General features: G+C 56.5%; 46 protein-coding genes, 4 tRNA genes and 2 pseudogenes (1 of these 52 cut by a window edge). 6 read left to right on the top strand and 46 right to left on the bottom strand.

Features of this window, described 5'->3' with window-relative positions; genetic code table 11:
• From ACESSC_RS02550 to ACESSC_RS02655, 22 genes are all read right to left on the bottom strand, one after another.
• Positions 1–453, bottom strand: the 5' end (the start) of a protein-coding gene (locus ACESSC_RS02550; protein WP_373161076.1) for a cysteine desulfurase family protein. 726 nt of this gene lie to the left of the window's left edge; the window shows 453 of its 1179 coding nt (coding positions 1–453); its start codon is at positions 451–453; its stop codon lies beyond the left edge, outside the window.
• A 6-nt stretch (positions 454–459) separates the two neighbouring features.
• Positions 460–1131 (bottom strand): ribulose-phosphate 3-epimerase, encoded by a 672-nt coding sequence (rpe, locus tag ACESSC_RS02555; RefSeq protein WP_373161077.1) that lies wholly within the window; start codon positions 1129–1131, stop codon positions 460–462.
• A gap of 18 nt (positions 1132–1149) precedes the next feature.
• Positions 1150–2157 (bottom strand): NAD(P)H-dependent glycerol-3-phosphate dehydrogenase, encoded by a 1008-nt coding sequence (locus ACESSC_RS02560; protein ID WP_373161078.1) that lies wholly within the window; start codon positions 2155–2157, stop codon positions 1150–1152.
• Between the two features lie 9 nt (positions 2158–2166).
• Entirely contained in the window at positions 2167–2850 is a 684-nt protein-coding gene (plsY, locus tag ACESSC_RS02565; RefSeq protein WP_373161079.1) for a glycerol-3-phosphate 1-O-acyltransferase PlsY, read from the bottom strand.
• Positions 2843–4177 carry a ribosome biogenesis GTPase Der gene (gene der, locus ACESSC_RS02570; RefSeq protein ID WP_373161080.1) on the bottom strand — a complete coding sequence of 445 codons (1335 nt, stop codon included), beginning with the start codon at positions 4175–4177 and terminating at the stop codon, positions 2843–2845. Before der ends, plsY begins: the two co-directional genes overlap by 8 nt.
• Positions 4178–4187: 10 nt before the next feature.
• Positions 4188–5630, bottom strand: coding sequence for a DUF512 domain-containing protein (locus ACESSC_RS02575; protein WP_373161081.1), 1443 nt, complete (start codon positions 5628–5630; stop codon positions 4188–4190).
• 2 nt (positions 5631–5632) lie between these two features.
• The gene (locus ACESSC_RS02580) at positions 5633–6532 is read right to left on the bottom strand and encodes a 4-hydroxy-3-methylbut-2-enyl diphosphate reductase (RefSeq protein ID WP_373161082.1); all 900 of its coding nucleotides are present in this window, start codon (positions 6530–6532) and stop codon (positions 5633–5635) included.
• Between the two features lie 2 nt (positions 6533–6534).
• The gene (locus ACESSC_RS02585) at positions 6535–7263 is read right to left on the bottom strand and encodes a lysophospholipid acyltransferase family protein (protein WP_373161083.1); all 729 of its coding nucleotides are present in this window, start codon (positions 7261–7263) and stop codon (positions 6535–6537) included.
• A gap of 3 nt (positions 7264–7266) precedes the next feature.
• Positions 7267–7953 (bottom strand): (d)CMP kinase, encoded by a 687-nt coding sequence (gene cmk, locus ACESSC_RS02590; RefSeq protein ID WP_373161084.1) that lies wholly within the window; start codon positions 7951–7953, stop codon positions 7267–7269.
• A gap of 65 nt (positions 7954–8018) precedes the next feature.
• Positions 8019–8948 (bottom strand): pseudouridine synthase, encoded by a 930-nt coding sequence (locus ACESSC_RS02595; RefSeq protein ID WP_373161085.1) that lies wholly within the window; start codon positions 8946–8948, stop codon positions 8019–8021.
• 22 nt (positions 8949–8970) lie between these two features.
• On the bottom strand, positions 8971–9699 hold the full coding sequence (gene scpB, locus ACESSC_RS02600) for an SMC-Scp complex subunit ScpB (protein ID WP_373161086.1): 729 nt from the start codon (positions 9697–9699) through the stop codon (positions 8971–8973).
• Between the two features lie 11 nt (positions 9700–9710).
• On the bottom strand, positions 9711–10523 hold the full coding sequence (locus tag ACESSC_RS02605) for a segregation and condensation protein A (protein WP_373161087.1): 813 nt from the start codon (positions 10521–10523) through the stop codon (positions 9711–9713).
• Positions 10524–10607: 84 nt separating this feature from the next.
• On the bottom strand, positions 10608–11291 hold the full coding sequence (locus ACESSC_RS02610; protein ID WP_373161088.1) for a site-2 protease family protein: 684 nt from the start codon (positions 11289–11291) through the stop codon (positions 10608–10610).
• A 9-nt stretch (positions 11292–11300) separates the two neighbouring features.
• Entirely contained in the window at positions 11301–11597 is a 297-nt protein-coding gene (locus tag ACESSC_RS02615) for a hypothetical protein (protein ID WP_373161089.1), read from the bottom strand.
• Entirely contained in the window at positions 11584–13617 is a 2034-nt protein-coding gene (locus tag ACESSC_RS02620; RefSeq protein ID WP_373161090.1) for an ABC-F family ATP-binding cassette domain-containing protein, read from the bottom strand. Before ACESSC_RS02620 ends, ACESSC_RS02615 begins: the two co-directional genes overlap by 14 nt.
• Positions 13618–13692: 75 nt before the next feature.
• Positions 13693–13765: transfer RNA gene (locus ACESSC_RS02625), tRNA-Ala, on the bottom strand.
• Between the two features lie 200 nt (positions 13766–13965).
• A tRNA-Ile gene (locus ACESSC_RS02630) sits at positions 13966–14041 on the bottom strand.
• Between the two features lie 200 nt (positions 14042–14241).
• A tRNA-Ala gene (locus ACESSC_RS02635) sits at positions 14242–14314 on the bottom strand.
• 338 nt (positions 14315–14652) lie between these two features.
• A tRNA-Val gene (locus tag ACESSC_RS02640) sits at positions 14653–14727 on the bottom strand.
• 138 nt (positions 14728–14865) lie between these two features.
• Positions 14866–15654, bottom strand: coding sequence for a DUF3825 domain-containing protein (locus tag ACESSC_RS02645; RefSeq protein ID WP_373161091.1), 789 nt, complete (start codon positions 15652–15654; stop codon positions 14866–14868).
• Between the two features lie 216 nt (positions 15655–15870).
• Positions 15871–16254 carry a HepT-like ribonuclease domain-containing protein gene (locus tag ACESSC_RS02650; RefSeq protein WP_215694955.1) on the bottom strand — a complete coding sequence of 128 codons (384 nt, stop codon included), beginning with the start codon at positions 16252–16254 and terminating at the stop codon, positions 15871–15873.
• Positions 16241–16540, bottom strand: coding sequence for a nucleotidyltransferase family protein (locus ACESSC_RS02655; RefSeq protein WP_215694956.1), 300 nt, complete (start codon positions 16538–16540; stop codon positions 16241–16243). Before ACESSC_RS02655 ends, ACESSC_RS02650 begins: the two co-directional genes overlap by 14 nt.
• 534 nt (positions 16541–17074) lie before the next feature.
• On the opposite strand from ACESSC_RS02655, the gene ACESSC_RS02660 reads away from it, so the two are divergent.
• Positions 17075–17425: an Abi family protein gene (locus ACESSC_RS02660; protein WP_338404348.1), complete on the top strand. Its 351-nt coding sequence runs from the start codon at positions 17075–17077 to the stop codon at positions 17423–17425.
• Positions 17426–17822: 397 nt separating this feature from the next.
• Here ACESSC_RS02660 and ACESSC_RS02665 read toward each other — a convergent pair whose 3' ends face one another.
• From ACESSC_RS02665 to ACESSC_RS02690, 6 genes are all read right to left on the bottom strand, one after another.
• A complete protein-coding gene (locus tag ACESSC_RS02665; protein WP_215694544.1) occupies positions 17823–18539 on the bottom strand; it encodes a YfbU family protein in 717 nt (238 codons plus the stop codon).
• A gap of 875 nt (positions 18540–19414) precedes the next feature.
• Positions 19415–19930 carry a GNAT family N-acetyltransferase gene (locus ACESSC_RS02670; protein ID WP_158564859.1) on the bottom strand — a complete coding sequence of 172 codons (516 nt, stop codon included), beginning with the start codon at positions 19928–19930 and terminating at the stop codon, positions 19415–19417.
• A gap of 41 nt (positions 19931–19971) precedes the next feature.
• The gene (locus ACESSC_RS02675; RefSeq protein WP_158564858.1) at positions 19972–21159 is read right to left on the bottom strand and encodes a hypothetical protein; all 1188 of its coding nucleotides are present in this window, start codon (positions 21157–21159) and stop codon (positions 19972–19974) included.
• Positions 21152–21532, bottom strand: a complete 381-nt coding sequence (locus ACESSC_RS02680) for an ASCH domain-containing protein (protein WP_117794300.1) — start codon at positions 21530–21532, stop codon at positions 21152–21154. Before ACESSC_RS02680 ends, ACESSC_RS02675 begins: the two co-directional genes overlap by 8 nt.
• A gap of 365 nt (positions 21533–21897) precedes the next feature.
• On the bottom strand, positions 21898–23253 hold the full coding sequence (locus ACESSC_RS02685) for an RES family NAD+ phosphorylase (RefSeq protein ID WP_346976608.1): 1356 nt from the start codon (positions 23251–23253) through the stop codon (positions 21898–21900).
• 653 nt (positions 23254–23906) lie between these two features.
• Positions 23907–25331 (bottom strand): reverse transcriptase domain-containing protein, encoded by a 1425-nt coding sequence (locus ACESSC_RS02690; protein WP_215674428.1) that lies wholly within the window; start codon positions 25329–25331, stop codon positions 23907–23909.
• Positions 25332–25898: 567 nt separating this feature from the next.
• Between ACESSC_RS02690 and ACESSC_RS02695 the strand changes: the two genes are divergently transcribed.
• Positions 25899–27188, top strand: a complete 1290-nt coding sequence (locus ACESSC_RS02695) for a hypothetical protein (protein ID WP_215674425.1) — start codon at positions 25899–25901, stop codon at positions 27186–27188.
• Between the two features lie 562 nt (positions 27189–27750).
• On the opposite strand, the gene ACESSC_RS02700 is transcribed toward ACESSC_RS02695, so the two are convergent.
• The 6 genes from ACESSC_RS02700 to ACESSC_RS02725 form a co-directional block, all read right to left on the bottom strand.
• Positions 27751–28878, bottom strand: coding sequence for a hypothetical protein (locus tag ACESSC_RS02700; RefSeq protein WP_215674423.1), 1128 nt, complete (start codon positions 28876–28878; stop codon positions 27751–27753).
• A 109-nt stretch (positions 28879–28987) separates the two neighbouring features.
• On the bottom strand, positions 28988–30067 hold the full coding sequence (locus ACESSC_RS02705; RefSeq protein WP_215674421.1) for a UvrD-helicase domain-containing protein: 1080 nt from the start codon (positions 30065–30067) through the stop codon (positions 28988–28990).
• Positions 30057–31730: an ATP-dependent nuclease gene (locus tag ACESSC_RS02710; RefSeq protein ID WP_215674419.1), complete on the bottom strand. Its 1674-nt coding sequence runs from the start codon at positions 31728–31730 to the stop codon at positions 30057–30059. Before ACESSC_RS02710 ends, ACESSC_RS02705 begins: the two co-directional genes overlap by 11 nt.
• A 455-nt stretch (positions 31731–32185) precedes the next feature.
• Positions 32186–34432 (bottom strand): KAP family P-loop NTPase fold protein, encoded by a 2247-nt coding sequence (locus tag ACESSC_RS02715; RefSeq protein WP_373161092.1) that lies wholly within the window; start codon positions 34430–34432, stop codon positions 32186–32188.
• 163 nt (positions 34433–34595) lie between these two features.
• Complete coding sequence (locus ACESSC_RS02720) at positions 34596–35357, bottom strand: TIR domain-containing protein (protein ID WP_373161093.1); 762 nt, start codon at positions 35355–35357, stop codon at positions 34596–34598.
• 42 nt (positions 35358–35399) lie between these two features.
• The gene (locus tag ACESSC_RS02725) at positions 35400–35840 is read right to left on the bottom strand and encodes a hypothetical protein (RefSeq protein WP_373161094.1); all 441 of its coding nucleotides are present in this window, start codon (positions 35838–35840) and stop codon (positions 35400–35402) included.
• Between the two features lie 588 nt (positions 35841–36428).
• Here ACESSC_RS02725 and ACESSC_RS02730 point away from each other — a divergent pair.
• From ACESSC_RS02730 to ACESSC_RS02740, 3 genes and pseudogenes are all read left to right on the top strand, one after another.
• Positions 36429–36722 (top strand): transposase, encoded by a 294-nt coding sequence (locus ACESSC_RS02730; RefSeq protein ID WP_373161107.1) that lies wholly within the window; start codon positions 36429–36431, stop codon positions 36720–36722.
• Positions 36707–36940: pseudogene (locus ACESSC_RS02735) on the top strand (IS3 family transposase); the annotation flags it as partial. The gene ACESSC_RS02730 and the pseudogene ACESSC_RS02735, both read left to right, overlap by 16 nt.
• Positions 36941–36944: 4 nt before the next feature.
• Positions 36945–37394: pseudogene (locus tag ACESSC_RS02740) on the top strand (DDE-type integrase/transposase/recombinase); the annotation flags it as partial.
• A 225-nt stretch (positions 37395–37619) separates the two neighbouring features.
• Here the strand turns inward: ACESSC_RS02740 and ACESSC_RS02745 are convergent.
• The 3 genes from ACESSC_RS02745 to ACESSC_RS02755 all read right to left on the bottom strand — a co-directional run bounded on the left by ACESSC_RS02745 (position 37620) and on the right by ACESSC_RS02755 (position 40398).
• A complete protein-coding gene (locus ACESSC_RS02745; RefSeq protein ID WP_373161108.1) occupies positions 37620–38297 on the bottom strand; it encodes an FRG domain-containing protein in 678 nt (225 codons plus the stop codon).
• Positions 38298–38702: 405 nt separating this feature from the next.
• Complete coding sequence (locus ACESSC_RS02750) at positions 38703–39515, bottom strand: Abi family protein (protein ID WP_373161095.1); 813 nt, start codon at positions 39513–39515, stop codon at positions 38703–38705.
• Positions 39448–40398 (bottom strand): hypothetical protein, encoded by a 951-nt coding sequence (locus tag ACESSC_RS02755; RefSeq protein ID WP_373161096.1) that lies wholly within the window; start codon positions 40396–40398, stop codon positions 39448–39450. The genes ACESSC_RS02750 and ACESSC_RS02755 overlap by 68 nt, the downstream gene beginning before the upstream one ends.
• Positions 40399–40548: 150 nt before the next feature.
• On the opposite strand from ACESSC_RS02755, the gene ACESSC_RS02760 reads away from it, so the two are divergent.
• Entirely contained in the window at positions 40549–41550 is a 1002-nt protein-coding gene (locus ACESSC_RS02760; RefSeq protein WP_373161097.1) for a DUF3644 domain-containing protein, read from the top strand.
• Positions 41551–41925: 375 nt separating this feature from the next.
• On the opposite strand, the gene ACESSC_RS02765 is transcribed toward ACESSC_RS02760, so the two are convergent.
• The 9 genes from ACESSC_RS02765 to ACESSC_RS02805 form a co-directional block, all read right to left on the bottom strand.
• Positions 41926–43551: a reverse transcriptase domain-containing protein gene (locus ACESSC_RS02765; protein ID WP_373161098.1), complete on the bottom strand. Its 1626-nt coding sequence runs from the start codon at positions 43549–43551 to the stop codon at positions 41926–41928.
• A gap of 595 nt (positions 43552–44146) precedes the next feature.
• Positions 44147–45214, bottom strand: a complete 1068-nt coding sequence (locus ACESSC_RS02770; RefSeq protein WP_373161099.1) for a hypothetical protein — start codon at positions 45212–45214, stop codon at positions 44147–44149.
• Positions 45215–45690: 476 nt separating this feature from the next.
• Positions 45691–45990, bottom strand: coding sequence for a type II toxin-antitoxin system RelE/ParE family toxin (locus ACESSC_RS02775; RefSeq protein WP_117641041.1), 300 nt, complete (start codon positions 45988–45990; stop codon positions 45691–45693).
• Complete coding sequence (locus tag ACESSC_RS02780) at positions 45987–46262, bottom strand: type II toxin-antitoxin system RelB/DinJ family antitoxin (RefSeq protein ID WP_055310766.1); 276 nt, start codon at positions 46260–46262, stop codon at positions 45987–45989. Before ACESSC_RS02780 ends, ACESSC_RS02775 begins: the two co-directional genes overlap by 4 nt.
• 188 nt (positions 46263–46450) lie before the next feature.
• On the bottom strand, positions 46451–47563 hold the full coding sequence (locus ACESSC_RS02785; protein WP_373161100.1) for a hypothetical protein: 1113 nt from the start codon (positions 47561–47563) through the stop codon (positions 46451–46453).
• Positions 47564–47733: 170 nt separating this feature from the next.
• Positions 47734–48495 carry a TIR domain-containing protein gene (locus ACESSC_RS02790; RefSeq protein ID WP_117636984.1) on the bottom strand — a complete coding sequence of 254 codons (762 nt, stop codon included), beginning with the start codon at positions 48493–48495 and terminating at the stop codon, positions 47734–47736.
• A 42-nt stretch (positions 48496–48537) separates the two neighbouring features.
• Positions 48538–48720, bottom strand: coding sequence for a hypothetical protein (locus ACESSC_RS02795; protein WP_117636983.1), 183 nt, complete (start codon positions 48718–48720; stop codon positions 48538–48540).
• A 1465-nt stretch (positions 48721–50185) separates the two neighbouring features.
• On the bottom strand, positions 50186–50821 hold the full coding sequence (locus ACESSC_RS02800; protein ID WP_373161101.1) for a HEPN domain-containing protein: 636 nt from the start codon (positions 50819–50821) through the stop codon (positions 50186–50188).
• Between the two features lie 274 nt (positions 50822–51095).
• Positions 51096–51668 (bottom strand): hypothetical protein, encoded by a 573-nt coding sequence (locus ACESSC_RS02805; protein ID WP_373161102.1) that lies wholly within the window; start codon positions 51666–51668, stop codon positions 51096–51098.
• Positions 51669–52329 lie beyond the last annotated feature (661 nt).

Here is a 52329-nt window from a genome sequence, read left to right on the forward strand (position 1 = left end):
GCCTAGTAGCTCGACAAGCGCGACAGGCTCAATGTAGCCCGCGCGGCAGGGCTGCACCAGCTCGACGGTAAAGCCGGCGGCACGCAGCAGCGGCAGGTTGTCCAGAATCGAATCGTGCTCGATGGCAGATACGATCACGCGGTTACGCTTGCGATCGCGCTGACGAGCACCCTCGGCAAGACCGAGCAGCGCCAGCTGGTTGGCTTCGGTGCCGCCGTTGGTCAGAACAATCTCGGACGGGCGGACGCATGCGCCAAAGCTATGGGCGATCTCGCGACGGGCAACCTCCAGGCGTGCAGCGGCCTTGCGGCCGAGCGAATGCAGCGAGTTGGGGTTGACGCCGGCAAGCTCGCTGTCGTCGTACTCGCGCTGCGCAAGGAGCGCCTCGGCGCGCATGGGCGTCGAGGCGGCATAGTCAAGATTCACGGGTATGCGGTTTTGACCTGCGGTCATAAGGGTTTATGCCTCCTGTGCGGCCTCGTTGCCCAGCTTCTGCAGCAGCGCAACCTCGGCAGCGGGATCTTCGGACTTAAATACGGCGGAGCCGGCCACCAGGACATCGGCACCGGCCTTGACGACCTCGGCGATGTTTTTGGAAGAGATGCCGCCGTCGACCTCGATCATGGGCGACACGCCGTGGCGCTCGCACATGGCTTTGAGCTCGTGGAGCTTGGCGATGGTGCCCGGGATAAAGCTCTGGCCGCCAAAGCCGGGGTTCACGCTCATCAGCAGCACCATATCGACGACGTCGATGATGCTCTCGAGCACGCACACGGGGGTGGCGGGGTTGAGCACCACACCGGCCTTGACGCCGCGCTGCTGAAGATGCGTGAGCGTGCGGTGCAGGTGCGTGGAGGCCTCATAGTGCACGGTGATCATGTCGGCACCGGCGTCGGCGTACCAATCGACCGTCTCATCGGGGTTCGATACCATCAGGTGCGCGTCGACCGGCACGTCGGTGGAGCGCTTGACGGCCTTGAGGATGTCAACGCCAAAGGTGAGGTTGCCGGTAAAGTGACCGTCCATAACGTCGAAGTGCACGTAGTCGGCACCGGCGATCTTGTCGAGCTCGCCCCTGAGGTTGGCCATGTCGGCCGAAAGGACGGACGGAGCGATTTTAATGGAACCCATGGTAGAAGCCTTTCTGCGCTAGTCGGTGAGTCCGTAGAACTCTTGAGAAGGGACGCGGTCGGTAAGAATCTCTAGCGCCCTATCCAAAGTAACACCGTTGTAGAGCGTTTGCTCCACGGCAAAGGTGAGCGGAATGTCTACGCCCAGTGAACGGGCGAGCTCGCTGACGCTGCGGGCCGCGACGGCGCCCTCGACCACCATATGCGTGCGCGTCTGATACTCGTCGAGCGACACGCCGTTGGCAAACTCGTAGCCAAAGGTGCGGTTGCGCGAATGCTCCGAGGTGCAGGTGGCAATGAGGTCGCCCATGCCGGCGAGTCCCATGCAAGTTATGGCCTGCCCGCCGCGGGCGTGCACCAGACGGCTGATCTCTGCCAGGCCGCGCGTCATGATAAGGGCAAGCGTGTTGTCGCCGGCACCGGTGCCGGCGGAGATGCCGCACACGATGGCGATGACATTTTTCATGGCGCCGCAAACCTCGACGCCGGTCATGTCCTGCGACAGGTAGATGCGGAAGGCCGTGGATAGGAGCAGGTCCTTAAAGGTCTCCCCTATCTGCGGGTCTTTGCTGGCGATGACGGCGGCAGAAAGTCCGCCGCGGCAGATCTCCTCGGCATGGTTGGGGCCCGAGAGTGCCGCTACGCGCGTCTCGTTGCCGATCTCGCTGGCGATGACCTCGCTCATGAGCAGGCCGGACTCGGGCTCAATGCCCTTGGTGAGGCAGAGCACCGGGGTGTCGGTGGCGATACAAGGTGCCGCTTGATGGCATACGCTGCGTAGGTGCGTGGAGGGCACGGCAAAGATGATGGCATCGGCGTCGTTGAGCGCCTGCACCAGGTCCGTCGTGGCGACGACGTTACCGGGCAGCTCATATCCCACCAGATACCGGGGGTTACGGTGCTCGCCATTGATGCCGGCGGCCGTCTGCTCACTATGAGCCCACATGGTCACGCGCTCGGCTCGCGCGGCGGCAAGGCCGGCGACGGCGGTTCCCCAGGAGCCGGAGCCAATCAGCGCAACATTCATTGCTCTCTCCTACTTATCGTCGGGCTCGGTGACGCGCTTGGTAAACGAGAGCTTGGACTCCTTACCAGCCATGAGCTTTTGGATATTCGAGCGATGGGCCCATACCACGGTGATGCCGATCATCGCCATGCAAAACTTGAGTCCTAGGCTACTATACGGAAAGACCGCGCAGGCAGCGATTGGAAGACCGATGGCAGCGGCGAGCGAGCCCACCGACACATACTTGGTGATGGCGACGGCCACGATAAACATGCCCAGCAGCGACAGGCCAATGGGCCAGTACCAGGCGAGGATGACGCCCAGACCAACCGCGATACCCTTGCCGCCATGGAAGTTGAGGTAGGGCGAGAAGATGTGGCCCCACACGGCTGCCAGGCAAATGACGCCGAGCATCCAATCGCCGGGGGCTCCGGGCGCCATGATGCTTACGGGGAAGCCATAGCCCAAGTCGGCAATGAGCGGACGCGCGATAAGGACGCAGATGGCGCCCTTAAGGCAGTCGAGCAACAACGTGAGCGCGGCCACCTTAGGGCCGGCCACGCGCAGCGCATTGGTTGTGCCGATGTTGCCGGAGCCCGCCTTGCGAATGTCCGTGTGGTTGAACACGCGGCCCAGGATCAGGCCAAACGGAATCGCTCCGATAAAGAACGAGACCACGGCGCAGATGGCGGTCAGCAGAATCGGATTATGCATCCTTTTGTTCCTTCTTCCTAAAGAAGAGTCGAATGGGCGTGCCGGCAAAATCGAAAGTCGAGCGCATGCGGTTCTCCACGTAGCGCTGGTAGGTGTCGTTGACCAGGTCGCTGTGGTTGACGAAGAACGTGAACGTCGGCGGGTTGATGCCCGTCTGAGTCACGTAGTGCATACGCAGGCGGCGCTTGCCGTCCACCACGGTGTGGCCGAACTCGCGCAGGTCGGTGAGGAAGGTGTTGAGGCGCGAGGTGGTGATCTTTTGCGAGCGCGTCTTCTCGGCGGCGTCGACCATCGCCCAGATCTTCTCGACGCTGCGGCCAGTGAGGGCAGAGATGCGCAGGTACTTGGCCCAGGGAGCCATAACGCCCAGACGGCGGTCGACGGTCTCCATGCAGGCCTCGCGCTTGCGGTCGTCGTCGAGCAGGTCCCACTTGTTGAGCAGCACGACGATGGCGCAGCCGCGCTCGATGGCCAAGCCCATGACCTTCTGGTCCTGCTCGGTAACGCCCACGGAGGCGTCGACGACGAGCAGCGCCACGTCGGCGCGATCGATGGCGCGCAGGCCGCGGACCATCGAGTAGTACTCGATATTCTCGTACACGGTGCTCTTCTTGCGAATACCAGCGGTGTCAACCATGCGGTAGTGCTTGCCGTTGCGCTCCACGACGGTGTCGATGGCGTCGCGCGTCGTGCCGGCAATGTTGGACACGATAGAGCGGTCGGCGCCCAGGATGCGGTTGAACAGCGAGGACTTACCGGCGTTGGGGCGGCCGATGATGGCCACGTTCAGCGCATCGGGGAACTCATCGGCGACCTCGTCCTCTTCCTCCGGAAGCAGGGCCACGATATCGTCGAGCAGGTCGCCCGTGCCGTGGCCATGCAGGGCCGAGAGGGGCGTGGGCTCACCGACGCCGAGCGAATAGAACTCCCAGATGCTGTCGTTTTCGCGATCGGGGTTGTCGAGCTTGTTCACCAGTAGAAAGACCGGCTTGTCGCAGCGCTTGAGCATGCGAGCGACCGACTCGTCCTCCTCGGTGACGCCGGTGCGGCCGTCGACCACAAACAGGATGACGGCGGCTTCCTCGGCGGCGGCGAGGGCCTGGTCGCGGATGGACGTGGCAAAGACGTCATCGCTCTTGAGCGGCTCGATGCCGCCCGTGTCGACAATGGTGAACTCGCGGCCGTTCCAATCGGCCGTGTGGTATGAGCGATCGCGCGTGACGCCGCGGGACTCATGGACGATGGCGTCCGAGGTTTGGGCCAGGCGGTTAACGAGCGTGGACTTGCCCACGTTGGGGCGTCCGACGACGGCGACGATAGGTTTCATCTGCTCTCCTTTAATGGATAGGGTCAGCGGAATTAGTAGAGTCTGCGGGCACAATGCCAAGGATATGCTCCAGGGTATCGAGCAGCTCATGCGGCATGGTCGACACCACATGAACCTCGGCGCCGCGACTGGTAAGGCTTGCGAGTAAATCGTCACGATGATACTCGTCAAGCGTCATGCCGTCAGCGTTGAACATGAGCTTAGGCACAAAGAGCATAACCCCCGACAGGTCTTGGGGCAGCTGCTCCAGAATGTCACACGCGACGATGAGGCCGGTCACGTCCACGTTGCCGCCGAAGTAGCGGTTCTTGATGGCCGTAACAGTGCCGCCGAGACCATGCGGCGACTCCACAAAGCGCGCCACGGTGTCGCGCGCGCTGGCGCCGGAGAGGCACAGCAGGTGCTGGCTGCGGGCGGCGATGGCCTCGCGGACGCGGGCCAGTCGCTCGGCATCGGTAGCCAGCACGTCGTCGGTCTCGTCCAGATACGAGCGGATCATGCCGATGCCGTCGTAGTACTGCGGGTAACCGTCGTAAAAGTCTGCCTCGGGAGGATCGATGCCGGCGTCCAAGTAGAACTCGTCGCTCATCTGGAAGGTGTGGCGGCCAAAGCGCTCATAGGCGCGGTCCTGGTAGGGACGGATCATGGCAATGGTCTCGCGCGCTAGCTCGGGCTTGTCGCTGTAGGACCAGCTAAAACGGTTCTGATGCTTGGTAAAGCCGAGCGGCACGATGCCCAGGCTTGTGATTTGCTCGTGCTCCTCGCAAAAGCGCAGGGTCTTTTCCAGCTCCTCGCCGTCGTTCATGCCGGGGCACAGCACAATCTGCGCGTGAATCTCGATGCCGGCGGCCATGATGGTCTCGAGTACGTCCATGCCTCGCTGGGCGTTACGGCCCATCATACGACGGCGGACGTCGGGGCTCACTGCGTGGACCGACACGTTCATGGGACTCATGTTGCGCTGGATGACGTTTTGAACATCTTCGTCTGTGAGGTTCGTGAGCGTGACGAAGTTGCCCTGCAAAAAGCTTAGGCGATAGTCGTCGTCGCGAATATAGAGCGTGGAGCGGCCGCCCTTGGGGAGCATGGTCATAAAGCAGAATACGCAGGCGTTGACGCAGGTACGCATGCCATCGAAGATGGGGCCATCGAACTCCAAACCCCAATCCTCGCCGGGAAAGCGGTCGAGCTCGACGGGGGTGACGGTGCCGTCGTGCGGATCGAAAACCTCCAGGTCGACGGTATCATCGTCGGCCTCCCAGAGCCACACGATCATGTCGGTGAGCGCCTCGCCGTTGACCGTGAGCACGCGCATGCCCGGCTCGATACCCACATCCCACGCGGGCGATTCGGGACGCACGTTCTTTACGAGCGCGCCCTCACCCGGCTCGGGGTCGCGGCTGCGCCCGTAATCGGCCACCTCGGCGGCGTATGCGGGTACGGTCTGGTCCATGGTTAGCGGCAAAGCTCCTTGATGCGCGTGACAGCGCGCTCGATGTGTTCTTGTGGGGTGGAGGCTCCGGCGGTGATGCCGATGTGGTGAGCGTCGGTAAACCACGCGGCCTGGAGCTCGGAAGCTTCCTCGATGTGATACGTACGTTCGCAGGCGTCGGCGCAAATCTGCGCTAGGCGGCGCGTGTTGCCCGAGTTCTTTCCGCCCACCACGACCATGCAGTCGCAGCGGTTGGCAAGTTCGGCTGCTGCCTGTTGACGCTCACTCGTGGCGGCGCAGATGGTGTTGATCACACGCAGCTCCTGCACGCGCGGGGTGATAGCGGCCACGACCTCGGCGAGATTCTGCGCGGTTTGGGTGGTCTGTACGACGAGGCCCACCTTGCCCTTGAGCGACAGCGCGTCCGCATCGGCAGCGCAGCTCACGACCCGCGCGTCATTGCCGGCGTGGCCCAGAATGCCCTCGACCTCGGGGTGGCCCGGCTCGCCCACGACCACCACGCGGTAGCCCTCGCGCACCAAGCGCTCCGCCGCCACGTGGACCTTTTTCACGTAGGGGCAGGTGGCGTCGACCACGGTAAGACCGCGCTCGCGGGCGGCATCGATTACCTGCGGCACCACGCCGTGGGCGCGGATGATCACGGTACCGGTTGCGGCGCTATCCAGGTTCTCAGCCAGGCTAACGCCTGCCTCAGCGAGCTCGCGCACCACGATAGGGTTATGGATGAGCGGACCCAAGGTATGGACCTGAGTGCACTCCCCTGCCTGCGGCGCGGCGGCCAATGCCATGTCGAGCGCGCGCTGCACGCCGTAGCAGGTGCCGGCGTGAGCTGCAATCTCGATGGTGGGCGCGGTGGCTTGGTCGGACGCAGTCGCGGCGGTGTTCGTCACGTTCTCGCTCATGGCTAGAACCTGCCCGGATGCTCGGCGCACAGCTCGTCGCGCATGGCGTATACGCGGCTCATAGCCTCGGACTCAAACCAGGCCAAGCGCTCCGTACGCTTAAGCCCGGCCGGTGCATCGGAAAGCGAGACGGCTTTGCCGGCACGAATCCAGCACTTCTTGGGACGCATGAGCTTTTTGCCCGCGGGCGTGATATCAGACCAGCCGCAGATGGCGAGCGGGTTGACGGGCGCCTTGCCCATCTGAGCGATGAGCGCAAAACCGCCGTGGACCTCGGGCTTGATCTCGCGCGAGCGGATGCGCGTGCCCTCGGGGAAGATCAGGACGTCCTCGCCGCGCTGCAGCGCATGCTGGGCGGCGCGCAGGCACTTCATATCGGCAGTACCGCGCTCCACGGGGATGCCGCCAACGCGGCTAAAGGCCCAGCGCACAATCTTGCTCTTGGCAAATTCGGACTTAAAGATGGGACGAATGCGGCGGCCCCCAAAGAACAACGCCGTCTCCACGGCCAAGAGCTCGGCCATCGAGGTGTGGTTGCAGATGACCACGCTGCCGCGGCCTTCCTGACGCTCAAACAGCAGGTCAGCGTCCTCGACCTTCCAACGCCACATGAGCTTGGAGAAGGCCCAAAGGATGGCCATGACTACGACGACGGTGCCGCGGATGAGCGCTGGGAACTCTGCGTAGGGAGCGTTGTAATAATCCTCAGGCGTCTGCTTAAACAGGCGCATGGCCTACCTCCTTTGGTTGATGAGGTCCTCGATTATCGAGACGACCTCGTCGATGGTGTGGGCGGTGGAGTCGACGTGCACGGCGTCCTCGGCGGGCACGAGCGGCGCCACCTCGCGGCTGCTGTCGAGTTTATCGCGCTGCTTGAGGGCGTCGAGGGTCTCGTCGACCTCGGCCTCGAGCTGCTCGGTGGTGAGCGTCTGGGCGTCGTTCTGGTGGCGCTGCAGCACGCGGCGACGGGCGCGCTCGCGCGGGTCAGCGGTCAGGAAGACCTTTACTTGCGCGTTGGGGAATACGACGGTACCGATGTCGCGACCCTCGGCCACGATATCGCGGTCCTCGGCGGCGCGGCGCTGGTGAATGAGCATGGCGGCGCGCACGCCCGGGTAGGCCGAGACCTTGGATACGTTGGCGTCGACCTGCGGGGTACGGATGGCGGCCGAAGCGTCTTTGCCGTCAATGGTCAAACGCGTATCCTCGCCGGTGCCGTTGGTAAAGCGAATCTCGATCTGCTCGGCGAGGGCGTCGATGGCCGTCTCGTCGTCCAGATCGATGCCGCGGTCGAGCGCGGCGAAGGTGACGGCGCGATACATGGCGCCCGTGTCGAGCTTGTTAAAGCCCAGCTGGCGGGCGATCTCCTTGGCGATGGTGGATTTGCCGGAACCGGCGGGGCCGTCGATGGCGACGATCATGCAATGCTTCCTTTCGGTGGTTGACGTGCTGGTATGGTTCGGGGCGCTGGGGCGCGGCGGGTTGCCTAGCCTGTGTAGCGCTCGCGGTAGGTGTTGCGCTTGGGTGCGGAGCCGTGGCTGCCGTGGTGACGCGTGCGGCTGGCGGGCGTATCTTGGGGCTTGCCGCCGTTGCGCTTGGCGCTCGCCTGCTTGGGCGGGATGCCGCCGCTTTTAAGGATCTGCACCTCGCGGTCGGTGAGCTCGCGCCATGAGCCCTTGGCCACGCCCTCGAGCTCAAGGCCGGCAAAGTTGCAGCGGTGCAGGCGGATCACAGGATGGTGAATCTTGCCCAGCATGCGCTTGACCTGGTTTTTACGACCCTCGCGGATTATGACCTCCACGGCGGTGGTGCCGGGTTTGACGCCCTGGGGAGCTACGGCCTCGGCCTCGCGCGCGTTGATGACGCGGCAGATCGCCGGCTGGCACAGACCGTCGTCGAGCTCGATGCCGCTGCGGAGTGGTTCCAAGTCGCGGTCGGACAGCCGTCCGTCCACGAGCGCCTGGTAGGTCTTGTAGACGTGCTTGCTGGGGTGCAGCAGATCCTGCGACAGGTCGCCGTCGGTGGTAAAGAGCAAAAGGCCCGTGGTGTCGCGGTCCAGGCGGCCCACTGGAAACAGGCCCGGAAAGCGGTCGCGCGGGACCAGGTCGGCCACGCAAGGGCGCTCCTGCGGGTCGCTCATGGTGGTGAGGTAGCCGGTCGGCTTGTAGAGCATCAAGTACACGGCGCCCTGGTTGAGCTTGACGGGCATGCCGTCGACCTCGATATGGTCGCGGTCGACGTCGACCTTGGTGCCCAGTTCGGTCGCGACCTGGCCGTTGACGGTCACGCGGCCGGCGGTCATTAGGTCCTCCGAGCCACGGCGGCTCGCCACGCCCGCGCGCGCCAAAAAGCGCTGCAGGCGCATGGTGTGCGGATAGACGGGCTGGGCGTCGGTGGCGGGTACTGCGTTACCCATGGCGCGCGTCTCCCCTACTTCGTTAGTCCTCGTCATGCAAATCCTCCGAGGTCTCGTCGACGACCAGGGTTTCCAAGTCCTCGACTGCCTCAACATCTTCAACATCGGTATCGAGCAGTTCGCGCTCTTCGTCCAGGTCATCGGCCTGCTCCTCGAGCGTGGACTGAATGCTGCGGCCGCTCAGGCGCTCGCGGATAAACTGACGCGATTGCTCGTCGGGGGCAAACTGCTCCAGGTCGGGCAGGTCGCGGGTGGAGCGCAGACCGAACTTTTCCAAGAAGGCGTTGGTCGTGCCGTAAATGATGGCCTGACCGCGCTGGGGATCGCGGCCGAGCTCGCGCACCAGGCCCTTGTCCACGAGCGACGCGATGACGCCGTCGGAGTTGACGCCGCGGATGCCCTTGACCACCTCGCGCGTCACAGGCTGGTGGTATGCGATGACGGCCAGGGTTTCGAGCGCCGCCTGCGACAGCTTTTGCGTGTCCCAGCTCAGCACGTAGGCCTCGACCACGTCGTGGTAGGCGGGATGCGTAAACAGGCGCCAGCCGCCGGCGACCTCGCGCAGCTGAAAGCCGCGGTTGGCCTCCTCGTACTCAACCTTGAGCTCGGCGAGCAGCGACGCGCACTCGCCCGGGGCGATATCCAGCGCTCCTGCCAGCGCGGGTGCGCTCACGGGGTCGCTCGACACCAGCAGCAGCGCCTCGAGGGCGCCTTTAAAGCTGTTTGCCTCCAGCGTGGAAAGGGTTGACATGGTTGCGGCTCCTATTCGGTGAGCTCGGGGCCCTCGCCGGGCACGTATGCCTCGGCTCCCTCGACTCGGTTAATGCAGATGGTTCCGAAGATCTTGTCCTGGCTCAGTGTGAGCGAACCGCGCTTGGCGAGCTCGAGCATGGCCAGGAAGGTGACGACGAGCTGTTCGGTGGTGGCATCGCCGTCCAGTAGCTCGCGGAAGGTGCAGGTTTGGTGCGTCATGGTAAAGCGGTCGACTGAGGCCACGGTCAGGTCGAGCGGCACGCGATGCGGTGCCACGTGCTCGGCCTCCAGCAAGAAGGTCTGGCGCTTGCCGTCCAGGTCGGCACAGATGACGGCCAGGCCGCGCAGGGTGATGCCAGCCAGATAGTCGGGCATGAGACCTAGGAACTCGGGGTCGGGGCCGGCCACACGCGGATGCATACGGCTTTCGGCCTGCATGCGGGCACCGAGGGCCGCAGCCGCGCCTTTAAACTGCTTGTAGGCAATCAGGCGCTGGATCAGGACCTCGCGCAGGGCGTCGCCGTCGAGCGTGCTGAGCTCCTCGAGGTCTTCGTCGAACTCGCCATCGTCGTCATTGACTTTGCTCGGGGCCTCCTGCGGCACAAGAGAGGCGGCCTTGATGTCCAAAAGGGTTGCTGCGACCAGCAAAAAGTCGCTCGCCACGTCCAGGTCCAGCGCCTCGATGCGCTCGGCCTCGGCAAGGTACTGCTCGGCCACCTCGCTGATGGAGATGGCGCCGATATCTACTTTTTGGCGGGTTACCAGCTGCAGCAGCAGGTCGAACGGTCCGCTGTAGACCTGCGTCGACACGCGATACGACATCTTCGACCTCCTTTTACGGCGCCTTCGCGGCGCGGTTTGGGTGCATATTACGACCGTTTTGCACGGTCGACCTGTAAGTTTACCTTAGATGCCGGCGATTGCGAAGTTGAGCAGCTGCTCAGCAAGCGGATACACGGTAACGTCGAAATAGCGGCCGATCACGTCGATGCCGGTCCACATGGGCAGCAGATACAGCACAATGATGAGGATGGGCATGGCGTATTGCTGCAGGTGGTAGTAGTTGTTGAGCGCCTTGCCTTTGAGGAACGGCACGATAATCGACGAGCCATCGAGCGGCGGGATTGGGATGAGGTTGAAGAACGCGAGTGACAGGTTGACCACGATAAACGTGGCGCCGAAGTTCATGATCTGCGACGCCAGGGCAAAGGACATGCTGGTGTAGAGGCTGCCGTACGTTGCGTGCATGAGGGCGGCAGCGAGGCACGCGAGTGCGATGTTCGACGCGGGGCCGGCCGCGCTCACCAGGACCTCGTCGCGCTTGGGGTGCTTGAGGTTGTTGAGGTAGACGGGCACGGGCTTGGCGAAGGCGAACACCGGGCCGCCGGCCGCGAGCATGAGCAGCGGCAGGATGATGGTGCCAAACGGGTCGATATGGTTAAGCGGGTTGAGCGACACGCGGCCGCGCGAACGGGCCGTCTTGTCGCCGAGCGCCCAGGCCGCGGCGGCGTGCGCGCTCTCGTGGATCACGATGCCCACGATGACGGCAACGGCGCTGGCGAGCAGATTCATGAGGTAGCTGCTGATCATGGCGATCTCCTAGCGGACGCGGCGCGAGGCGCGCGTGAGCAGGTGGTCGATCACAAACAGGATCACGGCGACGATGGCGTAATCCAGGCGGAACACGCCGCCGAAGGGAGAAGTGATGACGCCGTAGCCGGCGATGGCGCTCGGCAGGGCGCGCGAAAGCTCGACGACAAAGCCCACGATCTGCAGCTTGGCGGTCAGGCCGCTAAAACACAGCAGCACGGTCATCGCGCTCATAAAAATGCCGCAGATGCGACAGGCGATGGCGATGATGCTCATCGCCACGGCAGCGGCCTTACGAGAGTTCACGCGCGGTCTCCTCTTCGATCTGGGTGGAAAGCTCCAGCCATTCGTCTTCGAGCTTGGGCAGCTCTTGCTTAAGGCCGTTATATTCCCCCAGCGCGGCGTTGAACTTATCCTGATCGGCATAAAGTTCTTCGCTCGCCATCAATTCCATAAGCTCGTCATAGCGGGCGCGCTTTTTGTCGAGCTCGGCCTCGATCTTCTTGAGCTGGTTACGCACGCCCTTGAGCTTTTTGTTGAGCGCGGCGCGGGCCTGAGCCTCGGCGCGTTTTTGCTCCTTGGTCTTTTTGCGCTCGGCAGGCTTGGGGGCGGCGACGGGGGTGTCGGCCTGGGCGGCGCTGGCCTTGGTGGACTTGGTCGTGGCCGGCGCGCTCTCCGTGGACGCCTCGGCGGCGGCGCGGGCTGCGAGGTCCTCACGCTTGTAGAGGTAGTAGTCGTAGTCACCGTCGAAGACCGTGACCTTGCCATCGCGGATGTCGATCACGCGGTTGGCCACGGCGCGCACCAGGTGCTCGTCGTGGCTGATCAGCACGATGGTGCCGGGGAAGTTTTGCAGGGCGTTCTCGAGCATATCCACCGAGTCGATGTCCAGGTGGTTGGTGGGCTCGTCTAGGCACAGGAGCGCCTCGGGGGCCACGAGCATCTTTGCCAGGGCCAGACGCGCCTTTTCGCCTCCGGAGAGGACGCGAACCTGCTTTTCGATGGAATCGTTGTCGCTAAACAGGAAGGCGCCCAGCAGACTGCGCTGCTGCGGCACGGTCCACTTGGGCGTAACAGTGTCGATCTCTTGCAGGACGGTGTTGGACTCGGTCATGCCCTCGAGCGCGTGCTGGGCGTAGTAGGCTACGCCCACGTTGGTGCCCAGGTCCCGGGTGCCGGTGGTGGGCGGCTCCAGGCCGGCGAGGATCTTCATGAGGGTGGACTTGCCGGCGCCGTTGGGGCCAACGAGTGCCACGTGTTCGCCGCGGTAGAGCTTGAGGTCGATGTCGTTGTAGATGTGCTTGTCGCCGTAGGACTTGGAGACGCCCTCGAGCCCCACGACCATGTCGCCGGAGCGCGGCGGGTCAGGGAACTTAAAGTTGATGTGCTTGTGGCCCTCGGGCAGGATGACGAGCTCCTTTTTGATCTGCTCGATCTTGCGGATGCGCTCCTGAGCCTGGGCGGCCTTGGTGGGCTTGTAGCGGAACTTGTCGACGAAGACCTGCATGTGGGCGATGTCGCGCTCCTGGGCGGCGCGCTTGGCGCGCATTTGCTCCAGGTTGTCCTCGCGCTGCTTGAGGTAGCTGCTGTAGTTGCCGGTGTAGGTGGTCACGCGGCGGTTCTCGAGTGCGGCGACGTGGTCGACACAGGCGTCCATGAAGGCTCGGTCGTGGCTGACGATGAGGACGGCGCCGTCGTAGTTGGCGATAAAGCCGCGCAGCCATTGGACGCTCTCGAGGTCCAGGTGGTTGGTGGGCTCGTCCAGCAGCAGCAGGTCGGGGTGGCGCAGGAAGAGCTTGGCGAGCGCGATGCGCATCTGCCAGCCGCCCGAGAACTCGGAGCACGGGCGCTCAAAGTCGGTGACCTTAAAGCCCAGGCCGGACAGGATTTTGCGGGCGTTGCTCTCGAGCTCGTAGCCGCCCAGGTGCTCAAAGCGGTCCTGGACCTGGCCGTACTCGTTAAGGAGCGCGTCGACGTCCTTGCCCTGCTCGGAGAGCTCGGCGATCTGGGCCTGCAGCTCGTTGGCGCGCTCGCCCATGCGGCGGATTTCCTTGGCGGCGGCCATGACCTCGGCGAGGATAGTGGTGTCCTTGTGCTCTAGGTTGGTTTCCTGCTCTAGGTAGCCCACCTGGCAGTCCTTGGCGTACTGGACCTGGCCGGAGTCGGGACTGTCGATGCCCATGATGATTTTGAGCATGGTGGTTTTGCCGGCGCCGTTGGGGCCCACGAGCGCGAAGCGCTCGCCGGGGTTGATCTGGAAGGACGCGCCACTAAAGAGGACGCGCGCGCCGAAGCTTTTTTCGATCTTGTCGACCAGGAGGATCATGCTGCCGCCTTTGACCTTGTGTTCCTATATGAAAAAAGGCCCCAACTTGCGTTGGAGCCTCATTCAATGCTCGGGTGGAGACGAGGGGGATCGAACCCCTGACCTCTTGACTGCCAGTCAAGCGCTCTCCCAGCTGAGCTACGCCCCCGTGCGAAGAAGTACTATACGGGAACTCGGACCACGATGCAAGGACAATTTTGGAAAAACTTTCCGCCGCGGCGTCCCGGCAGCCGACCCGGGGCGCCCGGAAGCTGGCAGGACGGCCTTCTATCGACCGATATGTAAGCTATATAAAAGAAAGAAAAAAAGAAAGAAGGCCAGACATAGTGCCTGGCCTTCTGGAAATTCTGGTGGGCCCTCCGGGATTCGAACCCAGAACCCAGGGATTATGAGTCCCCTGCGCTAACCGTTGCGCCAAGAGCCCTTGTAGTTAGTGGCTGTGATAGTAATGTCGGCTATCCATTTGCATTAGTTTTGCACCACGAGGAGAAATACTACCATGCACGCGACGGTCGTTCAACGCACGATCTTGTCGACAAGGAGGATCATGGTGCCGCCTTTGACCTTGTGTGCCTATATGAAAAAAGGCCCCAACTTGCGTTGGAGCCTCATTCAATGCTCGGGTGGAGACGAGGGGGATCGAACCCCTGACCTCTTGACTGCCAGTCAAGCGCTCTCCCAGCTGAGCTACGCCCCCGTGCGAAGAAGTACTATACGGGAACTCGGACGGCGATGCAAGGACAATTTTTGAAAAACTTTTCGCGACGTCCCGGTGGCCGAACGGGAAGGCGGCGGCATGTGCCCGCGGGGAGCTTTACGGCCAGGACGACGGCCAGCGGGTAAGTACCGGAAGTAAACCAAACGCTGACCAAAAAAACGGAAGATAACGTCAGTAAATGAAGCGCGCACGTGAAGCGCGTTCAAAAAACGGCGTCTCGGACAACATGGATTCGATTGTGATGTCAGTTTTGATGCCATCTTTGGTGTCAAAAAGAAAAAGGCCAGAGGCTTAACACCTCTGACCTGCGCTTTAGATGGTGGGCGATACAAGATTCGAACTTGTGACCCCATCCGTGTGAAGGATATGCTCTACCCCTGAGCCAATCGCCCGTCGCCTTTCGGCAAAAGAGATACTATCATAGCCGCGCGTGGTTTACCAAGTACTTTTTGCCCACGATTTTAAATTAGTGGGCGTTGGCCGCTCTGGCGCAGTCCAAATAAACAGCAAACCAGCAGCTCAACGCGCCTTTATCGCTTGATCCACGAGGTCTCGGGGCGGCAGATGAGTCGCGCATTGTTGTAGGCCATCTCGAGCGTGAGACAGGTGCGCGCGGCGTAGAAGCCGTCCTCGCGTTGGATGGTCAGCGCCAGCTCGGGCTTGTCGCCGGTTAGGCACAGCGGCAGAAGCAGTTGAATCCGGCCACCGTAGAACTGCGGCACGGCGAGCGTGTAGTTGGTGGCGGCGCGGCGGGCGGCCTCGACGACGGCGCCCTCAAAGGCGCGGCGCAGCAGCAGCGAGTTGCCCTCCCCCATCAGGCTGGCGGGGATGCGCGTGAGGTTTTCCTCGTCGCCCAGGATGTGGTCGATGTTGGAGCGGATCGGCAGACGGTAGTCAAAGACCAGCTCGGAGGGGTCCTCGGTAAAGCGCACACGGCACGGCAGGTACTCAAACGAGACCAGCATGGGGTCGCTTTCCTTAAAGAAGCCCTTCAAAAACCAGCGCTGGCGCGCGTCGGGCCTGGTGTTGGGCTCAAACAGGCCGTAGATGGTCTCGTAGCGGCGCGTGTACAGGCCGGTGTTGAACAGGCAGCGGTCGCCGTCGAACACCAACGGCAGGTTGGACGGCGCGGTCTGGTTCACGTCGCGTTCGGTCAGAAACACCGCGCGGCTAAACGAGAACGACAGGTAATTCTTAAGGATACGGTTGTTGGGACCCCAGTCCTCGGGATCGGCGAGGTCTACCAGGCGGTCGTAACAGGGCTCGGGGCAAAACGCAAAGTCGTAGACATTGCTGCACAGGGTGTTGGGGATCTCCATGTGGCGTCCAATCCAATTGATAGCTGGCGGGCGGATGCTTTGATTCTATACGGGCGACACGTCGCCGGTACGCGCAACGCAATTGCATCGAGGTTTTTTGGCGAGTTAGGCCATCGCCGGCGTGATAAGGTTGGCCCCTCGGTACGGGCGTCGATCGTGCAGCCGTCGACCACCAGCGCTTGGGATACCAAAGGAGCCGCGTCAGCCAAGGCTGCATCAGCTCTGGCGCTGTCTGAAGATACGCAACGCTTTCTCTAGCTCAGGAATATCATCGACGATAACTTTCCATGCAAGGGATCGATCGACTTCTCGATATCCATGTGCTACGTATCCATGTGCTACGAAATTTCGAAAACCCCCAATATCGTTCCAAGGATACTCCGGAAAAGCCGATTGGATCTCATCGGAAAGATGGAGTGCATCCTCGGCGATTCTGTAGACGGGGCTCATGATCGCGTCGTAAGCAAGCTCACCTTCCTCGCTCCGATCGCTAACGAAAGAGTTTTCCGTGGCATCAAAATAATCGATTCGTCTAGCCAGAGTTTCGCAATCGGAAAGAATGACCCCGATGAGCTCCTCGTCCCGTTTACGCCGCTTCATAGAGACGCACCTCATCCTTTTCAATGCTCTTGCGAAATGCAGGGCGCATATGCTCGGGAGGGTTGGTGACAATCTCAACATCTCGCCCGAGCTCTTCTTCGAGCTCAAGGGAGAGTTCGTATAGCGTGCCGAACGTCATTGTTTCACCGCAGACAAGACGCAAATCAATATCGCTATCTGGCGTTTGCTCGCCACGGGCGAAGGAGCCAAATAGGTATGCCTCGCGGACGTCGTAACGAGACAGCACACGAGAAACAGCAGCGGATATGTCGACAAGCGTAATCATGTCTCAATTTTACTTACCGATTGAAAGGATGGCAATCGCCATGCGCCCGTTCCACAGGCCGGTGATTAGAGAGGGGCTGTATCCGGTAGTATGCGGCAAAATCTGAAGATGCCATACGCGAGGGAGATTGGCAAAGTCTCTAACCGTGGTATTGTTGACAAAAATCGGGTTGTGCTCAGGGATTGCTAATTTTTCCTCGCGCTTCCGAAATATAGGCATTTTGGCAGCGATCTGAGGTGCCTTTGAGCGCCATGCCGATGTCGCCGAGCCAAGAGCAATTGGTTAACGGACAAGCTGGGGCACGCGTTCTAGTATTTCAATAGCCAATGCCGAGGGGACACGTTAAGATGAAGCCAGTAAACCCGCCCGGCCCCTGCTTAGCATGCACACTGGCGGGTCTTTTTTTCAAATTCTAGGAGCCGAGATGAAGTACGAGAAGCCATTCCTCACCTACGACGAGCAGGCGGACCTGCTGATCTCGCGCGGCCTCATGGCAGACCGAGAAGAACTCGTCGGCAAGATCGAGCGCGTGGGATAACAGCAGGCACGCTCGGAGTTAGCGCCAAGGTGGCCGAATCCTGGCTCGTGGCGCTCAACACTGTGAGGAACTGCTGTGCCCACCATAGCCGCCTCTGGAACAAGACGCTCGGCACCAAACCCATGATCCCAAGGGATGACACCGCCTGGCACGAGCCCCACGAGGTCGGCAACCACAAGATGTTCGGCACGCTCACTGTACTCAGCTACATGCTCGAAACCATCGCGCCGGCCACCTCATGGAGGTCGCGCCTCCTCGATCTCATGGAAGAGAGGCTGCCTCGCGAGGAATGGCGAGCCATGGGCTTCGGAGACGGGTTGATTTCCGATCTCAGCCGAACACATTGATCGGATAGGCCGTTTCCGTAGCCAGCCGAACCCCCCCCCCGAGTCCCCTCCCGGGACTCGGGGGCGGCATTTTCCCAGTTGAAGGAACGGTGGAGATGCTTTTCGATGGGTCCGGTGGCCATGCTCCGCCCTCCGCCCGGCACCTCTTCCCAGACTCAGCCGGACGGTCGCCCCGCCTATTCCGTTTTCCCCTTCAGGCTAGGACAGCGGGGCATCGCCCCTCTATGCGCGCGCGCCCTATCAGCCCCGGCGTCAGGTCGAGCTCGCCGAGCGGCACGTCCTCCACGCCGTAGGCCCTCGGCAGCTCCCGGCCGTCCCGTGGACACTCCAGCCCTTGATGTATTCGTTGATGTACTACAGAATTCGTCCGATGTCTTCAGACATCGGCTGCTCCCTCTTAGTAGCCAGAGTCGTAGCGCTGCGCAGCGATGACCTTCTCGATCTCGGCGAGGCCGAGGAAGCGGTCGCCGAGCATATGCTTGCGCCAGAGGGGCCTGAAGCAGTGAAGCATGCGGCGGTACATCTCGAGGCGGGGACCATGCGAGTTCCCGCCATCCGAATACTTCCTTAGAGGCTCCGCGAGCTCCTCATAGCGCTTGTCCGCAAGGAGGTGCTTCACGTAGCCGGCGAGACGCCCCTCCTCCATGTCGTTGTAGTCGAAGCCTTGAGGCGAGATGTCGCGCTCGTCCACCTCGGCCTTCTCATCTTCAGGCAGGTCCTCGTATGAGGCCCTGAGGACGCCGAACATGTCGAGGATGTCGTACAGCTCCTCGCAGCGGGAGTTGGGAATCTCCGGTCGAAGCACGGCGAATGCCTCCGGGTACTCGCGCACGTAGCCCTTCTCGAATATCTGTGCATTGCGCTTGTGGTAAGCGGCATCCTCCTCATACTCCGAGAGGGCGGCAAGGATGAGCTCCTGGTCGCGGAGGATGAGGCGGTTGACCGGCGCTATGGTCAGCGGGGCCATCTCCTCGGGGTAATCAGTGCGGGGGCTGCCCACAATTGATTCGAGGGCTTCGGTGACCACTCCTGAGATGGTGCCACCCGATTCGTGGGCCAATCCCTCGAGTTTGGCCTTGAGGTCATCACTGACTCGGATAGAGATGGTTGCCATTGTCTACCTCCTTAATGGTGTCCTACAGTCATGTATTACTGTATTACACTTACACGGTGACGTCAAATAGTCGGAGCCTGCCGGTTTGTGACCGGCCTGGAGAATGCTCGCAGCGGCAATCGTTGCGGGCATTTATCTTGCCCGCACGGGATGCGGGAGGTTCAGACGTGGAGTCCTCCAATCTCCCGGGGCCGGCTGATTCGGCCCTCAGGGCATCGGATTCCCACATTCATCCGTACATGTACGGATGAATGTGGGAGGTGTTCGGATGAAGTTGATATACAAGGGGCTTCGGAGACAGTTGGGGGAAGTGCCCTGTCTGGTTAAAGTGGCTAATCAACGAAAAGGCCGATGAATGCTTCAACGAAGAGACCCATCAGAACGAAGGGCAGCAGGACTAGACAAAGGGGCGCGGTCAGCAGCGTGGTCATGCCCAATGGCAGCGCTTGTTGCGGCTGCTCGCGCGTTATGCCAGGATCTCGTGCACGCGCTTCTGCACCGTCGAGTAAAGGCTACGAACGAGGTGGGGCACGCTATGGCTGTCATATATTTGGTAACTAAAACTGTCCGTTCAATAGCAGGGGCGCGCCGGCGTTAGCCGGTGCACCCCTGCTTTGGGAAACATGAAACCCGCTTTTAATCGGTTGCCCGCTTAGCTCAAAGCAAGAACAACCGCCACGACAATGCATGCGATACCGAGCAGCGGCGTGCGGCACCCAGAAGCGCTGCTCCCAGCAGGTGTAGCGAAGGCCAAGGCGCCCCTTATCGCACGGTCAACCCAAAACAGGACAGGGGTCCAGAAATTCTGGACCCCTGTCCTGCAGTAACCCGAAATGAACGGCCTGCATCTTTCTAGGTTTTGTCATTCGACGGAACTACCGAAACACCAGATCAAGAGACGACCTCACATCAAACGTTTCGGCAATGCCGGTACTGGACGCAAGGGTACCGTTATAGAAAAACTCGCTTGCACCCTCCCGGTAAAGGTTCCGATACTCCGCCATCGCCTCAAACCCAAATTTCTCAAGCAGGGGAGATAGGGACGGCATTACCTCCTGGGGAACCGTTATAAGAGGCCTCTCATCATCAAGGAGCTCGATGGAGGCCGCGATCAGCGCAGTCCCTACTCCCCGTCCGCGGTGGTTGGCGTCCACGCGCAGCGAGCAAATCTTCTTTTCCGCGCCGTCGTCTTTGACGATACAGATGCCGGCCATTCTGTCTCCCGAGATGGCCTTCAGCACCCATCTGGAGGATCCGATGCCCGGGAGGACCTTCGCACGATACCATCCATCAAACCCCGGATAATACCGCTTGAAGCTGCCGCGGCAAATTGCGTGCAGCCGCCCTACCTCGGTTTTGTTCTCGACGGAAACGATTTTCAGTCTTTCCATGACGACCCCTCCTCTCTCTTCAGATATAGAATACCATTGCGTCAGGGCCGAAAACGTCGGCCATGCGGTTTCCGAACTCTGAACACACCGAACACAACGAGGAGAACGGCGCACGCCGCGAGGCTGGCGCCAGAAGCTCCGATTGCCCCAAGCCAAGTCAAATCGCAGAGCACGGTCGCAAGTACGTTGGTAAACACGGAAAACGCAGTCAGGAAGAGTAAATACAGGGCGATCGTACCCCAATTGCACACCGAATAGCTCAGCTTGAGGTACATCTTGTAACCGTCCCCTGGCCTGTTGATCTTTTTCTTCCAATGCCATGCCACCACGTCAGAGGCTGAGAGCCCCTCTGGCAGGTAGCCTCCCCACACGCTATCCCCTTCCAGCAGACGTTTTTCATGAAGGTCCTCGAAGGACTCAACGGCAACGCTCGTCCGCGCCATGAGGAGGGTGTGCACGGTGACGGATTTAAGAGGATAGGCGTCCGGGTCCACGCCGTCGACCTTCTCCCTCATCTCATCGCTCAGCGTCCGGTAGTCGTTGATCCTGAGATCGATCGCCTCCTCCCGGCTGAACGCACTGGTAAACAACCTGTCACGAGAGTCGTTCCGTTTGGCCAAACCGCTATTTTGATCGATGTATAAGCGAAATCTCACGTAAACCCTGCGGGACTCGCCGCCAACCTCTCTCGCAATATGGGGGAAATCTATATTGATGACGGTTGCCGCGCCGCCGTCGCACTCTTCGAACTTCAGCACGTCGCACGACAAAAGGAGAAACGGACCCCTGCTTTCATCGTTCGCAAGATTCACCTCGACATAGCGTGAGGTAAAATCGACTTCGGAAACGCGGCACCGATCGTTGAATATCGCGCCCAGGGTCTCTTTGTTCAGCTTCGGCATCAAATCAGAAAAGCAGCTCTTATCTATTTTGAAGGGGCAGTAAAGGGATATTCCCTTGATAGAATCGAGAATCGAAACGTCTCCCTTCAGGTCTTCGGATTTCTCGTCGCCTTGAGCGGTATCGCCCGCTTTCCCGTCGTCCTGACCATCGGAGCAGGCGGGCGATAGCATCAGGCCGAAATCGAATGCCGTTGTACTCGATTTCCCGTGCTCCAGGCTATCCGCAATCCAGAGATTTATGTTGACCATCGCCTCGATACCCTGGCCGTCGACGCGATCTTTTCCGCCGCCCTCGTTAGGTCGGCACCAAAAAGCGAAGCTATTCATCTTCCTCACTCAGATAGCAAAACGACTGCGGCGGCCTAACGAGACCCACCTTTTCTATTGGAAATGGATGGTCATACGCAACCGGATGGGATAACAGCAACGCGCCGGCCATCTCCATGCCGTAGAAATAACTCTCGAACTCGAATTTGGAAATCCCTCCGAACGAAGACGTCTGCCGCCAGAGCTCCCCCTTTTCCAAAAAGGGCATGGACTCCACCCCCGCCTCGCCGATGATCCTCGAAACGGGAGATGTTGCGTAGATGACGATACCCGATATCGGTTTTGTCGGCAGCCTTCTCCTGTACTCGCATTTCTTCTCTCCCGACAGAATGAGTCGCGCGAATCTCGGATGTATGGAAACTAAGGCTTTCACTGCGGCACCCTCCCTCTATCGACTCAATTATAAAGAGTCGGATCGACGCACGCCGTTCCACAGCCCTTCCTTTAACGAAGGAAAACCGAACACGACGAATCTTCCCATTACAGTCAGAAATGAGCTATTCGATATCTCGTTGATGCATTTCCCCGGTGTCGGATACGATGCAAGCAAGCCCGTCTGGGCCGCCGATCGGGCGTCCCCCCACATTGTAAAATGCGTTCGCTAGAATCGGCTCATTTACCCGTAGAGAGGGCTAGCGCCCATGGTCGACCACGCCGACGTAGCTTGCAATCTCCCCAAGCGCGCACATGAGCTCATCGAAGAAGCCGACCACATCGAATCCAGCTGTAATGCCAGCCTCATTCGATGGGAGTCACGTGCATGGAGACGATGCGGAACAAGCCGTCGTCCCAAACCACGTAGTTGCTGTACGTCTTGCTGCCGTAGTATTTGATTCCGTCGATGCCGGCATGACGGCAGCATTGGGCGACGAAGTTCGGCACGAGGTACTCCGGCGGGATGACCTGGTCGGTGTTGGTGAATGGGAACCGAAGGTACTTCAGGAAGTAGTTTGTCCCGCGGCCCACGCCGGAAAGGTCGATGAGGCGGACGTCGCGCCTGCCCTCTATCTCGGCGACCTGGGCCTCGTCCCCCGAACCGTGCTTCCCAATCTCCTGCATCGCGCCGTGCTCTGTGTCGGAGAAGTAGTAGTAAGCCTTCTGCGGGCCGTTAAACCTTCCCGCTTTCACAAGTAGGCGGGGCGCTTTGACCATGTCGTCCTTAAGGTACGAGGCCGTCCCTGCGGGTTTCAGCCGAGCGTGGTAATAGACCGGCCTGTCGAACGAAATCGCATCCCTCCAGTCCCGAACCGTCTCCCAGATAAGCCTACCGGCCTTGCAATCCCTTGCGAAGGCGGGATCATCCGAGCAAAGCTGCTGAAGCTTCATCATGTCAACCTCGGTCAGCCCCTCAAGGAAGGACAGGGACGAGGTCAGGACGTTGAACGAGCGAACGCTCGCGGACACCACGCCGGAATCATCGCCGACGCAATTGCAGGGCCCGGGGTCCGTCTCGGCGTCCGCCGCAAGCAGCCTCTTTCCCCTGATGTCGACCGAGACATCCTCGCTAACGGAGAGCCGCTCGAGCGAGACCTTGCTGAGGTTCTTCACGAAGGTCTTGGTACCACGCGGTATCGAGCCGCCGTAGCCGAAATCTCCGAGGGAATCGACAAGCCCGCCGACATTGCCAAGGAGGGCGATGTCGGGACCCCTGACGGTCAGCCCAGAAAGGCTGCTGGCAAGGCTCTCGTAGACGCCGAAGTAGTCTTTAGACGCAAAGCGGTCCGCCATGTCCCGAATGGCGGGGGTCTGGAGCGAGGCCGTACATGCCGCAAGAAGTTCTTGCTGGGCGGAAACAACCTTCATGACCTCGGAAGCTCGATAGGAAGAGAGCCAGCCGCTGGAGTTGATGGAATCGAGGACCGCACGAATGGAGTCGAGGCGGACGCCCGCCGTAATGGACTTGATGCTGTCAACAAAAGTCACGAGGGCCGGCGCCATACTAGCGCAAACCGCCTCGGACGTCTTATGCATCATCTCGGTATATGCGACGGACTCGCTCAGGGCCTTCGCCATGCTGAGCCGCATCGCCTCCGACTCGCGCAGTGCCTCTGAGAGGTCCGTGCGGGCGGATGCAGAATCCTCGCCAGCCCTCATCTCATCTACCGTAGCAATCGACTTTCCTCACCAAATGGCCCGACCTGTCTTCTATCCGAATCGCCATGGCCGCAGCCTGCGTCAGCGGCGACCCGCGACTCGTTTCCCGATTATACCAGCTGCAACCGAGAAGAGCTTTCCCAGGCTCCTGCGCAGGGCAAAAACGAGCACGAAGAAGAGGGCGACTTGGATACCAAGAACGGTCGCGCCTCCTCGATCTTATGGAAGAGAGGCTGCCTCGCGAGGAATGGCGAGCCATGGGCTTCGGAGACGGCCGGGAGAGGCACCCGCTCTGGTCTAAGTGGTTAGTCAACGAAAAGGTCGATGAAAGCTTCAACGAAGAGAGCCGGCAAAACGAAGGTCGGCAGGACCAGACAAAGGGGCCCGGCCAACAGCGTTGCCACGCCCCATGTCAGCTCTTGTTGCAGCCGCTCGCGCGTCATGCCAGGATCTCGTTCGCGCGCTTCTACACCGTTGAGCCTCACCATGCAGCCGAGACGGACAGAAGACCGTGAGCACGGCGAAGAAGACGCGACTGGCTCATCCTTCAATCAATCCAATATATGAAATCAGATGCAGCCCACTCCAAAGACAACTTCGAAGTTCTTGATTTAGCTACAGCTTTACTGTCACTTACAGCGCCTAAATCAGCATCAGCCCCTACCCGTTGCCTTGTTAATTTTCCTATACATCTTGGAAACATGGCCACTAATGGGATCATTCGGAAACGCCTTCTGAGCTCTTGCAACATATGAAAGATAGTTTCCATGGTGGCTTGGGTCCGAAGTGCCTCGCTTGTCACTCGATCTGTTCCCCTTCGGAGAGTAATGCTCGTACAATGCGCTTACGCGCTTTTTACTCGGATGCTTGTCCGGATTATCGGCCAGCCTGCCGATTGATTTAGCAGCACGATAAAACCTGCTGTAAAACCTGCCGACCGTAGATTGGCGAATTCGGACATCTTTACCGTCAAAATCAAATCCCAAAAACGAAACATGATTTCCAGCATGATGCGCGGTTCGCACAACTTCCATTTCTCCTGCGAGCAATGCACCAAGTGAAAGTTGCTCGACCCTCCCATCGTTTACACGGTGGATTTTGGTCTTTTCATCTTGTAGTTCAACTGCAGGAACTCCCTGTGCCAAAGCAAGTGCATTGCTTGCTGTTTTGAGATCCTTGGCTCGGACGATAATGATGAAGTCATCGCAATATCGTATATACCTGCCATTCACGCTGGCAACACACGCGTTAATCTGGGCATCGATATCAAACATATACATGTTCGCCAAGACGCCACTTGTTGCCAGCCCTTGGGGGATGCCCCTCGCATCATGACTTCTTTTCCAAGGCACAACAATCGAAGAACCCTTGTAAGCCGAAAACTCCGCAGGTGTCAAGATGCGCGGTAGCCTGTTAAGACTCCTTAACGCCTTGGATCGAACTTTGGACGCAGAATCGCCAAACGTGAACGGGTCGTCTGGCTGAAGATCAATCCAGCCAAGCCCATTCCTTCTCGCTAAATCGCCAACAGGCCAATAACAGTAATGCAATATGTTTTTCAGGACTTGGTAATGGTCCGGTGGAAGCACGCCCTCGTTAAAGAATCCTCTAACGGCCTTGCGTAAGTAACTATGGTCAAGGTTATCGAAAAAGTGGGTGAAGTCTCCCGTGATAACTAGCGAATCCCCCTGCCCGCGAATGGCATCGATTGCATCTGCAGCAACAGAGCAATTAGTGAGGTGAAATCCGCTTCGATAAGCCGTAGCAACACTGCCGATACCAGTTTCTAAGGCACGACGGTCATATAACTTGCCCCATTGCAGCGCATAATACTGAAAAATCCTATGATCCAAGTGAGATGCATATGCGATATCTCTCGTCTTCAGGATCTTCTTACCGTCCCTGAATCTCACATGGCAAAGCGTATTCGCAATCAAGGGAAGAAATGCGTGACGCTGAATAAAATCTACGTCACAAACCCTCGCCTCGACATCCTTGAATGCGACACGGTAATCGAAATGCGCGTAGCTCTTCTTTATCGCATACCCTGGAATACGAGGCGGGTCGAAATCGTCCACGGGCTCACCGCCTTTAATCAACCTGCTCGGTATATAGGAAGCGGCTCACCCAAACCGAGCAGGCTAACATAAGGTGAAGCGAGTTCACCAACGCAATGCGGCCGCCCATTCCAATGCTTGCCTATGGCATACTAGATGGAGATGCGGAGATAACCGATATGATTATCAGCGCCCTTGCCCAGCTATGCGCAGGCAACGTCGGCATCAATAGTGCGAACGTCGGAATTTCGTCGTTTGCGCTATTGACGGCGATAACGCACCTTTACGCCAAATGCGTAAAGCAATTTTATTGTACCGGAATGCTATCTTGAATCACGCGATCGCATCAGATCAGAAATATAGCCTACCTGAAAGAGAGTTATCGAAACTTACATTGGCATCAGATGCTTGAGGCCTTAGTGTCAATAAATACAGAGCAGCTGCCCACAGCCTAGCGGCGACATCCCGGTCTCGGACGGTCTAACGCTGCCCGAGACCTTCCTCTTATCAAAGCGCCACCGTAAGACGCATGGCTATATCATAAAATGGCACGTATAAACCTCCGTTGATCGAAAGAAAGTCGAGCATATGTCAAGAGTTGACGAAGTTAGAGCAGAGCTGGGCGAGGACAACGTCAACGAGCTTATGGACGCCTACTACACCTCTGGCCTCTCACTGAATGATCTGAGGGAGCTCTATGACCTCCCGAAGAGCTTCACAGACAAGAAGATCGTTGAGCTGTTCCCTATGATTGAGCTGGACGATGGCTGCCCCCTTTGCGGCGGTGCGCTCTTTGCGCCTAGAATCAGCAGGGGCATCAAGGACGTCTCGGCGGACTCGTACTATAAGGATCAGGTCTTCTGCCCAAATTGCGGTAAAACTAGACAGCAAGCAATGCGAGAGCTCGAAGAGTTTGAGCGGAAGTACAGGCTGCGTCGTGCATTCTCAATTGAGCCGAAAGAGTTCGAATGGGCCAAGCGCAATCCTGATAGCCTCACGAGCACAGTATTCGAGGTCCTGATCGAAGTAAGAGGCGGGGGTGGCAATACCTACCTTGGGCCCATCGCAGACCAACCGCTCTTGTTTGGCTTCATCGACGTCTGTAAGGCGCTCAGGGGCGAGGGGTACATTCAACCAACCGCAGCATTCGACAAATGGTTGAGCGGGTTTGAGGAAGAGGAAGACGGCTTCAGCTTCTATTGGTACAAGGTGCCCTTTGCAATCAAGTTGAAAGGCTACACTGCCCACGAGAGAAACCCCATCATCGTCGTAGGTGATCGCGAATACGTCGCGCTTGGTCAGGGTGAGCGCGAGTACTGGCTGCGAACCGCAAAAGGTCTCGTTCTAGCCTACCTCGATGTCCAGCTTGACGATGCGTGCTACGAGTATGAGGGACCGAAGCGCGAAGAGTTTGAAACTCTGCTCGACACCATGCTCCTAGAATACTCGCCCGCACAGATCACCTCGCTCATCTGGAACGCGATGGCGACTGCCGAAAAGCACGCAGAGGAGGGTCCTGCCTACAAAAGAACAGGCAATTGGGCAATGGGTGTCGTCCTCAACCGTGCTAAGAAGGCTCTCTCCGAGCATTGGGATTTGCATCCGAACTTCCCCTCAAGGACGGTTGAGGACACCGAGTTCGAGTGGAACTTCTTCGACGTCCATGTACCCATAGGCGAAACTTGGATGTACAGGAGCGTCCCCGAGGTCACGGGCGGCTGCATAGAAATCAAACATGCAAAGATGCCGAAAGGTGCCGATGCCGCAACAGCGGCCATGATAGCGAAAGCCCGAGAGATCGCTTGGAGAATCGGAACGGGCGAACCCGATTACCTCTCGTACGACGAGACCGACCGGTTCATCAAGCGGTACGAATAACGAAAAAAGAACGACAGTATGAAGTGACTAGCGCACAGCAATTCGCGTGCCACGAACAAGTACTTGATGAAAGCGGCTACCTCCAACGCTCCCGTTAAAAAGGAACAACCCCTGAAAAGACCCTAGGGGACAAGAATCAAGCATGGCTTCAGCAGCCTGGGGTGCCACTGTCCCGCGCCTCAAACAAGTAAATTTGCCGGAGAGAGCCCTCCGACTTCTTCGGGTTGATATTGCTCGCATAAACGTCGGCAAGCCGCGTATACTAACAATATCCGACCCCCTCCTGAGCGCCGTCGCGGTGCCCGCGCTTGACCTGGCCAAGCACCTCGGGGTCGAAGTCGTGGCGGTCGCGCGGCGGATATCCCACGCGGGGCAGCGCATGCACAGGCAGCGAAGCCGAATCCCGCGTTGAACATCTCTTCAATCTTTGGCACGGATAGATACGGGAGAAGTCTCCAGCATCCTCTACGATTTCTCCGAGACGCTTCTGATATCGGCTTCGTTGATATCAGAATGTGCCGAGATGAACCTCCTCTGATGAACCCCAATGCGGCGGTTTCCATTACTTGCTGGTGGCTGGCATGGCTGCGACACGAAATGATTCGATGGCCTCCTCTATTGCATTGGGGTTCATCACCTTGAGCTCGCCGCTGGCGCGCATCTCGCTGATCTCTTCCGAAAGATCATCAATAGCGTAATCCAGGGAATTCGATATTCGAATCGATATCTCTCGGTAAAGCGAGGAAAGGCGCTCCGTTCCTTTATTTTCTTGCGAGTAGAATCGACATCTTCCATTCCACCTTGGCAACCTGCCGTTTTCATTTGAATCCGGCAGGAGGAAGAAGCGCTCTTTTACGATGCCATTCTCGAGGCTAATGTAGCAGGTCGCTGAATTTTCGAAAGCTCTGTTATGGACGATCTCGTTTCTCAGTTCTTCTAAGTACACGGCTTCGGGAAAGTCGTTGCATATATGGCCTTCGTCGCCAGAGTGCGGACTCTTTGACCTGAATTTGGAATATAGGGCCGACTTGTCTGATCGGATTTTCTTGAAGGATTCGAATCGATTGGGAATCCGGTCCAGCTCAAATAGCAGATGGCTGAGAATATCCAATGAAGAATACACCCTAATTATGAACGACTCCACTTCTCTCATCATTGAATGAGACTTTGGAGAGGATACCTTGAATACTCCGTCCGAGATGTCTCCAATGGGCTCGATTTCCCCTAGTGCGCAGAATGCCATCCTCAGTGAGCCCACGGCCTGATCGTACGTTTCGCCAAAGCTATCGGTTAAATACCTTAGATCATCTAGATAGATGAGCCTTCGCGCCTCCTCGAATGAGAAACGTTTGACGTAATCAGCGAACGAATTCCTATCGAAAGTCATTTCGGGACTGAAGCCGCCCTCTGATATTGCAATCGGACAGAAGCGGATGATGGAATAGTAAATCGACTGATTTCCGAACAATCTTTCGATGATGAGATTGTCGAGGTCGATCAATCTCGAATGGATTTGCTCCTGAATGCTGTCATAGGAATCGTATAAAAGATCTTGCGACGGCAAGCTGTACACATAGAAGCCATCAGGTTCATCGTCCAGAGTCCCTTTTGATACTGTTCCTTGTTCAGAATAGTAAGTAATTAATGATCTATCAATCGTATTAGAGAGGTTGCTGGCGTTCAATTCCATGACTTATTCTCCTCTTGTGAATATGCGATTGCTGGGAGAAAGATAGTGTAATGAGTATCTGCTGCGTCCCCGGTATCCGTTTTGGCTGTCAAACAAACACGTGATTTATTTATGGCTTCCAAACGCTTAGCGTGTCTGGAAGCTCATTTATTTTATTGTCAGCAACCACGAAGCCAACGCTGAACCTCGCCCTAGTAATTGCAACATAGAGCTTGGAGCGCGTCTGCGGCTTCAGATCCGTTGAAGCGTCTTGCAACCAAGAGGCCATATCGGCAACTGGATAAATCAGAACATGGTCATATGTTCGGCCTTTTGCTTTGCCGAAGTTGCAGACCAATGAAGCGTTCGCGGTCTGAGTGGCGACGCTATGTCTCAAAATCACTGGATCCAAAAACTCGCAATACTTTTGTGCAAGTGACTTTGGAATAGCCCAAACTCCATTATGGGTTTCATTTGAAGCGGCACACAAAGATTCGGTTGGTGGGAACTCCGGATAGACCATGTTTGCGAATTCGATGACGCTCTTAGAGCAACGATGCGTTCCGTTGAGAGTCGCGCGATCTATCTCGCAGAGCGACGTAAGCTTCTTTTTCTCGATATATTGCTCGAGGCTCAGACCCTTGTTCTTGTTTCCAGCATTGGTGCGATAGGTTGACTGCCTCTCATCGCCGCACATGACTACGGGCATGCCAGAGGATAGAAGCGCGGCGATAAAGTCATAGTCGTATCCGGCCATATCTTGTATTTCATCGATGAGCACAACGTCGAACAGCTCCTTGATCCTTTCGATAACCGCTCCGAAACTGCATTCATTGCATTTCAGCGCAAGCGCTGGAAGTTTGGCCGCATAAATCTCTTTCGATTTATTACAGTAATAACGAAGGGTTCCTTTCTTATAGAAATTCCTTCCTTCAGGATTCAGGTCAACCCCGCTGAATTTCTCTTTACCGAAGCCCGCAGCGCCTTGGAAAGGACGCACTCCGTGCTCAAGAAGGAAGGTGAACCACGGGAGTACAGTGATGTTGGAAGGGATGCAGCCATACTTCTGATAAATCATCTCCTTCGCCACCGCCGAATTTTCATCCGTAAAGGTGGTGTAAAGGATTTTTTGATCGGCATCCGAAAGACTATTGATTAAGAATGTGGTTTTTCCTGAGCCGGCAGCAGCTAAATAGATCTTAGATTTCATCTAATTCGCCTCGCACCCAAGCAATGGTTTGCATTATGTATTCCGGATACGACAAGGTTTCCACCGAATCAAATATCTTGAGCGCGACCTCTGTCTTGTTTTCCTCCATATACTTGAGTGCGGAATCTCGATCCTTGAACTCTTTGCCCAAGATTTTCGACAGCATTTCAGCGCCAATCGATTCGTACATCTCTGCTTCAAGCGTGTTGTAGTTGATTCCCTCCATGCTGCCCTTTTCAAGAAGCCTATTTGCGTACGAGACGACTTGCAGTTCATCTTCTTGAGCTAGGGTTACATACTTGTAGCCTTGATACTTCTTTTCCAGTGCCCCAATGTTTCCATCGTTGTCGGTCATGGCGATAACCCTCTTATTGATCACCTCTGCAACTTCAAGGAATCGAAGGAAGCTTGTTCCGACGGAAATGACATCGACACCATCCTGAATTGGAAGTTTTCCATCGGAGGCATCCATATATGCGCGCTGGACAACGAGCTCGTCAGCATCTCCCTCGACGAGAATAGCGGTATCGCACAGAAGAACCCTCAATGTCTTGTATCCAGGGGCCTTCATGAAGAACCTAGAGGTATCCTCGCTCAGGTCTCTCATCGAGGCAGAATTACCTCCGTTGAGAAGGATCAAGTTCCTAAGCTCGAGCTTGTTTGCAACGAAGCTGCTATGTGTCGTGATGATTAGCTGAACCCCCTCACATCGGCTCTTCACGCCCTCAAGGAACATATTCAACCTAGTATGTGAAAGATGGTTCTCGGGCTCTTCAAGCAATACCACGTTGCCGCCACGCTTTTCGCTCTTTGCCAAAGCGAGCTCTGTGCTGACGATGCTTTTGGTTCCATCTCCTACGTTGGAGAATGGAATATCCTCAAGTTTGGTGATGACTCCATTTTCCCAGGAGTTTACTGTGCCCGCTTCGAACCCAAACGTTACAGCCTTATTCGTGAGACTCTTTGCTCTTTCGGAAATCTTTTCATTTATACTTTTGACGGTTTGGTCGGCGGAAAAGCCAGTGCGCATTCTTCTATGCACTTGCGATATGGCTATCTGATCGGATCTTTCCAGCACGTCTCTTGCAATTCTTGTCACCATCGCTTTCGAACCAGGCCAAGCAAGAGAATTGCCAGCGCCAACTAGTGCCGACTTGAACTTGATGCCAGCAGGGCGGATGCTCTTTCTGGCAAATGTCGTCCATGAGCATGCGTAGTATTCGATAGGTAAACCATGGTGTGATTTCGCGGCAACAAAGTCTTGGTACTCATCGGAAAAAGACTCTGCGTCTATGGCGATATCTAGCTTGATTCCAGATTCAGCGACACCGCGACTATTAAAGTCGCCCTTATAAAGAGCAACTGTGTCCTCTTCGCCGGAAAATACCACCTCGATAACAATGCTCGGAGGATTGCAAGGCTTTCCGTTCTTCAGCAGGCAAAGATACTCGTCAACGATATCCTTGTTAAAGAGATCCTCGGAAATGCTCCTCATCAGCGGAGCTCCTCGATATTGACCATCGATTACTGCTGTTACCGCCTCAAGCAGCGTCGACTTTCCAGAATCATTATCTCCAACGACAATGTTTATTCCTTCGGAAAACGAGATGCTCGCCTCGCGAAATCTCTTAAATCCAAATACCCTGAGCTCTTTTATATGCACGGTTCCACCAACTCTCGCAGCTCAATTCGTTATTCTTTCTATTATCCGCCAAGAAAAAGCGTCACATAGGGATCGCATGTTGGTGTAAAGGGTCGCTTCCCCGGCCGTAGAAAGCACGATGCGGCTATCGCCTGGAATTCTAATTGCTGAAGTCAGGATTCGTAGAAAGGCAATAACCGCATATGAACAAGATGCACGAGATCGCGGGCGGCGGTGCCCTGATGCCGAGATTCGACGACGGCATGGTGAACATGGCCGAGCTCATAAGGGTGATGGCCGAGTCGCTCGTCAACAAGATCATGGACACCCAGGCCGACGAGGCATGCGAGGCCGGCAACCGGCCCCCTACATCTGGCTCGATGCTACCTGCATCAAGAGCCGCAGCGAGGGCCGGGCGCAGTCGACCGCGCCCGCCACGGTCACATAGCAGGTCCAAAGAAACGTCCGCATCTTCATCACGTCCTCCTGCTATTTCGCCTCCAATGCGCAAGGAGCCTACCAGCTTCTTCAGCAGAGACCTCGTTCCCACCATCATCGTCTCTATTCGCAACGCAGAAAGCTGCCGCAACCAGCTGGTAGTCTTCCGGCAACTCGAAAAAGCTGCCGTCTGCGCGCGCCTCAGTAAGAAGACCGTCGATCTTTGCGAGCTCGACCACCCTTGCGACACCAGCCTTATCGAATGAGAAGCTCGTTACTTCGCCGCTGTCAAGCGAGGTGTAGCGCCCCGACCCGAACGAGAGAAAAGACGCGCACCCCGCCCCGTCAACGTTGGCAACCCTTTTCGCATAAGCCATGAATTCATTGGGTTTACGCTCTTTGAGCAAGATCAACGCATAATGACACTCATCGTCTAGGAACAGGTTCCTCGTGGCGGCGTCCTCGATCACCTTGGCGCAAACGGCATCGGAAAGCTCGAAAATGTCGCCTTCGGGCAAAAGCGTCTTGCAGCCACCGTCTCCCCTGTCATTCAGGCTGTTCAGCTGCGATATCAAGAAAGGCGTGAGCGGACAGATCACTCTCCCCTGGCTCTCGTCCACCGACGCTCGCAGAATCTCGCCAGACTTAGCAGGCCCCAACTGTTTGAACAGCAACTCGATGAGTCTGAGGAGTTCCAGGTCGGCACTCGTCGAGGCCAAAGGGGCATAGTGCTTTTCCTTGCTCAGACCCAAGGCCAAAAGGCACGCTTTGGCGACGACTTCGGCACGTCCTTCCTCCAACGTCGATACGCGGGCCCTCATGGCCGACACAAAGTCAATCATGCTACCCGCTTCGGCGTGCCTGCGCAGGTCTTCGAGCAGCACTCCGCCCTCGCTCACATTCAACGCATCCTGTACCTCGTGAACATCGATTCCGTCCGGCATGTTCGAATGGAAGTATAGATCGAAGGAATCGGCCCGCCAGATAGCGTTCAAGGTCTCCCTCGAGTAAGAGACGCAATGACTCATGCCAGTTATATTTGCCACCCGCGGGAAAAGCCTGCAGACGGCCTCGACCGCCCACTTGGCCTCAGAGCTCGGGACTATCCCAGAAAACAGCTTCTCCAAATTGGCGAGGCTGTCTTTCGGATCCATGTTATTCATATACAACGAAGATCCGATCGTGCCGCAAAGGAGGTCCTTGTGCACGCGAATCCAATCAACGAGCTTTGGCACCTTGAGCTCCAGCACCGCCAAGGCGACGACGTCCTCGAAGCAGCAGAATCGCGGCAGGATGCTTAACTTCGCCTTTAACGCGTTCGAGAAGCGCCGAACCTCCCTTATGGTGAAGAACCGATTGTTCAGAAACGTCAGGCAGACGCCGTTCCACCTCTTGTCGTCAAGATCCTCCCGCCTGTAGGCAAACGCCTCAAAAATCGCGTTAATGTCCTTGAGAAGCATCCGCTCCAAATCGCCCGATGAAATGGACGGCAGGCGCACAGGGACCTGGACTACCTTCTCCAGGTATTCAGCGCCATCGCACTTCTGGACCTCACTTAAAGCCCGCGTAACCACCTCCTCATCGAAAGAAAGAAGGTAGTTTATCTTGGGAAGCTTCGCCAGAGAGGCGACGAGCTGAAACACCATACGCACCTGGTCGTTCGGCAGCCGATCGATGTCATCGATGATCACTACGACTCGCCCATCGAACTTGAGGAGCTCCTCCTCAAGTCTCTGTTTCTTCGAGGAGACGCTTCCCGCCCTAACTGCGGATTTCCTCAACCTGCTCGTCAAACGATTGCCGAAGGCGGGCACAGCAACGCCCGCAAGCGGCATGCCCGCCAAACTGGCAGCGGCGCCGGCGGTCATCAACAAGGCTTCAGAATATGCCGCGAAGGCATTGAGGACCTCGGGGCGCTTAGCGCGCAACTTTCCGAATAGCTTGCGCCGCCCATGTGCATCTTTATCAAGCGCACTCCCGACTTCCTTAAGGAACTGAGCGAGCAGCTGCTCGGCCGTGAGGTAATTCCAGGGCTCAAAACGGACGACAGAGACGCCCGCCTTTTCGTCATCGTCTTTTCGGGAGAGCGCATTTTCAACGAGGTTTATAACCGAAGTCTTGCCTGATCCCCAAGGTCCATACAAACCAATGACAAGCGACTCGGGCCCAGCTGCGGATTTCAGAATATCAGCCAGTCTCTCAGCGAAAGGGATCCTTCCGATAAGATCTTGCTCCCTCACCTTGATTGGTGTATCGGTGGCAAGAGATAGGTTGGGGTTATCCAAGGCCACTACCTCCCCAGTTCGTAGCTGCGCACGGCGGCCTCGGAAAGCCGCATTTTCTCTGTCAGGTCGAGCTGCGTCATTTCCAGCTCCTGGCATCTTCATCTGTTCTTTGTTCCGAAGCTGGCTCCCACAATACACATCTTGTCGTCTGCTGCCGCATCCGTTAGAAATCCATTTTATTAAAATCGATGGAATATCCCATTGACTTGAGTTCTTTCAAAAGGCCGAACTCCCAACTGTCTGTTCCGGTATAAACGACGCCCTGTAGATCGGAGGGAATCTCGATACCTTTGTCAACAAGAATTGCAACGTTTTCCCTGCCAAGCCGACCAATAAAGTATCCGGCTTCAAATACAACATTTTGTCTAGCCCTGGGCTTTTCCGACTGTTCTGCCTTGGCCCTTCCTTCGTCGTCCGCCGTAAAAAGGCATACCGCTCCTGCTGCATCGCCTTCAATTTCCAGCTTTTCGATGATTGTCTTGCCCTGATTTGACTGCTCGTTCAGGACTACCGCCGTCAGGCCCTGCCTTTCGATGATTCTCGCGACCCTTTCTCTAAGCTCTCCGTTGTGACCATGAACGATAAATACCTTCGAATAATCTCCGACATTTGCAGTCGATCCGGTTTCCCCTTCGTCTGAAAACTCATCAAGGTATGTCTCCAGCACAGCTTTTGCACTGCGCAGGCCGTCCGCACAGGCTTCAACGAAAGCCGAGTCGGGCGTACCGGAGGTGAAGAAAGACAACGAGTAGCTGATTTTGTTAAAGCTTTTAAATTCGTAGCTGTCTTTTCCAAACCGCCTAATTAAAAGCCTGTCCGCCCTTGTCTTCCATGCTTTAAAGTCAGGCGAACTAGAGCTGATGTATTTCTTTGAAAGTTCGTCTGCTGTTTCGCACAACTGCTGCAAAATTTCAAAATCAGACATTAAGCCTTCTTTCTATAACCAATAACGGAGCTAAGAAGCATCTTATTCCAATGGGCGGCCAAATCTCTTTACTGTTTCCTCGGTGCCCCTATCGGAGATGGACTTGCCCAGTGCGAACTCAATAGCGTCCAGCAAAGCCATGGCGCGATCTTTGAAATAGGCATCAAAGTCATCATTAATGAACGCATCCCAGTCAATGAGATTCGATTCGATGACGGAGTTCACCCTGTTCGATTTCACTTTCTTAACGAATTTCGCTGAGCAGACGCTGGGAGTCAAGCCTCCAATTTCTCTGTCCGATTCAGGCAGCAGAGGCATCTTGTTGATGACCGAGTTCCACTTATGCCTTTCGTATCCCGTTTTTACGCAGTGGCTTTGCGGGAAGATGTGATGTATATCGGGAGCGGTTTCCATGCTGTTCACGATATCGATAGAGATGCCACGCATTAAATCGAGCCCCTTCCCCTTATAGAGGAGAGCCATGATTCCCTTATAGGCTGCCGATTGCCTCGACTAGAGTCGCAGGAGTCGGGTTGGCTGGAAATGAGCATTGTTCACGGTTAGCATCTCGGATTCCGCATCTTCAATCTTGGCATTCACATCCTCTATGTCATAGCAATAGCGGGTCTCGTTTGAGCCGCCATGCATCTCTCCAAGGATTCCACATCAGAACCGACGAGTAATGTTATTTGGCTCTTTAGGTCTTTGAAGTCTTGCGGAACGACAGCCATCGGTCATCCCATATTATTCGGAGTTAGAATTATCGCCCCACGACGCTAAGCCGGTGACCATCCAGTGACTTTTGACATCGTTATAGACATCGCCAATTTGATTGTCCAAGCATTCATCGGACTCGTTACCTTGGGGGCCTTGATTGCCGCATTCTGGCAAAGTAACCAGAGCAAAAGGAACAGGGAGGACGACATTAAGCGGCATCAGCCATCCCGTATATCGGCATGGTAAGAAGAGCGTCGAAACCGAACCGATCAGCCCGAGGACAATCGATTCGTCTGGCACATCAACCTCAGGATTCCGAAGCTGCGCGCGGGGAGCTTCTTCCCCGAGGGCCTGATCGAGCGTTACCCGGGCGTGGACCGCGCGGTCGCCGCCGCGGTCTCCGAGATGGTGACCAACGGCGTGTCCGCCAGCAAGGTGAAGCGCGTGGCGCAGTCCATGGGCATAGACCGCATGAGCGCCAGCCAGGTGTCGAGGATGTGCTCCTCGCTCGACGACACGGTCGCCGACCTGCAGGAACGTGACCCTTCCGACGTCAGGTACCCCTACATCTGGCTCGACGCCACCCAACAGAGTTCATATCCCTCAACGAGACGCGCTGGCCGGTGTCGGAGATGTGCGCGGCGCTGAAGGCGGCGCGCCAGGGCTATTACGCCTGGAAGTCGCGCCCTCCGAGCGCGCACGCCTTGCGCAACGAGGAGCTTGCCATCGCGATATCCCAGCTCAGGGACGAGGTTCGGAGCATCTACGGCGCGCCCAAGACGCTCGTGCGGCTGCGCTCGCGCATGATGCGCACCTCGCGCAAGCGCGTGGCCCGCATCATGCGCGAGCGCGGATGGCGCGGAGTCACGCGCGCGCGTCAAGCGTCCCTCGGTCGACCAACGCGCCTCCAAGAGGGAGTCCCCAGACGACCTGGTCAAGCGCAGGTTCGAGGCCGGCGGCCCAAACGCGGCGTGGTTCGCGGACATCGCCTACGTCAAAACCCGCCAGGGCTGGCTGTATCTGGCGCTCGTGATGGACATATGGTCGCGCCGCATAGTGGGCTGGTCGATGGGGCCCGACATCACGGCCGAGCTGGCCGACGAGGCGCTGAAGATGGCCCTGGGCAGGCGAAACAACCCGAGGGGTTACGTGCATCATTCGGATCACGGATCCCAGTATGTGTCGTTGTTGCCGTCCAAGACCATGCGCGAGCATGGCGTGCGCCCGTCCATGGGCTCGATATCCTCTCCGTGGGACAACGCGGCCATGGAGTCGCTCATGGGCATCGTTAAGTCGAAGTGCGTGCACGCGCGCACCTAAGCCACGCGCGAGGAGGCCGCGCTGAATCTGTTCGAGTGCATCTAGGTCATCTACAACAGGGCCAGGATCCACTCGGCGCTGGGCTACCTCAGCCCGGCGGAGTTCGAGAAGGCCAATTGGCCTGCGGAAGATAGCCGCTCGAAGGCGGCGTAAAAGGTGACAATGGAATCGGGGTAGATTCAGATTCATCCCCTTTGTTAGCTTTTTGCTTGCCACAAACACCGGTCATAGACGGATAGGCACGTTCGCCGAGCGAGCCTTCGAAAACCCCTCGATGCCCGATGGGAATAGAGACTCCTCAGTGATTCGCTTTGCCGCCAGGTACCTTCTCACGGAAGGTTTCAGCTTTGGGAGAATCAAAATCGGACGAGCTTCGGAGTCGACCGTCTGACATATAAATAGGTTTGGGTCCGCCAACGAGCCGTCGAGCGATGTCATGATGAACGCACCATGCTGCACGACGATTCTCGGCTCATAGCTTCGCGGCTTCACGAGCAGGGGGCGCCCGCCGCGGCAACGATCGGTCAGATCATACCAGTCGGGGTCCTGACCGTTGGGCTGTTCTCCAATCGAGACGCGCATATCGGGATTAACCCTATAGGAATACACAACGCCAGCCACTTTGTCATGCCTGGATGACGCGAAGTAAAGCGCGACGTCGAGGCTCGAAGTTACATCAAGCAGACGCGTCGCACCGCCGAAATGCTGCATGCAGGCCATGAACTCCAAAACGGAGCCGCCGCAGCGAAGCAGCCCGTTGGCCCGCGCCTCCTCGAGAATCCTTGACTCGGCATGCCGAACCAACCCTTCGTCAATCTGCATATCGCTATACCCAGATCTTCTGATCCGCCTGTACAGCGTCGGAAAGGGCGTCCAGCAATAATTCGTCTGGCCTCTCCACATGTAATCGTCTGCTGCCGAGCCGGTAGGGAAGCAGCCAAGCAGCTCTTCCAAAGTCTACGGTACATCGGGCTGATAGACTTCGTCAATCGGATGCCCCAGATGATTAGCCGAAGCCATAGGCAACACCTCCTAGTTGTGGTTTCCTCAAATCGATTCCAACTTTGCTTCGCCTTTTCGAAGCAGCACATATCCTTCTCGAGTCAAGACCATGCGCGAGGTATGAGGTCCCCAAAGAGCATAAGGGCGAATTCGGCTTCATCAGGAGGACGCGGGGTCTTGTGCGCGTCTAAATCCGAATACTACGACTACGCGAAGAAGAGAATGCCCGACGCGCGAAGGGCTTGGCGCATGATTCAATCGCCAATAATCCGCCGAAGCCAGCGATTCGTTTTAGGCGAGTCAAGCTCACAATTTGTATCTGGTTATCTTCTTCCATTCAGCCGGAAAGCCCATGGCCCCAAGGAGACGCTCCTCACCGACGCTCTCGTCCAATAGCAGATATCCGTTAACGCACTTGACGAGCTTAGCCTTGAATGCTTTGAACTCGTCGTCGCGCAGGAGGTATCGAAGCGTGATCACTGCCGAGAAGACGTCTACCTTGCCACAAACGTAATCCGGCCCAATCTTTTCGATGCCGAGCTTGGCGTGTAAGGCCGTGTCAGGAATCTCAAAGTGGCACCTGTGGGAGAAGAGGCGCTCGCCATGCGCGCAGACGTTCCTGTGGAGGGCGAGCACACGGATAAACGAAGAGAGTTCCTTTGGGTTTCCGACCCCGAACCTCTTGGCGATCTTGGTTTTCTCGTTGTCCCTAAGTGCCGTGAGCATTTTCGAAATCTGTCCGAAGGTCATGGCGTTCACGGCGACCCATAGCGGCACGTTCTTATTTGCCCTGCGGTAGTAGGCGAGGTATTCATGGCTGGTATCCTTGTTGGCGATATATTCAAGCATGTTTAGCAGCTTTGGGAGAACACGCTTCGCGCCCTTCGATGTCGCGTAGCAGCGAGCGTCTAGATACTTACTCTGGGACTCGCCATATGCAGCGCAGAACTTGTAGGCAAGCGCCGACCTGATCTTCGCCTCGACCTTGAGCAGTGCATCGAGCATTATCTCCCTGAGCTCTACGTCGAACTCGTAAAGCGCTAGGATGTCTTCAAAAGTGGCGCCATCGCGGTATACCCGGGTGCTCGGGTCGCGGAAAAACGACTGGTAACCGTTCACGACCGGGAAATACTGTACCAAGCAGGAAAAGCGTCACGGAAGCGGCGATCCAGTTGCTGTCGCCGGTCTTAGGGAGCGCTGTTGTGTTCGCGGCGATGCTCTTGGGCTTGGACGGCGTAGACACCGTGGTCTTGGTCACCGTCGTCTTGGCCGTTATGTTTGTCTTGGGAATCGCAGCTGCGGGTTTCACTGTGGGGTCCGTCGCGGGTTCTGCACCGGGCTGCCCCGCAGCAGGATCACCAACAGTCTCACCCGTCCCGCCGCCTGGCACGCCTTCTCCACCGGTCTCCCCCGCCGGGGGCGTGGCGCTCTCGGGCTCAATCACCACGTGCGGTGCCACCGCACCGGAGGTATCCACCACGCTGCCAGCATCAAAGGCCCCGCCAGCAGGCGCCACAAACCGCGCAGACATAAGCGACCCACCCAGGCACGCAACGTCGCCGTCGGCACCGGCCGCATCAAGCCACGAGGCATCGACGGAAAGCCGACAGCCGGCCGCGCCATCGCCAAGACCCGCGTCCTGCAGATACACGCCGTAAGCGCGCACGCCCGCCCCGGACCCGGCGCCCGCGGCAACGACGCGCCCGCCGCCGCGCACGGCCATGTCGCCGGCGATCACGCCGGCAACCGCCTCGTCAGTAATATCGGCCCCGTCCGCCCGGGCATCGACGGTGCAGCCGTCCACCACGAGCGCCTGCGAGGCGTGGATCCCGCACTGCGAGCCCATCGCCGTTAGGGTCCCGGAGCCGCGAAGCGTCAGACAGCCCCACACCTCCATGCCGCACAGCGTGATGTCCACCACGAGCGCCTGCGACTCCGTTGCTGACTTCATTGGGGAATCGTAGTCCACCGCAAGCATGTCCTTGGCCTTCATATGATTCATAGAGCCTTGAAAGAAGCTAGCAGGTAGCTATTAGCGTCCTGAAAAATGGACGAGCAGATAAGCTGCTACCCCTGAATTCAACAGAAAACGATCTTATGTTCGTAATTGCGGTACACTACTCTTATAGAAAGCGCTGCCGATTGGAACAAGATGAATAATATCGACTCGTTAACCGTTCAACGTCTTTGTGATAAATCGCAAGAAGCTTTTATATTGTCAATCGAGCTTTATAACAGGCCAACACTTAAATATAGAGTTGAAGGATGTGCTTTCTTTCTTTGCAACGCATGGGAATTGCTCCTGAAAGCCCATCTCGTACAACGTAACGGCAACAGGGCCATATACTATTCTGACAAAGCCGATCGAACCTTGTCCCTAGAAGACTGTGTTAAAAAGGTTTTCACTAACGAAAAAGATCCCTTGCGGCGAAATTTGAGCAAAGTAATAGACTTGCGAAATACTAGCACCCATTTCGTTGTTCAAGAATATGAAGGAATCTATGCTCCGATCTTGCAAGCGTGTGTTGAGAATTACGATGAAAAAGCGCGCGAGCTCATGGGGATTGAGATAAGCGACCGCATCCCGGAAAACTATCTCGTGCTTTCGGTTAGACGCTCAGATGCAACGATTGAGGAATGTCGAGCGCGCTACTCTCCGGAAGTCATAAGTCGAATGATCGATGCCAGAAGTGGCGTGTTGACCTCGGCGGACGAAGAGGGCAATCGCCGATATGCACATACCTACACAACGGAACTACGTTCAACCAAAAAGAAAGATGCGGACCTGACTGTTCGTATTGACAAAAATGGAAATACGCCAGTTTCTATCATCAAACAGCTTGTTAAGCCTGAAGATAAATATCCCTATCGAACGAATTATGTAGTTGAAGAAATCCAGCGCAGGCTAAATGCAAATAGCATCCAGCTAAAAAGAAATGGCTGTCCTCAAGAATTCAACAGCTGGGTTTTTAACCTGTTTATAAAGATGTATGGGATGAAGGACGATCCTCGCTTTTCAATTAATACTTCGATGAAGGGAGAACAGCCGCGGTATGCCTATTCACAACAGACAATCGATGATATCTATGAGCTGATTAAACAGAATCCAGATGGAATCATCGAAGATCTAAGGTCAAAGGCGACGAACAAATAAAAACAGCCTTAGTAAGGGATGACCCCAGGAGCAAAGGAATTCTAAATCCAAAGGATCTACTCCCATTCGGGAACCCAGCTTTTACCCTTCCCAAGTCAACCCTTACTAAGGCTGTAACTTTATTATCCCAAATATGATTAGCATTCATACGCTAAATCTAAAAAATATCAAATAGGGGCGCTGCTGATCGGATTAAGAATCAATGCGCTTAACGGCCACACTCCCTATCAGGGCTTGAGACTTGGCCCCCTGTATGATATTCACGAATTGCTATTCTTCGAATGAGCATCTATTGGCCGAAATCTTACCCTACTGTTGAGCGAGGCCTGATTGATTTTTATAAGCCGTAATGCAGGAACTTATTTCATGTCCTAGTTAGAAGAGGAGCCACCTTCCATAGACTTCAGTTGAGCGGATACAATCCTTTAAAGGGAGAAATGATCCAAGTTGTCCATGTTCAGTTGCAGTATGTACTATGCCAACGACCTGGCCCAAACCATTAAACACCGGGCCACCACTCATTCCATGGCGAAATGAGCAATTCGTATAACAAAGTGTGCCCTCTTCACTTGGTTCCCCAATCCTGAGCAAATCTCCGCTGTGTAGCTCAAAGCTGAATCTAGATTCGGAAAAATGGTGTTGGTAAGCAGAAATCCTGTCGCCCTTGGTAAGCAAATCCATATTTGATGGAAGAAGGGGAATGTTCTTTAAGATCGCAGGAGGAACATCTTGTAATATTGCGGCATCGCGTTTGTTATCCTGAACCACCTCATTTCCAAACCTAAAAATTGCAAGCGGCGTCTTATCTGAGCTGAATAATTTAATTTCCCTGCTATTTTTATCACGGGAAACGGCATCGCATATCACATGCCAGGCCGTAACAAGACCGTAGCCAGCCAAATAAAACCCGAGACCCTCAAATGAGTTTTGCTTGTCATCCTCTCCTTCTAGATATAGAAGCGAGTCTTGCTGAAGTGCAACTGGGAAAACAGGTGTGTCTTCTGGTTTCGTTTTATTGTACAGGCTGCCTAAACGCATAAGTGGACCCGATGTCCAGGGATCCTTAATAAGAGATTTGTAAAAATCAAGACTTCCGCGTAGAGACGCTTCAAACGACCCTCTTTCTGCATCGGTAAGCTTGGCAATGGTTTTACCGTAATAGCAGCCCATCGCGCCTTCAATGTCGCCATTGCTCAGTCGATGGAGCGTTGAGCGGAGTCGCCGATATTGCTCGCGTTTTATATTTGTCTTTTGATTGCAGACAACGCCCGTGACCAGTTGTCTTGAAAAACTGCAACTGTAAAACGATTTATCCTCGTTGAGCTCAAACGATTCGATTCCATGGAAGTTAGTGATTGCGTTTCGTAGCTTATTGGGCAACCTGAGCTTTCCACCTGAATAAAAATTTCGATAAAAGAAGTAAGAACTATTAAATGAGAACGTAAGATCATCGGCATATCGAGAGTATTGGTATCGATATTCTCGCGATAGGTGCATTAGCTGTTTATCCATCCCGAGGCAAATCATGTTCGAAATAATAGGAGATGAGGGAACGCCTTGAGGGAGTCCTTTCGGTGTCGCAACAATCCTTGAAATACAGAATGCAACTTCAGGGGTTAGACCTAGCTTCTTGGAAACAAGAAGCCCGCACACTCGTCTTGACGAGATAGAAGGAAAGAAGTCCTTAATATCCAGGCCAACAATTACTTGCGAGCCAATGTGATTTTCAGCATTTGTTTTTATTGACCGTCCTTTGACAAAACCATGGACACAAGGCAATGGCTTATAGCCTTTTTCAAGCTCAGAGGCGATGAGTCTTTGAGCCCTTTTTAAATCAGATCTTGGGATTAATAGTTCTCGATAGCCACCGTTTCTTTTTGGGACCAATCTATTTCTATATAGGTCATACATGGAAGTTGGATATACAAAGAGATCAAGCTTTTCCAAGGACAGGCCAAGAAACCCAGCCAGATCGCCTTTCGACTGAAGTTCGTTGAGCATCAGATTATCCTTAAAGTTAATAGCCGGTTCCTCCGTAGAGTCGTACCTGATAGACACGTAGCAGAATATAATGTGCAAACAAAGCACTTCCGATTGCGATGCGCAAACGCTAATTCGAACCGGCTATAGGGTCATTTTACCAGTCTTTAATTTTGCGCAAAGGCTGAACCGCGCTTTATAACTCCGCGATGGGGCAAGTATGATGTTGGCGCGCCTTCCACGGTGTCGTCTGTGCAATGAGCCCCCTCGTGTCCTTTCAGGTAGAAACAGTAGCCTCCAGATTCCATCGATGCTGCAATCTGAGTTTCCGTGCTCACGTGTTTGCCTCGGATTTCCATCCAGAATAGGCATTCAGACGATGTCGTCCTTGAAGATGATTATGAATGGAGAGAAGAAATCTTTCTTGTTTGTCATAGGGCGCTATCAATGTCGCGAATTGAACTTATAGCCGACATGTGCTCGGCAAATGCTGAGAGATGATCTTCTTGGTGATGCGACGGCATGCTGCCAGTTGTAAGGTCATCGATTAGCGATAATCGGTGATTAGCAAATAGATGAGAAATCGATCACCGCATACTTCTGAAAATATGGCACCTCAGCAGCGATATGCGGCACCAAAAAGCGCCAATCCCAGCAGGAATAACGATAAAGAGGCGGCGATCCAGTTGTTGTCGCCGGCCTTGGGGAGCGTCGCGGTGGTCTCAGTGGCAGTCTTGGGCCTAGAGGACGTGGATATAGTGGTCTTGGTTACCGTCGTCTTGGACGTCGTTGTTGTCTTGGTTGTCGTGGCCGCGGGTTTCAGCGAGGGATTTGCCGTGGGCTCTGTGGTGGGCTCTCCGGCAGCGGGGTCGGCATCGGAGGAAGGCTCACCCGCCTCTCCGCCCGGCACGTCGCGCCCGCCAGTCTCCCCTGCCGGCGGCGTGGCGCCTTCGGGCTCAACCACCACATGCGGCGCCAGCGCACCGCCGGCATCCACCACACCATCAGCACTAAAAGCCCCACCGGCAGGCGCCACAAACCGCGCGGACACAAGCGAGCCGCCCGTGCACGCGACACCGCCATCGGCACCGGCCGCATCAAGCCACGAGGCATCGACGGAAAGCCGACAGGCAGCCACGCCAGCACCAATGCCAGCGTCCTGCAGATACACACCGTAAGCGCGCACGCCCGCTCCGGACCCGGCGCCCGCGGCAACGACGCGCCCGCCGCCGCGCACGGCCATGTCGCCTGCGATCACGCCGGCTACCGCCTCGTCCGTAATATCGGCCCCGTCCGCCCGGGCATCGACGGTGCAGCCGTCCACCACGAGCGCCTGCGAGGCGTGGATCCCGCACTGCGAGCCCGTGGCCGTCAGGGTCCCGGTGCCGCGAAGCGTCAGGTTGCCCCACACCTCCATGCCGCACAGCGTGATGTCCGCATCGGGCGCATGCGACTCCGTCACGGAGTTTTGCCCGGCAAGCGTCAGCACCAGGTCGCCGTCGGAGCCGATGGCCTCGCCCGCGTAGCCGTTAAGCTCAAGGTGGTCGGCGTCGGTCCACGCCCAGCCGGGGCCCGACACGCCCGGCTCGTAGTACGTCGCGCCCGCGATGATGAGGCTCTCCGCGCCCGCGGCATAAGAAGGCCCGCCCAGCAAAACGCATAGGCAGGCCATGGCGGTAAACATCTTGCAGTCCCTTTTAATGAGAAGGCAAATCGCTATAACCGAGTTTGTCCGAACATCGCGTAAGGCATGAGTCAGGTCGAAGGTGTTCATCGAGACGACAGGGACAGAGATGCCTTAATAGGTCGTCTCGATCTGGGCGAACCCCTCGTACCTAGGATCGACGCACCTCGATAGAGAACGCGGGGGCGCAGTTTGCCGCATTCCGCTCACCGACAGTGTTGGGCCATCGCTTTAAGGAACCTGTCGATGAAAAGGAAGAGTCTGGTAGCGTATGGCCACACGCAGGATCTACCGGCGAGCACATTGCGCAACCTTTTGCAGAGCAAACCGCTGCCAGGGCCTGGTTTGGAGACGATATTCCAGCCTAGGATGGGAGGCAATCATCATTGCGCAGCTAAATCTCCAACAGTGTTGAACAAATAGGATGTCATTTGCTTGAAATCCGGATAGCTTTGGTGGTGTCGATATTAAGGGAGCTATCGGAACAGCTCATCATGGCTGCCGGTGCGTTCGAAGAAAGCTACCTCTTCGTTTGATGACCATATGACAAGCCAGTCGCCAGAGTTTGCTACGTGACATTCGTTTCGCCCTGCCCAGTTGCCGCTTAGCCGGTGCATATTATGACGTCGTTTTAATATGTCCATTGACTCGGGTGTATTCTGTAGCACCAGGTCAATTAGCTTTTGAAGCTCGGATAGATCCCATTTACGGCGCTTTGCTTTTTTCTTTAAATCGCGGGAGAAGGCTGCAGAGAACTCTGCGGTTAACGTGCTCATTGTGCCATCGCCGCAGCGATAAGATCGGCGCCATTGTCAAAACGTCCTTTTTTGCCAGATGCAAGAAACGCGTCCCCCTCGCGAATGGCCTCAAGGCTTTCGGCATTGGGCTCCTCAGGGGCAAAAGTCAACGGGATGCGATGGGTGTTGACCATTTGCTTGAAGAATGCGCGCGTCACGGACGACAAATCAAGTCCATAGTAATCAGCCACTTCTGCTGCCTCGCGTTTGAGGTCATCGTCAACCCTAATGGTTAATGTTGAGCTTGCCATTTTGGACCCTCCAATCGTGTGAGTGCAACCTTAGTATAACGCACATACACTAGTAGATTGTGTAATTACAATCAATTAACTAAGCCTTTTAGTGGTACGGCACGTCATACATTGCATGCAGTAAAAAGGCAACGCTCCCTTTCGGAAAGCGTTGCCTTTAAAGCTTCAACTGGGATCTTGTATTGCAGCTAGGTATGCCGCACGCCCCAACAGCGATATGCGGCACCTAGAAGCACTGTCCCCAGCAGGAAAAGCGTCACAGAAGCGGCTATCCAGCAGTTGTCGCCGGTCTTGGGGAGTGCCACAGTTGTCGCGGTGGCAACTTTGGGTTTGGGGACTTTGGCGACCGTGGTCTTGGTTCCTGTCGTTGATGTCTTGGTTGTTGTGGCCGCGGGTTTCAGCGCCGGATTTGCCGTGGGCCCTGTGGTGGGCTCTCCGGCAGCGGGGCTAGCATCGGTGGGAGACTTTTCCACGCTATCGCCCGGTACCTCGCCCCCGTTGGTTTCCCCCGCCGGGGGCGTGGCAACATCGGGCTCAACCACCACATGCGGTGCCACCGCACCGGAGGCATCTACCACGCCACCAGCACTAAAAGCCCCACCGGCAGGCGCCACAAACCGCGCGGACACAAGCGAGCCGCCCGTGCACGCGACACCGCCATCGGCACCGGCCGCATCAAGCCACGAGGCATCGACGGAAAGCCGACAGGCAGCCACGCCAGCACCAATGCCAGCGTCCTGCAGATACACACCGTAAGCGCGCACGCCCGCTCCGGACCCGGCGCCCGCGGCAACGACGCGCCCGCCGCCGCGCACGGCCATGTCGCCTGCGATCACGCCGGCTACCGCCTCGTCCGTAATATCGGCCCCGTCCGCCCGGGCATCGACGGTGCAGCCGTCCACCACGAGCGCCTGCGAGGCGTGGATCCCGCACTGCGAGCCCGTGGCCGTCAGGGTCCCGGTGCCGCGAAGCGTCAGGTTGCCCCACACCTCCATGCCGCACAGCGTGATGTCCGCATCGGGCGCATGCGACTCCGTCACGGAGTTCTGCCCGGCAAGCGTCAGCACCAGGTCGCCCTCGGCGCCGATGGCCTCGCCCGCGTAGCCGTTAAGCTCCAGGTGGTCGGCATCGGTCCAGACCCAGCCGGGGCCCGACACGCCCGGCTCGTAGTACGTCGCGCCCGCGATGATGAGGCTCTCCGCGCCCGCGGCATAAGAAGGCCCGCCCAGCAAAACGCATAGGCAGGCCATGGCAACAATCGGAATGTAATGACGGCTGGTGTGGGACTTGGCAGCAAACATACCTGCTCCGATCTTCGCAGGAGCCAATAGAATGTGCACCAGAAAATGCCCTGGTAGCAGCAATTAATAGTTTAGCGAGATCAATGCGGGAGCAAAGAGAAATCGTGTGGGCAATGTCCACAATTAGGTGTAAATCGTTTTGCCAGTCGGTGAAAGGAGGGATCAACGGATTAGATATCCATCTTATTAAAGTCGATGGAATATCCCATGGACTTGAGTTCTTTCAAGAGGCCGAACTCCCAACTGTCTGTTCCGGTATAAACGACGCCCTGTAGATCGGAGGGAATCTCGATACCTTTGTCAACAAGAATTGCAACGTTTTCCCTGCCAAGCCGACCAATAAAGTATCCGGCTTCAAATACAACATTTTGTCTAGCCCTGGGCTTTTCCGACTGTTCTGCCTGGGCTCTTCCTTCGTCGTCCGCCGTAAAAAGGCATACCGCTCCTGCTGCATCGCCTTCAATTTCCAGCTTTTCGATGATTGTCTTGCCCTGATTTGACTGCTCGTTTAGGACAACCGCCGTCAGGCCCTGCCTTTCGATGATTCTCGCGACCCTTTCTCTAAGCTCTCCGTTGTGACCATGAACGATAAATACCTTCGAATAATCTCCGACATTTGCAGTCGATCCGGTTTCCCCTTCGTCTGAAAACTCATCAAGGTATGTCTCCAGCACAGCTTTTGCACTGCGCAGGCCGTCCGCACAGGCTTCAACGAAAGCCGAGTCGGGCGTACCGGAGGTGAAGAAAGACAACGAGTAGCTGATTTTGTTAAAGCTTTTAAATTCGTAGCTGTCTTTTCCAAACCGCCTAATTAAAAGCCTGTCCGCCCTTGTCTTCCATGCTTTAAAGTCAGGCGAACTAGAGCTGATGTATTTCTTTGAAAGTTCGTCTGCTGTTTCGCACAACTGCTGCAAAATTTCAAAATCAGACATTAAGCCTTCTTTCTATAACCAATAACGGAGCTAAGAAGCATCTTATTCCAATGAGCGGCCAAATCTCTTTACTGTTTCCTCGGTGCCCCTATCGGAGATGGACTTGCCCAGTGCAAACTCAATAGCGTCCAGCAAAGCCATGACGCGAGCTTTGAAATAGGCATCAAAGTCATCATTAATGAACGCATCCCAGTCAATGAGATTCGATTCGATGACGGAGTTCACAGTGTTCGATGTCAGCTTTCTTAACGAATTTCGCTGAGTAGACGCTGGGGGCCGCGCCTCCAATTTCTGTGCCCGAATAGGAGTACGAGCACGTCGGTCAAGATGCATTCGGTGGTCAACATGGCGGGATCTATCTGCGAGCGGAAAACAAGCGGCGCTGCTAATGGTAGCGCCGCTCGCATCATCAAAGAAGACTCGTTATCGATTGTCTCTGGGACTTTTCGTTCAAAACCAGAGCATGTCGACTACTGCTTATCGAAGTACATCCACCCTACAGGCTGCATTAGATCGTAATAATCGACGGGCGTTTTGAAGCGAATCCTGCCCAAATAACCACGCTTTTCAGCAACCAACTGCATCTGTCTGCGTCACGGCAAACTCTTTGAAATTGGCGTTGCGGCAAGTTTGTCTTAAGAAAATAAGGCTGTTAAGACAAACCCATTTTGACGTTTACGTAACGTCGACCATCGATCATCCCTTATTATTCGGAGTTAGAAGTATCGCCCCACGACGCTAAGCCGGTGACCATCCAGTGACTTTTGACAACAAAATAGACATCGCCAATCTGATTGTCCAAGCATTCATCGGATTCTTTACCTTGGGGGCCTTGATTGCCGCATTGCGGCAAAGCAGCCAGAACAAAAGGAACAGGGAGGACGACATCAAGCGGTATCAGCCATCCCGCATATCGGCATGGTACGAAGGGGGTCGAAACCGAACCGATCAGCCCAAGGACAATCGATTCGTCTGGCAGTTAGTCGTGCTTCGAAACGAAAGCGAGTCCCCCGTCTACGACGTAATCGTCACCTGTGTCGGGATTAGCGGAGCCGGCCCCTCTTTCAAAGGAGAGGACAACCGTCCCGCTTTTCCCGACCGCGTCTGCGTCGGCACGCTTCCTCCTGGAGCATGGTACACATGGCTCCCGACGGAAGGGCACGGAATGGGAGTACGCACGGCACCCGAAACGGCTTTCACCGACGCAAACGGAACTTCGTGGGTTCGGCGAGGCAACGGAAGTCTCGAGGAGATCCCTATGGAGCCGACCTCGTTCTACAGGCTGCCCCTCCCCTTGACCTGGTACGGATGCAAGAAGCTGACCGAGTAGCCCCTTGGCATCGTCGCTTTAAGCATTGGGTTTTCCGGACTGAGACGCGAACTTTCCCGGCCGTTCCGGATAACGGGAAAGTCAGAATCATTCGGGTTTGCGGGGCGGGAACGCGAGAGCGACTCCGCCCTTATTTTTCGATACACCCATAAATTGAAGCGAGATCGGCATCATCATCTCGAAGCACTTACTCACAGATCCATATGGTAAAGGTAGCAATTCACTACCTTTTATGCATAAATTACAGGTATCTTAATTAAGCTGTTAAAAAATAATCAACAGCTGTTCTGATTAACCGGCTAATACAACCATGATTCCAACCACTGGTTTTACAAACGATAAAGACCAGCTTCCAACCACTTATTTACCATTCTCGACAAGATAATCGAAGTCAATCAGCTGAAGCTGCTCTACGAACTTCTCCAAATACGAGACAACTTCCTCGTCATTCACGAATAGCGGCCTGTCCTGCGTCAGTCTGCCTGATTTGTCCTGCGGATAGCGGAGACTGATGCCGTTGTCATCGATTTCGGCAATGGCTTTTACAAAAGCACCCATGTTCTTGATGGTTGTATTGTCTTCACGGCACTTTTGCCCCGGAAACCTCGAGAGCAAGGAGTTCCACAGGTTTGTAAGGCTGTGGTCTTTCTTAGGCTTAGCCCCACATCTTTTTATCGCCCTCTTGATTGAAAGCTCAATGCAGTGCCTTGTGAGGAACATCACCGGAATCGCGTAGGAATGCTCCAGAAACACATACATACTCGGCCTGTCGGTCGCTCTCCTCCCGGCGGCCGCAAGCTCCTTGGCGGCATTGAGGAAGGATCTAATGAATTCATCGTCGAACCTGTCGGCTTTAAGCTCGTCTTTCATCAGGGCAGATGAGTCCAACAGCGTGAAATTTCTCAAAGTGGGGTCATTGAAGCCATCCATCTGGGGCTTCATAACCTGTTGGTCCTTGTATTTCGGGAACACATGGTCATTGAACACACTATCCATCAGAGAATCTCTCCTGTCTTCGCGTCCATCCTCGCCCCCGACTTCGGGTCGATGAACTCGTCCACGGCCTCGCTATCATGGTCGGGCTCGGTCACGAACAGCGGTCCGACACGAGCACGTCGCCAAGATGCGTTCGGTGGTCAACATGACGGGGCCTATCTGCGTACGGAATACAAACATGCGGCGCTGCTAATGGTAGCGCCGCATGCATCATCAAAGAAGAATTGTAATTAATCGACTCTGGGACTTTTCGTACAAAACCAGAGTATGTCGATTACGGCTCATCGAAGTCCATCCACTCTACAGGCTGCATCAGACCGTAATAATCGACGGGCGTTTTAAATTGAATCCTGCCCAAATGACCGTCGCTCTTCCGCACCCAACTGCGTCCGTAGCGATCGGTGAAAGCCACCTCGCAGCCGAGGGCCTTATGCATCGAGCAATCGAGATGCCCGATGCACCTCACGGTTTTGCCCGGAGCAACGGACGAGAGCAGAACCCTGCCGTCGCTCCCCTCGACGGCCCTCCCGTCTTCAGGCCCGGCGCCTTGGACGAGCACGGCAGTGAGGATAACTTGGTAAACGAGGTCGTTGCTATTGTTCATCACCTCTAGGCCGAACTGTGGCGCGATATCAGCCCTGCACCCTCCAACCGTGGCCGTCTCCCTCTCGGACATCCTGACCACACGGGCACAGATGGCCGATGCCTGGCTCCGCGCGGCCGCCCGGCGGCCCCGTACCAGCGAGACAATCCACTGGAGGAGAGTGAGCGCCAAAGATAGGAAAGCAACAGCCGTGCCGAAATCGATTTGGCCGTTGAAACTAATTACAACGCCATCCGTGATCATTTGGCCAACCCATCCGCCAGTGTCGCCGCCTCAAGGAGAGGCTTCCGGTCGTCGGGCCCCACTTGGCGAACGGCTCGCTGCCCCCGTCGCACATCCCGCATTCTGGCCGTAGGCCTCTCGTGAAGCCCGGGGTAAAAGAGTACGCGGTAGAGCTCGTAAAACCCTTCGCAAGGCATATCATCGTCGAAACGCACGATACCACAGCCTCCCTCCTCTACAGATTCCGCCTTATAGAGGCCTTACAAAACCTCGCGTCTGGATTCAGCAGGGCTGTAGCAGGATTTGACCGGAAAGGTGTTAGCTTGGATTATGTGAATGCCAGACGAGCCCGCCCTCAGCAAGCACACCCTCCTGCTCGGCGAGGCAGACAGCGTATGCGCCCTCCTCGCCAACGTCGGAGTAGCAGTTGCGTTAGGGCTAATCTAAATACAACCAATTGGCCGATTTCCCATTGACGGTAACATTCCAGACATTGGGCGGCAGCAACCGGTGCGTGGCGATGCGCTCGCCGGCGTGGTAGATTGACAGCGTCGGCTCGCCGACCCAGAGTCCCTGCAGAAGGGCCGCTCGGCCTCAGCCGCCTCCCCATTACAGTCTGAAGTGGGCCACCGATAAATTTCGATGGCGAGCATTCGGCGCATTGCCTACGATACGGGCAAGC

It is taken from the genome of Collinsella aerofaciens (genome assembly GCF_964243765.1).
In the GTDB taxonomy this organism is placed as follows: Bacteria; Actinomycetota; Coriobacteriia; order Coriobacteriales; family Coriobacteriaceae; genus Collinsella; species Collinsella aerofaciens_BU.

Coding starts and splice junctions, on each gene's coding strand:
- ACESSC_RS02780 (WP_055310766.1), bottom strand. CDS start 46,262: ATGGCAAGCTCAACATTAACCATTAGGGTTGACGATGACCTCAAACGC.
- ACESSC_RS02765 (WP_373161098.1), bottom strand. CDS start 43,551: ATGCTCAACGAACTTCAGTCGAAAGGCGATCTGGCTGGGTTTCTTGGC.
- ACESSC_RS02685 (WP_346976608.1), bottom strand. CDS start 23,253: ATGAGGGCTGGCGAGGATTCTGCATCCGCCCGCACGGACCTCTCAGAG.
- ACESSC_RS02610 (WP_373161088.1), bottom strand. CDS start 11,291: ATGATCAGCAGCTACCTCATGAATCTGCTCGCCAGCGCCGTTGCCGTC.
- ACESSC_RS02665 (WP_215694544.1), bottom strand. CDS start 18,539: ATGGCAACCATCTCTATCCGAGTCAGTGATGACCTCAAGGCCAAACTC.
- ACESSC_RS02585 (WP_373161083.1), bottom strand. CDS start 7,263: ATGCGCCTGTTTAAGCAGACGCCTGAGGATTATTACAACGCTCCCTAC.
- ACESSC_RS02770 (WP_373161099.1), bottom strand. CDS start 45,214: ATGTTTACCGCCATGGCCTGCCTATGCGTTTTGCTGGGCGGGCCTTCT.
- ACESSC_RS02700 (WP_215674423.1), bottom strand. CDS start 28,878: ATGGAATTGAACGCCAGCAACCTCTCTAATACGATTGATAGATCATTA.
- ACESSC_RS02695 (WP_215674425.1), top strand. CDS start 25,899: ATGTCAAGAGTTGACGAAGTTAGAGCAGAGCTGGGCGAGGACAACGTC.
- ACESSC_RS02645 (WP_373161091.1), bottom strand. CDS start 15,654: ATGGAGATCCCCAACACCCTGTGCAGCAATGTCTACGACTTTGCGTTT.
- ACESSC_RS02605 (WP_373161087.1), bottom strand. CDS start 10,523: ATGTCGTATCGCGTGTCGACGCAGGTCTACAGCGGACCGTTCGACCTG.
- ACESSC_RS02790 (WP_117636984.1), bottom strand. CDS start 48,495: ATGTCTGATTTTGAAATTTTGCAGCAGTTGTGCGAAACAGCAGACGAA.
- ACESSC_RS02580 (WP_373161082.1), bottom strand. CDS start 6,532: ATGAGCGAGAACGTGACGAACACCGCCGCGACTGCGTCCGACCAAGCC.
- ACESSC_RS02595 (WP_373161085.1), bottom strand. CDS start 8,948: ATGGGTAACGCAGTACCCGCCACCGACGCCCAGCCCGTCTATCCGCAC.
- plsY (WP_373161079.1), bottom strand. CDS start 2,850: ATGCATAATCCGATTCTGCTGACCGCCATCTGCGCCGTGGTCTCGTTC.
- ACESSC_RS02560 (WP_373161078.1), bottom strand. CDS start 2,157: ATGAATGTTGCGCTGATTGGCTCCGGCTCCTGGGGAACCGCCGTCGCC.
- ACESSC_RS02720 (WP_373161093.1), bottom strand. CDS start 35,357: ATGTCTGATTTTGAAATTTTGCAGCAGTTGTGCGAAACAGCAGACGAA.
- der (WP_373161080.1), bottom strand. CDS start 4,177: ATGAAACCTATCGTCGCCGTCGTCGGACGCCCCAACGTGGGCAAGTCC.
- ACESSC_RS02675 (WP_158564858.1), bottom strand. CDS start 21,159: ATGAATAGCTTCGCTTTTTGGTGCCGACCTAACGAGGGCGGCGGAAAA.
- ACESSC_RS02745 (WP_373161108.1), bottom strand. CDS start 38,297: ATGTGGAGAGGCCAGACGAATTATTGCTGGACGCCCTTTCCGACGCTG.
- cmk (WP_373161084.1), bottom strand. CDS start 7,953: ATGATCGTCGCCATCGACGGCCCCGCCGGTTCCGGCAAATCCACCATC.
- ACESSC_RS02800 (WP_373161101.1), bottom strand. CDS start 50,821: ATGGATAGTGTGTTCAATGACCATGTGTTCCCGAAATACAAGGACCAA.
- rpe (WP_373161077.1), bottom strand. CDS start 1,131: ATGGGTTCCATTAAAATCGCTCCGTCCGTCCTTTCGGCCGACATGGCC.
- ACESSC_RS02575 (WP_373161081.1), bottom strand. CDS start 5,630: ATGGACCAGACCGTACCCGCATACGCCGCCGAGGTGGCCGATTACGGG.
- ACESSC_RS02785 (WP_373161100.1), bottom strand. CDS start 47,563: ATGTTTGCTGCCAAGTCCCACACCAGCCGTCATTACATTCCGATTGTT.
- ACESSC_RS02775 (WP_117641041.1), bottom strand. CDS start 45,990: ATGAGCACGTTAACCGCAGAGTTCTCTGCAGCCTTCTCCCGCGATTTA.
- ACESSC_RS02805 (WP_373161102.1), bottom strand. CDS start 51,668: ATGATCACGGATGGCGTTGTAATTAGTTTCAACGGCCAAATCGATTTC.
- ACESSC_RS02760 (WP_373161097.1), top strand. CDS start 40,549: ATGAATAATATCGACTCGTTAACCGTTCAACGTCTTTGTGATAAATCG.
- ACESSC_RS02655 (WP_215694956.1), bottom strand. CDS start 16,540: ATGATTACGCTTGTCGACATATCCGCTGCTGTTTCTCGTGTGCTGTCT.
- scpB (WP_373161086.1), bottom strand. CDS start 9,699: ATGTCAACCCTTTCCACGCTGGAGGCAAACAGCTTTAAAGGCGCCCTC.
- ACESSC_RS02620 (WP_373161090.1), bottom strand. CDS start 13,617: ATGATCCTCCTGGTCGACAAGATCGAAAAAAGCTTCGGCGCGCGCGTC.
- ACESSC_RS02650 (WP_215694955.1), bottom strand. CDS start 16,254: ATGAAGCGGCGTAAACGGGACGAGGAGCTCATCGGGGTCATTCTTTCC.
- ACESSC_RS02755 (WP_373161096.1), bottom strand. CDS start 40,398: ATGAATCATATGAAGGCCAAGGACATGCTTGCGGTGGACTACGATTCC.
- ACESSC_RS02670 (WP_158564859.1), bottom strand. CDS start 19,930: ATGGAAAGACTGAAAATCGTTTCCGTCGAGAACAAAACCGAGGTAGGG.
- ACESSC_RS02725 (WP_373161094.1), bottom strand. CDS start 35,840: ATGGCTCTCCTCTATAAGGGGAAGGGGCTCGATTTAATGCGTGGCATC.
- ACESSC_RS02705 (WP_215674421.1), bottom strand. CDS start 30,067: ATGAAATCTAAGATCTATTTAGCTGCTGCCGGCTCAGGAAAAACCACA.